Source organism: Solirubrobacter ginsenosidimutans, assembly GCF_027587205.1.
Map to the genome: position 1 here is coordinate 1 of NZ_JAPDOD010000043.1, position 57,671 is coordinate 57,671.

A 57,671-nucleotide genomic window follows, 5' to 3' on the forward strand; every position below is an offset into this window, starting at 1 on the left:
GGCGTGCGGGGCGCCGGGGGCGTGCGGGGCGCCGGGGGCGTGCGCGGGGCGCCGGGGGTGCGCGGGGCGCCGGGGTGCGCGAGGCGCGCGGGGGGCGTCGTGCGGTGTCGCTCTAGGCGACGGCGCGGCTGGCTTCGTCCGCCCACGCCAGGGCGGAGCGGTAGGCGCCCGCCAGAGACGGGGAGGAGTCGGTCGTCGGCAGCGTCGGGAACTCGCCCCGCTCATACGCGGCGACCGCGGCGAGCAGTTCGCCCTTCGGCCCTTCGCGGCGCAGCAGGGCGGTCTGGATCTCCTCGGTGAACGGCAAAGAGTCCAAGACGTCGGCCATCGGGGCGTTCAGCAGCGCGTCGGCGACCGAGAAGAGCCCGATCGTGAACAGCGTCTCGCGCTCCTCGGGAAGGGCCGAGCCCGCGAGGATCTCGCACATGTGGGCGCGGCGCAGACCGAGCGCCACGAGTTCGTCCGGCACGTCGGGGATCGAGGAGATGACCATGACCGTCGCCCAGCGGCGGACGGTGCGCACGCCGAGCATCGCGAGCGCCTCGCGCACCGAGCCGACGGTGCGCGGCAGCGCGAAGAACGCCGAGTTCACGTACCGAAGCAGCTTCAGCGAGAGGCCGATGTCGGACGAGATGATCCGCTCGAGGTCTTCGAAGGAGATGTCGCCCGCGGTCAGCTCGGACAGGCGGCGCAGGGAGCCGAGGCCGGCGGTCGCGACGCCGCGATGGCGGAAGATGCGCGGCTGGGCGAAGTACTCGCCCTGGAAGTAGGTGAAGCCGAGGGCCTTGCAGCGTTCGAAGGCGGCGTGGTCGCCGACTTCGGTCGCGACGAGCATCGCGCCCTGCATCTTGGGCACGCGCAGGACGCGGGGGAGGTCTTCGGCGGAGACCGCGGAGACGTCGACGCGGACGATCGAGCAGAGCCCCATGAGCTCTTCGACGTTGTCGATCAGCGAGCCGTCGTACTCGTCCAGCGCGATCGTGTAGCCCGAACGGGCCAGTTTCTGCAGGATCTGCAGCAGGTCTTCGCGGGCCGAGTAAGCCTTGATCTGGAGTACCGCGCGGTCGGGGCGCACCGGCGGCGGCCCGATCTCGACCAGGAAGTTGCGCGCGATGGTCACCCACGCGGGGTGGCGGCCGGCCAGGGTCTCCAGCCCGATGTCGCCGAACGCCTCCACCAGCAGGGCAGAGGTGGCCTTGGCGTCCATCGCCGGATCGCCGAGATCGACGGACCCGCCGAAGCGCAGCTCGTAACCCACGACAACATTCCGTGCATCCGCGATCGGATGGCGAACGACCGCGACTTCCTGGCGGCCGGGATTCGCGGGAGCGGGCACGGAGATACTCACAGTACGTACTTCGGCCAATGCGTGCGCTCGCTTGAGGCTACGATTCACAAAAGCTGACCCCGACAGAGGAGTCCCCATGCAGATCGAGGTGAAGGGCAAGAACCTTCAGGTCACCGAAGAGCTGCGGGAGTACGTCGAGCGGCGGTTCGACAAGATTTCCAAGCAGGTATCGGAGCAGGCGACGCTCGACGTGGAAGTGGCGGACGAGAACGTCCCGGGCGATCCGGTCGCCGCCGAGGCGGTGCTGCACCTCAAGGGAACGCAACTGCGGGCCAAGGAGGTCTCCAAGGACGCCAAGCACGCCGTCCACCTCGTGGCGGACAACATGGAGCGCCAGGTCAAGCGCCATCGGGACAAGCGACGGGGGCGGCGCGAAACGCGCTCCGCGGCCGAGGCGCTGAACACGACCGAGGCGACGCTCGAGGAAGCACCCACCACGCTCCAGTAACAGGCCTGATCAGGGCGCGCTCGGCCGCTAGTCTAGGTAGCTATGTCCATCCTCGAGCGCGCCCTCCGAATGGGCGAAGCGAAGCAGTTCAAGGCCTACTCCAAGCGCGTCGAGCGGATCAATAACTGGGAGCCCGAGCTCCAGGAGTCCAGCGACGACGAGCTCAAGGAGCAGTTCGCGGAGCTGCGTGAGCGCGCCCGCGAGGGCGAGGACATCGACGAGCTGCTGCCCGAGGCGTTCGCGCTCACGCGTGAAGTGGGGCGCCGCAAGATGGCGATGCGCCACTTCGACGTGCAGCTGATCGGCGGCATGGTCCTCCACGACGGCCAGATCGCCGAGATGCGCACGGGCGAGGGCAAGACCCTCACCGGCACGCTCGCGGTCGTCGTCAACGCGCTGCCCGGCAAGGGCGTGCACGTCGTCACGGTCAACGACTACCTCGCCCGCCGCGACGCGGACTGGATGCGGCCGATCTACGAAGGCCTCGGCCTGACCGTCGGCGTGCTCCAGAACAACCAGCCCTACGAGGAGAAGCGCGCCGCCTACGCCGCGGACATCACGTACGGCACCAACTCCGAGTTCGGCTTCGACTACCTGCGCGACAACATGGCGACCCGGCTGGAGGAGAAGGTCCAGCACGGCGGGCGCATCGGCGAGGACGGCCGCCCGATCGCGATGCACAACTTCGCGATCGTCGACGAGGTCGACAACATCCTCATCGACGAGGCGCGTACCCCGCTGATCATCTCCGGCGCACCCGAGCAGGCCGGGGACCTCTACGACCGCTTCGCCAAGCTGGCCCCGAACATGATCCCGGGCAAGAAGCCCGAGGGGATGGATCCGCGGGCGAAGAAGGAATTCACGGCGGACTACGACTACGAGTACGACGAGAAGCACAAGACGGTCTCGGTGACCGAGCAGGGCGTCGAGAAGGCCGAGCGCTTCCTTGGCATCGAGCACCTCTACCGCGCCGAGAACGGCAACCTGGTCAACCACCTGCACCAGGCGCTGAAGGCCGAGTCGCTCTACAAGAAGGACGTCGACTACGCCGTCATCGACGACGAAGTCAAGATCATCGACGAGTTCACGGGGCGCATCCTCGATGGCCGCCGCTGGTCGGAGGGTCTGCACCAGGCCGTCGAGGCCAAGGAGGGCGTGCGGGTCCGCGAGGAGAACCAGACGCTGGCGACCGTCACGCTGCAGAACTACTTCCGCATGTACGACAAGCTCGCCGGCATGTCGGGCACGGCCCTCACCGAGGCCACGGAGTTCATGAAGATCTACAAGGTCGGCGTCGTGGAGATCCCCACGAACCGGCCGATGGTCCGCAAGGATCAGAACGACCAGATCTACAAGACCCGCGAGGGCAAGTGGCGCGCCGTGGCCAAGGCCATCCAGGAGCGCCACGACAAGGGCCAGCCGGTGCTGGTGGGCACGATCTCGGTCGAGACGTCCGAGCTCCTCAGCGAGCGCCTGCGCAAGATGGGCGTGCCGCACACGGTGCTCAACGCCAAGCCCGAGCACGCCGAGCGCGAGGGCTCGATCATCGCCGAGGCGGGCTCGCCGGGCGCGGTCACGATCGCGACCAACATGGCCGGCCGCGGCGTCGACATCAAGCTCGGGGGCAACGCCGAGCACCTGACGGAGATCGAGCTGGTCAAGCTCGGCCTGCGCCCCGGCGATCCGGACTACGAGGAGCGCTTCGAGCAGATCCTCCCGAAGATCGAGGAGCGCGTCGAGGCCAACAAGGAGATCGTCGCCGAGGCCGGCGGCCTGTTCATCGTCGGCACCGAGCGCCACGAGTCGCGCCGGATCGACAACCAGCTGCGCGGCCGCGCCGGCCGCCAGGGTGACCCGGGCGAGTCGCGCTTCTTCCTCTCCGCCGAGGATGACCTCGTGCGCCTCTTCGCCGGCGACCGGATCTACAAGATCCTCGACCGCCTCGGCCCGAAGGGCGAGGACGGCGAGGAAGAGCCGATCGAAGCGAAGATGCTCACGAAGCAGATCGAGGGCGCCCAGCGTAAGGTCGAGGAGCAGAACTACCTCATCCGCAAGCGCGTCCTCGAGTACGACGACGTGATGAACCAGCAGCGCGAGGTCGTCTACAAGTACCGCGACGAGGTGCTCGAAGGCCGCGACATGGCCGACGTCGCGCGCGAACAGATCGCCGAGGTCATCGGGCGCACGGTCGACGAGTACACGCCGGGCGACTTCGCCGACGACTGGGACCTCGAGGGCCTGTGGGTCCAGCTCGACCAGATCTACCACGTGGACTTCGGCGTCGAGGAGCTCGACCGCTCGGCGATCGACCGCGACGAGCTCAAGCGCATGCTCTCCGAGGACGCGCTGGGCCTCTACGACGAGCGCGAGGAAGAGCTCGGCGAAGAGCTCATGCGCATGCTCGAGCGCTACCTGATCCTGCAGATCATCGATCAGCGCTGGCGTGAGCACCTCTACGACATGGACTACCTGCGCGAGGGCATCCACCTCCGCGGGTTCGCGCAGATCGAACCGCTGGTGGCCTACAAGAACGAGGCCTTCACGCTGTTCGCGGACCTGATGAACTCGATCTGGGCCGACTTCGCGCGCATGATCTACAACGTCGAGGTCGAGGTGCAGGGCCCCGAGCAGCCTGAAGGCGGCGCCGTGCAGGCGCCGCCGCAGGAATGGACTCCGCAGCAGCAGAGCAACTTCGGTGCGCTGGAGTACTACGGCGGGACCGAGGCCGACCAGCCGACCGCGTACACCAACGGTGACGACGGCCCGCAGGTCGAGGAGCCGCCGGTCGTGGCCCAGCGCCGCGTGACCGAGCACGAGACGATCGGCCGCAACGACCCGTGCTGGTGCGGCTCAGGCAAGAAGTTCAAGAAGTGCCACGGAGCGTGAAGCGGCGCTTCCGGACCCGGGGCTTGCGCACCGGGTCCGTCGCCTGGGCGCCCTGAAGCGTTCCGCGCATAACGTGCTCTGCGATCTGTGAGATGGGAAGCATGGATCCCAGTGTGTGCGCCAAACGGCATCAGTTCAAATCATCGTTTCAGCCAACCTATAAGCTGAACCTATGGACCCGCGGCGCGTGCTCACCTTCCGCGCCGTCGCCCACGAGCGCTCGTTCAGCGCCGCCGCGCGCACGCTCGCACTGACCCAGCCGGCCGTGTCGCAGCAGGTCGCGGCACTGGAGACCGAGGTGGGCGCGCGGCTGCTCGACCGCGAGCCCGGCGGGCTGAAGCTGACAACCGCGGGCCGGATCCTGCTCGAGCACGCCGACGCGCTCGCCGACACCCTCACGCTTGCGACAACGCAGCTCGAAGAGCACAACAACGCCGAGCGCGGGCGACTGCGCATCGGCGCGTTCTCCAGCTCCCTCGCGGCACTGGTCCCCGAGACCGTGCGCCGGCTGCGTGACGCCTACCCCGACGCCGAGGTGCTCGTCCAGGAGGGCGACAGCCTCGCGCTGGCCGAGCGGGTCAAGACCGGCGAGCTGCACCTGAGCGTCGCGTTCCAGGACGCGGCGCTGGCGCGGCGCGAGCACGAGGGCCTGACGCGCCACGACATCCTGCGCGAGCCGTTCCTGGTCGCACTCCCGCCGGACCACGCCCTGAGCGGCAAACCGACGGTCGCCCTCGAAGAGCTCGCCGACGCGCCGTGGTCTGCGGCGTCGACCGACGGCCTGATCGCCCGCGCCTGCCGCGCGGCCGGCTTCGAGCCCCGCATCGTCTCGATCACCCGCGACCCGATCGCGATCCGCGAGTTCGTCGCCCGCGGCACCGCGGTGACGCTCGTCCCGCGGCTGCTGAAGCCCGGCATGCCCGGCTTGGCGTTCGCCAAGATCGTGAACGGCCCGCAGCGCGACCTGTACGTCCTCACCCCGCCCGGCGGCCGCCACCCACTCGTCGAGCCGACGCTGCAAGCGCTGATCGAAGTAGCCTCCGCGACCGGATGAACGGGCGCCTACTGATCACCTGCCCCGACCGGCACGGGATCGTCGCCGCGGTCGCCGGCTTCCTCGCCGGTTCCGGCGCGAACATCATCACCTCCGACCAGCACTCCACCGACCCCGAGGGTGGGGAGTTCTTCATGCGGATGGAGTTCACCCTCGAGCAGGGCGACCTGAGCGCGCTCGGACGCGCCTTCGGCCAGGAGGTCGGCGACCGGCTCGACATGCGCTGGCGCCTCACCGACGGCGGTAGGCCCAAGCGCATGGCGATCCTCGTGAGCAAGGAGGATCACTGCCTGGTCGATCTGCTGTGGCGCCACCGCCGCGGTGAGCTGGACGCGGACATCGCGCTGGTCGCCTCCAACCACCCCGACCATCGCGCCGACGTCGAGGGCTTCGGCATCCCGTACCACCACGTGCCGTACCCGAACGAGCCGGAGCTGCTGGAGCTGCTCAACGACGTCGACCTCGTCGTCCTCGCCCGCTACATGCGCATCCTGTCCGGCGGGTTCCTCACGACGCTGGACACGCCCGTGATCAACATCCACCACTCGTTCCTCCCCGCCTTCGCCGGCGCCAACCCGTACCAGCGGGCGTTCGAGCGGGGCGTGAAGATCATCGGCGCGACCGCGCACTACGTGACCGAGGAACTCGACGCCGGCCCGATCATCGAGCAGGACGTCGCCCGCGTCTCCCACCGCGAACACGCCGAGACGATGGTCCGCCTCGGCCGCGACATCGAGCGCACCGTGCTCGCCCGCGCCGTCAAGTGGCATCTCGAGGACCGTGTGCTCGTGCACGGAAATCGGACAGTGGTCTTCTAGGAAGATGCGCCTCCCGGAGCCGTTGCGCTCACGGCTCGAAGGCTGGCCCCATGCGTCGCGGGTCCTTCGCTTGGTCGAGGCGGCCGGCCCGATCCTGGTGGACAACAAGACGCCGTTCTTCCCGGCTTACACCGATCACGGCATCGAGCACGTCGTCCGGGTGATGGAGACCGCGTGGAGACTCGTGCCTGAAGAAGCAGAGCCGCTTCTGAACGCCTCCGACGCCGCGGTGCTCGCCGGCGCGGCGGTGGTCCACGACCTCGGAATGCATCTTCGCCCTCCGGGGTTCGCCGAGCTGGTGGCACCTGGCTCCCGGTTCAAGTCGCTGCGATGGTTCCGCGAAGCACAGGGCTCGCGCGCGCCGGACCGCCCATGGGACGAGACCTGGCAGGCGTTCCGCAAAGCCGCGCGGCATCTGACCGAGACGCAGATCGACACGATCCTGGGACCCGGGAACCGCGGGATCCCGGCGGTCGCCTTCGGTGACAACGATCTCGATCACTCGCGCTGGACGCACGACGACCATCTCCTGATCGGCGAGTTCATCCGGCGCCATCACGCGCGGCTGAGCCATGAGATCGCGATCTACGGATTCCCGGGGGTCCCACCCGGTGACTTCCCGGTGCTCGCTCGCGACCTGCCGGGGCTCGCCGACGCGATCGGCGTGACCGCCCGCTCGCACAACGAGGACCTGCGGGTGATGCTGCACTACCTCAAGGATCAGTATCGGACGGTGATCGAGCCGGCGGGCGCGCACCTCCCGTACCTGATGGGACTGCTCGGCGTTGCCGACTACCTCCAGATCGACCAGGACCGGGCACCGACGGTGCTGCTCCGGTTGAAGGAGCCGCAGAGTCGTGTGAGTGTCGAGCAGTGGGCACTGCACCGGGCCGTCCATCAGATCAGCTGGGCCTACGAGGACCCCGGCGCGATCGTAATCGACGTGCTGCCCTCACACGACTACCGGACCCATTTCCAGCTGCGTGACCTGTTCCGAGGTCTGCGGGCGCAGCTGGACGTGACGACGGCCGTGCTGAGCGAGACCTACGGAACCGTGCAGCCGGCGTTGCGCCTGACCAAGCAGCGCGTCGAGACCAACCTCGACTCGGAAGGCCTGCACGAGGCGCTCGAGTTCATCCCACGGCGGGCGGCGCTGCGCAGCGGCGAGGAGCTCTTCCGGCTGATGATCGGTGATCTCTACGGCGATCACCCGGCGGTCGCGGGTCGCGAGCTGCTCCAGAACGCGGTCGATGCGGTCCGTGAGCGACGGCGCTGGGAGCACGGGTCCGACCGCGCGTTCACGCCCGACGAGTTCCGGCCACTGCCCGCGGACGTCCTCGTCGAGCACGTGCGCACGAGCGAGGGTGAATGGATACTGCGGATCGTCGATCGAGGGATCGGAATGACTCCGGACACGATCGTGGACTACTTCCTCAAGTCCGGCGCGTCGCTCGGTCCGTCTCCCGTCGAGTTGGACGGGATCGATCGAGCGACCGCGATCCGATGGATGAAGACGGGGCGCTTCGGGATCGGCGCGTTCGCTTCCTTCCTGCTCGGACCGGAGATCCGCGTGACCACGCGCCATCTCACCGCCGAGCGCGGGGCCCGGTTCGTCGCGCGTCTCGATGACGACATAGTCGAGCTGATCTGGGCGGACGATGTGCCGTTCGGCACCGAGGTGGTCATCCCGACGGCCGACCCGCCCTCTCGCAAGGCAGCATTCCCGCCCCCGAGTCTGATCGACGAGATCCGCGGCTTCTACCGGCTCGGCGATCCGGACGTCTTCTTCCGAGACGAGGAGCAGAGCTCGCTCGCGAGCGACTCGCGGGCCGCGGTGCCGGACCTCGAGTCGCCGCTGCCGAAAGACTGGCGGCTCCTCGCCGTGCCGGAGCTCGACGGGGTGCTCTGGCACGTGAGCGACACACGCCAGGCAGGGTCGGTCGCGCACAACGGCATCGGAATCCATGTCCCGGGCCAGAGGGCGGACAGTGCGTACGAGTGGCGAGGCCTTCACCGCTCACGCTGGCTTCGCTTCCCACCGCTGGCCGTGTTCGACTCGCGCCACCGCCTCGGGATCTCGCTCAATCGCTACCGCCTGACGGAGTCGTTCGCACCGTTCCAGGACGAACTGCTGCGCTCGATCGGCCTGGACGTCGTGGCCCACGCCCTCGTGGCCGGCGCTCGTCAGTACCCGCTGGCTAGTGGGCCGTATCTCGCTTCGGTGATGGGCCGCGACGCCTGGGCGCCGCTGACCCTCTGTGCACCGCTTGGCGACGGCGCGTGGTGCGTGTGGTGGCAACACGATGACCTCGGATCCGTTTTTGCGAGTCACCGCTTCCTCAATGACGTGACGAGCCCAAGCTGGCAACGGCTGCCGATGCGCTCGGTGCTCGGTCTCGAGCACGATCGCCTCTCGATATCGGCCGGCGTGGTCCGCGAGCTGGTGCGCCGTGGAATCGGCGAGGTCGAACGCATCAGTCCGTTCAAGGCGACGATCACCATGATCGCGTTCGCCTTCGCTCAGCCGCGGCATGAGCTATTGAGTGAGCGTCCCGATCTGTCCTTTCCGCTTCTGGGTGAGCACCTGACGAGTGCTCCGGGCGGCGAGTGGGGCTACAGCGTCGATCCGGGACAGCACGAGGAGACGCCGGAACCCACGCGGTCCGACGACACGGCGCTATTGCGCGAATTGCTCGAGGTCGAGTTCAATGGGGGCGCGACCAGCGCGGCGGTGACGCTGTTCCGGCCCGGCACCGGCTCGCCCGTGGTCGACGCGCTGGCGGCGACCTGGCAGCGGATCGTCGGCGGGACGATCGAGCGAGATCCCGAGCGGCGGCGCGAGCAGCGGGACGCGATCGCGGAGCGACACCCGGAGATCCGGCCGCACCTCGCCGCCTGGTCGGCCACACGGACCTAACCGTCCACCACCAGCGCGTCGAGCGGGCCCATCAGCCGCCGGGAACGGCGGCTGACCCCGGGCAGCTCGACGAGATGATGGGTCAGTGGCGCTCCGGCGCGGCGGCGCTCCAGTTGCTCGCTCGCCGTCGGGCGCCACTGCTCGTCGATCACCGTCGCGGGATCGCCGTCCGCCGGTCCTTCCAGGTGCTCCGCCCACAGCTTCAGGCGGGTGGCTCTGGCGAGTGCCGGGTCGCAGGTGACGACGTCGGCCTCCGAGTCATTGAAGAGCGAGTGCTCGTTGAGGTTCGCGGACCCGATCGCCAGCCACGCGTCGTCGACGATGCCGATCTTGGCGTGGACGTAGAGCGGGCCTGACCGCTCGCCGGTGCGCGACATGATCGTCGCCGCGAGGAAGTTCCTGCGGTCCTCGTCGGCCGCGACGAGGCGGCCGAGCATGCCGCGCGTGTCGTCCTGGCCGTTGTTGGCCTTGTGGGGGAGGAGGACGACGACGCGGAAGTCGTCGGTCGGCGGGTTGCGCAGCTTGCCCTCGAGGATGTGCACGATCTCAGGCGACCACAGGAACTGGTTCTCGAGGTAGATCAGCGTTCGCGCGCTCCGCAGCGCGCGGACGTAGCTCTCGAGGATCGAGAACTCGCCGCGCGGGAGCACGTCGTAGGCGCCCTCGGGGACGGTGCGGACGAACTGGGCCGTCGTGTCGCCGGCGGGCGCGAGCCGCTCGGGCAGCTCCAGCGCCTCGCCGTGGACGGCCTCCCAGCGCAGCGCGAAGTGGGCGGCGACGTCGCGGACGATCGGCCCGCGCAAGCGCGAGGACGCGTCGTGCCAGCCGATCTCGTCCTCCTTGTGCGGGTGCTGGTTGGAGTCGTAGCGGTCACCCGCCAGCGCGGTGAGGTCGATGCCGCCGACGAACGCGACCTCGTCGTCGACGATCACGATCTTCTCGTGGTGGCAGTGCATCAGCCGGCCGTGGGCGTCGAGCTCGCACTGGATCTTCGTGCCGCGCACGAGTGCGTCGCGCGCGGCCTTGACGTCGCCGCGGCGGGGCTTGAAGACCGGCACCGGCGCGCCCGCCCAGACGAGCAGCCGCACCGGTATCCGCTCTGCGACCTCGGCCAGGAGGTCCCGGATCGGCGTCGACTTGCGCGGGCCCGGGTCGAAGTCGGGCTGGAAGTTCCACGAGCAGATGTGCACGTGGCGCTGGGCTCCGCGGATCGCCTCCGCCATCGCCGGCAGCGCGTTCTCCCCGTCGATCAGCACCTCGAGCGCGTTGCCGTCGCGCGGCGGGACGGCGGTCTGGGCCCACAGCCCCTCGCCGGCCGGCGCGAGCGCCGCGAGCTGGTCGTGGCGCCGCAGCCGGCGCAGGTGGTGGTGGGTCATCGCGCGCTCGAGGCCGTCGCCGACGGCGGCGTCGACGCGGTCGCGGATCGGGAGGGCCATGTCGCTTCGCTTACCCGCTAGCCTCCAGGATCAATATGGCCTCTGATCAGCCCACCCCGCAGCGCCTCGCAGCCATCCGTGAGCAGATGTCCCTGCTCTCGGACTATCTTTGACCCGGCTGGGATGCAGGAGCGCCTGAGCGCGCTGGAAGCGGAGATGGGATCGGCGGGGTTCTGGGATGACCCGGACACCGCCGCGAAGGTCGGAGCCGAGCACACGCGCACCCAGCGCCGGCTCGACACCTTCACGAAGCTGCAGTCCGACGCCGAGGACCTCGACGGGCTCGCCGAGCTCGCCGACGAGGACCCGGAGATCGCAGCGGAGTTCGACGAGGCGATCGACTCCGTCGAGGTGCGCCTGCAGGCGGCGGAGGAGCAGCGCCTCTTCACCGGCGACTACGACGCGGGCGACGCGCTCGTGACCGTCAACGCGGGCGCCGGGGGCACCGACGCGCAGGATTGGGCCGAGATGGTGCTGCGCATGGAGATGCGCTGGGCCGAGCGGCGCGGGTTCAAGGTCGAGTTGCTCGAGGCCAGCGCGGGCGAGGAAGCGGGCATCAAGTCCGCGACCTTCCGGGCGTCCGGCGACAACGCCTACGGCCTCTATTCGGCCGAGAAGGGCGTGCACCGTCTCGTGCGTCTGTCGCCGTTCGACTCCGCCAACCGCCGCCAGACGTCCTTCGCGGGCGTCGAGGTCGCGCCGGTGGTCGAGGAGGCGGGTGAGGTCACGATCGACGACGACGACCTCCAGGTCGACACCTACCGGGCTTCAGGCGCGGGCGGCCAGCACGTCAACAAGACCGACTCCGCCGTGCGCATCACCCACCGCCCCAGCGGGATCGTCGTGCAGTGCCAGAACGAGCGCTCGCAGTCCGCGAACCGCGCGACCGCGATGGCGATGCTCCGCGCCAAGCTGATCCAGCGCCAGGAGGAAGAGCGCCAGGCGGAGATCGCCAAGGCGCGTGGCGAGACGCTCGACGTCAACTTCGGCTCGCAGATCCGCTCCTACGTCCTGCACCCGTACACGATGGTCAAGGACCACCGCACCGACTTCGAAGTGGGCAACGCCAACGGCGTGTTGGACGGCGACCTCGACGGCTTCGTCCGCTCCTGGCTCGAGGCCAACGCCAAGGGCCGCGGCTAAGCCTTTTAGTCGCGTCGACTAGAATGGTCCGTCATGGAGACGGATCTCATCGACCGCGCGCTCGCCGAGGACGTCGGCGAAGGCGACGCGACGACTGAAGCCACCGTCGCCGCCGCGGCTCGTGGCGTCGCGACGATCACGCAGAAGGCGCCCGGGGTGATCTCCGGGCTGGAGGTTGCCGAGGCCGTGTTCCTGCGGCTCGATCCCGACGCGCAGATCACGCGGCTCGGCCCCGAGGGCGAGTGGCGCGAGGGCGGGCCGGTGCTGCGGGTCGAGGGTTCGGCACGCGGGATCCTCACCGCCGAGCGCACCGCGCTGAACTTCCTCGGCCGGCTCTCCGGGGTCGCGACCAAGACGGCGCGCATCGTCCGCTCCGTGGGCGAGGGCGGGGCGAAGATCCTCGACACGCGCAAGACCACGCCCGGGATGCGGCTGCTCGAGAAGGCCGCGGTCGCGCACGGCGGCGGCGTCAATCACCGGATCGGGCTGTTCGACTTCATCCTGATCAAGGAGAACCACTCGACGCTCGCGGGCGGCGTGGGCGAGGCCGTGCACAAGGCGCGGGCGGCGCGGCCGGAACTCGGGCTGGCCGTCGAGGTGCGTGACGGCGCCGAGATCGACGAGGCGCTGGCGGCGAACGCGCAGCGGCTGCTGCTGGACAACATGACGCCCGACGAGGTACGCGCCGCGGTGGCGCAGGTGGGCGGCCGGGCGGTGCTCGAGGTGAGCGGCGGCGTGGATGAGGAGACAGTTTTGGTCTACGCGACCATTAGTGGTGTAGACTACGTCTCGATCGGTGCATTGACCCACTCCGCGCCGGTCCTCGATCTGTCGCTGATCTTGGAGACCGTCCAGTGAACCTCCTCACGCTCGAATCCGTCCCGGCCCTGCAGTCCGAAGTACGCGCACTGGCCGCCGAGCGCGGCGCCGTGATCCTCGCGCACAACTACCAGCTGCCCGAGGTGCAGGATGTGGCCGACTTCGTCGGTGACTCGCTCGCCCTGTCGCAGCAGGCGGCCAAGACCGACGCGGAGGTGATCGCGTTCTGCGGCGTGCACTTCATGGCCGAGACCGCGTCGGTGCTCTCGCCCGGCAAGACGGTGCTGCTGCCGGACATGGACGCGGGCTGCTCGCTCGCGGACTCGATCACCGCGGCCCAGCTGCGAGCGTGGAAGGCCAAGCACCCGAACGCCCTCGTGGTGATGTACGTCAACACCACGGCTGAGGTGAAGGCGGAGACCGACTACTGCGTCACGTCCTCCAACGCCGTGCAGGTGGTCGAGCACATCTACGCCACCCACGGTGAGGACACCGAGATCCTCTTCGGGCCGGACATGTTCCTCGGCGCCTACGTCGAGAAGGAGACGGGGCGCAAGATGCACGTCTGGGACGGCGAGTGCCACGTGCACGCCGGCATCCGGCCGTCGGACATCACGAACATGCGCGACGCGCACCCCGGCGCGGACTTCTTGATCCACCCGGAGTGCGGCTGCTCGACCTCGGTGATGGAGTACGTGGCCGCGGGGGACGTCTCGTCCGAGGGCGTGCACATGCTCTCGACCGGCGGGATGATGACCTGGGCCGCGAGCGCGCCGGCGGGCACCACAGCGATCATGGCCACCGAGACCGGGATGCTGCATCCGCTGCAGATGGCGCGGCCGGACATCGACTTCGTCGCCGCCAACGAGGCTGCCTCGTGCCGCTACATGAAGATGATCACGCTGCCGAAGCTGCGCGACACGCTGCGCGACAACTCGGGCGTCGTGAAGGTGCCCGAGGCGATCGCCGAGCGTGCCCGGCTGCCGATCGAGCGCATGGTCGCCATCGGCTGACGCCGCCGCCGCGGGCATCCGGATGAGAGGATGCCCGTATGTTCTGCAGGGGACTGTTGTGCACGGTGGCGGCGTTTGCCGCCACCGCTCCCGCCGCGCACGCCGGGACGCTCTCGATCACGGCACCGAACACGATCACCTTCCAGGCGAACCCTGGCGAGGCCAATTTCTTCACGGTGAACTGGGGCAACGTCGCCGCCGGCCCGGATTACGTGCCGAAGTTCGACGACCACGTGGACATCGTGCCCGGGCCGGGCTGCGTCGTGGACGGGCTGGGCGGGCACTGCGACGCGGCCGGGGCGAACCCGACGGTGATCGTCCATCTCGGCGACGGCAACGACATCGCCGAGTCCAGCAACGATCACGCCGCCGGTCACAGCGTCCAGTTCTACGGCGAGGACGGGAACGACGACCTCCAGAGCCAGGGCAGCGCGGACCTGCTCGACGGCGGGCCGGGCAACGACAGGCTGCAACCGGACGAAGACGACGCCGGATCGGGCGACGTCGTCACCGGCGGCCCCGGCAGCGACTCGCTCTGGCTCGACGCGGCGTCGGGCGGCAACGGGCCGATCACGGCGACCTTCGACGGCGTCGCCGACGACGGCTTCGCCGGTGAAGCCGACAACTACGGGGCGGACCTCGAGAACCTGGAGGGCGTCAGCACCGCACCGTCGATCCACTTCACCGGCACCGACGGTCCGAACAGCGTCCAGATGCGCAGCGAGTCGGCCGACGTCCTCTCCGGCCTCGGCGGCGACGACGTCATCGACGGCGCCAACGGCAACGACACCATCGACGGCGGCGACGGCAACGACACGATCTCCGGCGGCGGCAACGACGACACGATCACCGGCGGTCCGGGGCTGGATTCCCTGTCGGGCGAAGGGTCGGGGTCCGGCTTTTACATCTCGGTGGCGGGCAACGACACGGTCGACGCGCGCGACGGCGTCCGCGAGCAGCTCAACTGCGGGCCGGGAGCCGACACGGCGATCGTCGACGAGCTCGACGTCGTCCCGCAGGATCCGGGCTCGCTGTGCGAGGCCGTCGAGCGCTCCGGGGTCGCCGCGCCGCCGCCCGGCTCCGCGCCCGTCCCGGTGCCGAGCATCAGCTCCTCGAAACTGAGCGTGAGCAAGTCGCGGATCACGGTGAAGCTGCACTGCAAGGCCGGCGGCGAGCGGTGTCGCGGCAAGCTGACCCTGCGGACCGCGTCCAAGGTCAAGGTGGGCAAGTCACGCAAGACCGTGACGATCGGCTCAGCGTCCTACTCGGTCGCCGCCGGGCACTCGGGCAGCGTGCGGGTGAAGGTGGGCTCCGCGGGGCGCAGTCTGCTGCGCAAGGTCACCCACGTGCGGGTGCGGATCAGCGCCGCGCCCTCGTCCGGCAAGGCCACGACCAGGGTCGTGACCTTGCGCGGCTGAAGCGGGTCAGGCGACCTCGAGGCCGGTGACGACGGTTTCGCCGTCGCTGGTCTCGAACGTGGCCTGGGTGAGGACGCTGCCCTCTTCGACCTCGTCGAAGTCGCAGCCGACGGCGGTGTCGTCGCCGAGATCCACCTCGGAGCTGTCGTCGGTCGAGGTGTCGGCCGTCGGGTCGTCGCCGGAGTCGTCGTCGCTCCAGTCGGACTCGCTGGAGTCGACGGTGCCGTCGTCGAGCGAGGAGTCGTCGGCGGTGACGCCGCAACTGTCGTCAATCGTCGCGGTGATCGCCGGGCCCTTGAACTGCTTGATCGTGATCGTGTCGCCGTCGAAGGCGGTGACGACGCCGGCGTGCTCGGAGCCGTCCTTGATGCCGTCGCCGTCGGTATCCGCGTCGAGCGGGTCGTTGGCGGACTCGACCTCGTCGCCGTCCTTGAGGCCGTCCTTGTCGGTGTCGGCCTTGCGCGGGTCGGTGCCGAGCTTGAACTCGGCGAAGTTCTTGACGCCGTCCTTGTCGGCGTCCTTCGAGCGCCAGGCGCCCTTCAGGTCATGCTGCTTCGCCCAGGCGGCGGCCTTGGGCTTCTTGGCGGAGGCGGCAGCCGCGGGGACCAGAGCCACCAGCGCGGCGAGGGCGATGGCGCTGATCGTTCGGACGAGGGTTCGCATGCCCCGGTGATCGGCCGAAGCGCGCCGGGGTTGCAATCCGGCGGCGTGAGGATCGACGGATGGTCAATTGTCGCCGCCGTGGCCCCCGTGGCCTGAGCCGCCGGAGGAGCCCGAACCCGACGAGCCGGAGCCGCCCGAGCTCCCGGAGGGGCCGGGGCCGCCGGAGGACCCGGAGGTCGTCGGGGCGGGTGTGGGGGTCGCGGTGGGGGTGGGGCCCGGGCCGGGACCGGAGGACAGCGACCCCGGGCCGGATTCGGACGAGTCGCTCGAACCGGAGCCCGACGATCCGGAGGAGCCCGACGAGCCGGAGCCCGACGAGCCGGAGCCGGATGAGCCCGAGCCGGACGAGTCGTCGGAGCCCGAGCCGGACGATCCCGAGCCCGAGTGGTCATCGCTGCCCGAGCCGGACGATCCGGAGCCCGAGTGATCGTCGGAGCCCGAGCCGGAATGGTCGTCGGCGCTCGCGGTCGGCGCCGGCGTGGCGGTCGCACGCGCGGTCGGCGTGGCCGTCGCGCGCGGCCGGGTCGCCGCCGTGCCCGGCGTCTTGGCCTCTGCGCGCGGGCGCCGGCGCGGGGTCGTCCGTTTCCCGCTGCGCGCGCTCTCGTGGTGGGCGGTCGCGGTCGGCGTGGCGGTCGACGTCGCGACCGGGAGGATGTGCGTGCCGCCGGGATCCTGCGGGGCGGCGACGGGCGCCGAGACCGGCGCCGCGCGGTGCGTGTTGGGCTCGGCGCCGGACGTGACGATCGACGGGCCCGCGACCGCCGCGGTGCTCGTCGCCAGGACGGCGACCACACCCGCCTTGACGGCGGACGCACCCGCTCCGGTGCCGGCGATCAGTTCGGCGAGCCGCTCGGCGGTCGGCGGCCCCGCTCCGCCGCCGCCCGCAGCGGCCGCCAGCTGGGCCAGCGGAAGCGGGACGACCGCGGTCGCCGCGGCCCGCAGCGTCATCCGCGCACGATGCACGAGCTGGCGCACCGCGCCCTCGGTCACGCCCAGCTCGCGCGCGACCTCCTCCTGCGAGCGACCCTCGATCGCGATCCGCAGGAGCGCCTCGCGCTGGCGGTCGGGCAGGGCGGCGAGGCCCGTGAGCGTCTGGCGCACCACCGCGCGGCGCTCCATCTCCTCCTGCGGGGCGTCCGTGCCGGTCAGCGAGTCCTCGAGCTCGGCGTAGTCGTACCCGGAGACGCGCAGCTGATTGAGCGCGGTGTTGTGGACGATCCGGTAGAGCCACGCGCGCAGGTCGCGCACGTCGTCGCCGCGCTGCAGCGCGCTCCAGGCCGCGATGTACGCCTGCTGCAGCGCATCCTCGGCCCGCGCCTCGGGCAGATAGCGCCGTGCGGCGCGCAGGAGCGGCCCGCGGTAGCGCTCGACGATCGCCTCGAACGCCCGCTCGCTCCCCCCACGGGCGAGCGACACCAGCCGCTCGTCGGACTGGGTGCGCAGCAGTACGGACGAAGGCGAAGGTATCGGCATGCCCCTGCGACACGCGAGTGTCGCCTGGCGTTACGCACGGAAGTTGCAGGTGGTTCGGGCTGGAGTCTTGGTTCGGACGGCGGTTCATGCAAAGTCCCTGCTGCTACGGTGAATCGCTGTTCCTGGCCCGATGGTCAGCGCGTCTTCGCGCTCGGGCCCGCCACCGAAAGGACACGTTTTCGATGCCCCGCCATTGGCGGCGGCTCGTCCCGTTGACCGCGCTGATCGCGTGCGCGTTGCCGCGCGCCGGGGCGAGCGCCGCGCCACTACCAGTGCCCGAGTTGCCGGTCGTGCCCGTCGAGAGAGAAGTCGACCGCGCGGCGCAGGCGGCGACCGCCCGCGCACTCGCCATGCGCTCCCAAGCGCGGGCGGCGCAAGCGCAGGAGGAAGGCGACGTCGTCAGGGTCGCTGAAGCGCAGATCGGCGACGGCTACGCCTGGGGCGGGAGCGGCCCGGACGCGTTCGACTGCTCGGGGCTGACCGCGTACGCCTACGCGCGCGCCGCCGGCGTCAAGCTCCCGCACACCTCGCAGGGCCAGGCCGCGCTGGGACACCCCGTCGAGCGCGACGACATCCGCCGCGGCGACCTCGTCTTCTTCAGCACCGCCGGCGCCGGCGCTTCGCACGTCGGCATCGCGACCGGGAAGCGCACCGTGGTGTCAGCGACGAACGCGGGAGTGATCGAGCACGCGACGGACGACGCCTACTGGGGCGCGCACTACGTCGGCGCGCGCAGGCTGCGCTAAGCGTGCTCGGGGAGGAGCTCTAGGCCCCACTCCGCCGCGTCGCGCACGGCGGGGAGGTTCTCGCGGCGACGTTCGAACTCCGCCGCGGTGTAGGCGTGCATGTCGGCGGGAGCGCCCATCTCGTAGGCGTCCCACAGCGTGCCGGTGACGTAGACGCGCTCGAGCCAGGGCACGCCGTCGAAGTGCTCGGAGACGAGCACGACCACGTACTCCGGGCCGCGTTCGCGCTGGGCGCCGGCCCCGCGCAGGTCAGCGACGCGCGCCCCGCCCAGCAGGGCGCGGTCGAGTGGCCACCGGTCCGAGACGCGGCGGACGTACCGCTCGAGCTCGCGGTGGTTGAGCTCCTCGAAGTTCACCCGACAACCATTGTGGCCCACGAAGGGCCAACCAGCAAGCGTTCGTTATGAGAACTCGTCTTGTGTATGGGGTCCGACGCAGGCGATCGAGCGCTCTTCGGAGATCCCGCGGGCGACCTCGACCACCTGGTCGTAGGTGACCGCGTCCAGGGCGGCGATCGCCTTGTCGGGATCGATGTTCTGGCTGAAGACGACGGTCTGGGACGCGGCGTGGCGGGCGACGGCGTTGGTGTTCTCGAACGCGAGCACCCGGCGGCCGGCGGCGTACGCGCGGGCGCGCTCGACCTCTTCCTCGCTCGGCCCGTCGCTGCGCAGCTCGTCGACGATCTCGCCCATGCGCTTGAACGCCTCGATGCACTTCGTCGAGTCCAGGCCGGCGGAGAGCTGCAGGATCGGCACGTCGGCGAAGGAGTGATCGAGCGCGTAGACCGAATACGCGAGGCCGCGCTGCTCGCGGATCTCGTCGAAGAGCCGCGAGCCCATCGACCCGCCCAGCAGCGTCGAGTAGACGCTCAGCGCGGCGCGGTCGGCGGGCGCGCGCGGATCGATCTGCGGGCGGTAGGACATCCGCAGGTGCGACTGGGCGGACTCGCGCGACTCCACCAGCGTGGTCGGCGCGAAGGCCGGCGCCGGCTCGGACCCGCCGTTGGAGGAGATCGACGGGAAGCGGCCGAAGAGCTCGGCCATCTCGGAGTTCTCCGGCAGGTGATCGAGGTTGCCCACCAGGAACGCGCCCCCGCGCGACCCCACCCACTGGCGGCGGCGGAAGCTGAGGATCGCATCGCGCGAGAACGTGCGCAGGTGCTCCTCGGGACCCAGGACGGGGCGCCCGAGCGGGTGATCGCCGAATGCGGCGCGGTCGATCAGGTGCTCGGCGAGCACCGACGGCTGGTCCTGCGCGCGCGCGATCTCCTGGATCACGACGCCGCGCTCGCGGTCGAGCTCCTCGGCGTCGATCTTCGGGCGGCCGACGAAGTCGGTCAGCAGGTCGATCGCCTCGGTCGCCACCTCGGCGCGGCAGGTGATGTGGAACGCGACGAGATCGTGCGACGTGTACGCGTTCAGGACCGCGCCCATCGTCTCCGCGGTCTGGTTGACCTTGCGGTAGTCGTCGTACTTCTGGCCGCCCTTGAACACCAGATGCTCAAGAAAATGGGCCATCCCGTTCTCTTCGGAGCGCTCCGTGCGCGCGCCCGCGTCGAACGCCACGAGCACCGTCGTAGAGCGCGTGGGCAGCTCAACGCTGTGCAGCGGAAGCCCGTTCGGCAGGGAGGAGGACTCGATGCGCGCCATAGAAGATGAGCCTACTCGACACCGATTGCAGGGAACCTTGCGTGTCCAGCGAACCCTGCCTCGTACCCTCGACCGAGACGCATGGCAGCCACTGAACGACATCTGCGTCGTCGCCGGCACCGCGACGACCCGCATCGCCCGACCTCCGCGAATCACCCGCCCGCCACCGGCGCGGTGGTGTCCTTCAGCGGGGTGGAGATGCGCTACAGCGCGACCGACGTCGCGCTCGACCGCGTGTCCTTCGACATCTTCCCGGGCGAGTTCGTCTTCATCGTGGGCCACTCCGGCTCCGGCAAGTCGACCGCGATGAAGCTCCTGATCAAGGAGCTCGATCCGACCGAGGGCGAGATCCGCGTCGCCGGCCGCGACCTGCAGAAGATCCCGCGCCAGCGCGTGCCGTACTACCGGCGCAACCTCGGCGTGATCTTCCAGGACTACAAGCTGCTCCCGAACCGCACCGTCTACGAGAACGTCGCGTATGCGCTGCAGGTCACGGGCGGTGGCCGGCGCGAGATCCGCGACAAGGTGCCCGACATCCTGCGCCTGACGGGTCTGAGCACCAAGCTGCACAACTATCCCGACCAGCTCTCCGGCGGCGAGCAGCAGCGCGTGGCGATCGCGCGCGCGTTTGTGAACCACCCGCCGCTGCTGATCGCGGACGAGCCGACCGGCAACCTCGATCCCGAGACGTCGATCGGGATCATGCAGCTGCTCTACCGGATCAACCAGACCGGCACCTCGGTCCTGGTCGCCACCCACGACGTGGCGATGGTCGACAAGATGCGCCGGCGCGTGATCGAGCTCGCCGACGGCAAGATCGTCCGTGACGAGCAGGCCGGTGCGTACGCGGCGCGCGAGAACACGCGCGAGTTCGCGATCCGCATGCGGGGCGCACTCGGATGAGGCCGATCTTCTTCCTGCGCGAGGCGCTGCGGGCGCTCAAGCGCAACGCGATCCCGAGCTTCGCCGCGATGGCCACGGTGCTCGTCACCGTGCTCGTGCTCGGCGTCTTCCTCCCGGTCGTGCAGGCGACCACCGGCGCGGCCAACGAGGTCCGCGGCAAGGTGATCGCCGACGTCTACCTCAAGGATGGCGTCAAGCAGACGGACATCGATCGCGTCGGCCGGCTGCTGCGGGGCGACACGATGATCAAGGACGTCGTGTTCATCTCCAAGGCGCAGGCGTTGCGGACCGAGAAGAAGCGCAACCCGAAGGCCTACGAGCTGCTCGGCTCCAACCCGCTGCCCGACAGCTACCGGATCACCCCGGTCAAGCCGGACGACATCGGCAAGATCAAGGACGCGCTCGCGCCGCAGGCCCCGGGCGGCGGGACGACGGTCGTCGACCCGGCGATCGACGAGGTCAAGAACCGCGAGGAGGACACCAACAAGATCCTCTCGGTGACCCGCGTGGTGAAGCTCACGATGGCGCTCCTGCTCGGCCTGCTCGGCATCGCCTCGGTGCTGCTGATCGCCAACACGATCCGCCTCTCGCTCTACGCCCGCCGCCGCGAGGTCGAGGTGATGAAGCTGGTCGGCGCGACCGACTGGTTCATCCGCTGGCCGTTCGTGCTCGAAGGGGTGATCGTCGGCGCGGCCGGCGGCCTGCTCGCGGTGCTGCTGCTCGTGGTCGCCAAGATCGCGATCGTCGACCCGCTGGCGAAGGACTTCGCGTTGATCGCGACGCCGAACACGATCGACTTCCGGCTCCTGATCGGCCTGCTCCTGGCTTCCGGGATCGCCGTCTCCGCGCTGGGCTCCGGCCTCAGCCTGCGGAAGTTCCTCCGCGTCTAGCAACGAGGACGGCAACGTCGTCGCGGCGCTCACCGGCGAGCGCCGCGGCCTGGTCCACGCGCGCGGCGACGCCCGCCGCGTCGTCGCCCGCCGCCTCGCGCAGCAGGGACTCCAGCCCGCCGAGGCCGTACGCGTCGCCGGTCGTGCGCGCCTCGGTCACGCCGTCGGTGAAGAGCACGAGGGACTCGTGCGGCGCGAGCTCGAAGTCGATGTCGAGCAGCTTCGGATCGTCCACCCAGCCGAGCACCGAGCCCGGCCGGCCGACGTGGTCGACCGCGCCTGAGCCGCGCATCACCATCGGCATCGGGTGCCCGGCGCAGCAGATCGTCGCCCGCGCCGAGCCGTTGAGCTCCAGGCGGCAGAACGCGACGGTGCAGTAGCGGCCGCCGTGCTCGGAGCGCTCGGAGAGCAATGTCCGGTTGACCACGTCGAGCACCTGGCTGGGACGGTCCTCGTAGCGCGCGGCGGTGCGGACCGTGTGGCGGACGAGCGACGTCAGCGCGGCCGCGCGGGCGCCCTTGCCGGTGACGTCGCCGATCACGAGATCCACGCCGCCGTCGAACGGCAGCACGTCGTAGAAGTCGCCGCCGATCAGGCTGCCGTCGCCGGCGGGGCGGAAGCGGGCGGCGAGCTCCACACCCACGAGGTCGGGCAGCCGCTGCGGCAGCAGCGCGGCCTGCAACGCCCGCGCCACGCCGCCCAGGTCCTCGTAGAGCCGCGCGTTGTCGAGCGCGAGCGCGGCGCGGCGGGCGAGGTCCTCGGCGAGCAGCAGGTCGTCCATGTCGTAGCGCCGCGCCGCATCGAGCGAGACGAACACGACGATGCCGATGATGTGCCCGCGGGCCTTCAGCGGCACGAGCATCGCGGCGCGGCCGAACGCGGCCTGCAGGTGCCCGGAATCCACGGCGGGACCGAACACGCCCGCTCCCGCCCCGGTCAGGATCTCGGCGCGGCCCGACTCGACCACGCGGGCGATCGGATCGTCCGGATCGACGGGGTAGCGCGCGGGAAGGTCGCGCACGATCCGCTCGACCACCGGGTCCGCGGCGGCCGCGGCGAGCCGGCGGACGTCGTTGAGGTGGATCTCGTCGACGATGCAGACGTCGCCCAGGAACGGGACCGAGAGGCGCGTCAGCGAGTCCAGGGTGGAGCGGAGATCGAGCGACGCGTCCAGCAGCGGGCTCGCCTCGGCGAGGAACGCGCTGCGGCGCTCCGCGGTCTGCGCGGCGACCCGTGCGGTCTGCTCGCGCACGAGGTGCCGGTGCTCCGCGCGGTACGCGCCGACGCCGAGCTGCACGCCGACGAAGTGCACGATCTCCCCGCAATCGAGGTCGCCCACGAGGATGACGATGGCCTGCGACGGGGCCAGCGCCCGGCACGCCGCGAGCGCGTCCTCGCCGCCGAGGCAGATCAGGTCGAACCCGTCGGCGGACGCGGGAGCGGCGTCGCGCAGCTCGATCTCGTAGCCGTGGCGCAGCAACTCGGCTTCGAGCGCGGCGCGACGCGTGGCGTCCGGCTCGGCGATCAACGCCCGCACCGCTACTCCTCCAGACGGAGCCGGTCGGCCACCTCGGCGAGCTCGAGGATGCGGCGGGGCTCGCCGTCGCCGGGGAGCACGATCAGCGCGCGGCCCTCTTCACGTGCCCGGACGTCGGCGTCGAGCACCAGCTGCAGGCCGGTGGAATCGAAGAACGTGACCTCGCGCAGATCGAGGATCAGCGAGTCCGGCTTGGCCGCCTCGGCGTGCCGGATCTCCTCCGCGACGCGCGGGCCGGTGGACAGGTCGAGCTCTCCGCGAACCACGATGCGGGCGGTGCCGGAGGCAAGTTGGCGCTCTAGTGCGAATGGAACCACGGCTGTACTCCGGGTACGGGGGGTACCCGCTCTGTGATCACGTGTTCTACTCGACTGCGCTTCCGAAGTCACCCAGTTCAGCGTCGCGAGCGCGCCTGCTTCTCGAGCGCGTCCGCGCGGACGTCGACCCCGGCGTGTTCGAGAACGCCCGCCTGTTGCTGTCCGAGCTGGTCGCCAACGCCGTCGAGCACGTGGAGGAGGCGGGAGACCTGGAGGTGCGCATCGCTCTGGGCGACGGTGTATTGCGTGTGGAGGTGCTCGACCCGGGCCCGGGGTTCGATCCCCCGCCGCGACCGCCGGATTCCGATCGCGGCTGGGGGTTGCGCTTCACGGACCGGCTCGCCTCGCGCTGGGCGGCCGACCGCGACGAGCGAGCGCGGGTGTGGTTCGAGCTGCCGCTTAGTTCGAGCTGACATTCGCGCGGTACCGTGAGGCGCCGCATATGCGCCGCCGCAGCATTCCAGGGATTGGGTTTCTCGCCGTCCTGATCCCCATCGCCCTCGTCCTGGGCATCTACCTCGGCGGGCACCCCAACACGTTGCCGTCGTTCGCGCGCAACGCGCTGGTCAGCGACAGCGACGGGCGCCTCTACGAGGAGGCGATCGACACGATCCAGGCGGACTACTACCGCAAGATCGATCGCAAGCAGCTCCTGAACACCTCGCTCACGGCCGCGGTCGAGTCGCTGCAGGACCAGTTCTCGCACTACTTCTCGCCCAAGGACTACGCGTCATTCCAACTTGACACCGAGGGCCAGTTCGAAGGCGTCGGCATGTCCGTGCAGGAGGTCAAGGAGGGCCTGCGGGTCGAGGAGGTCTACGACGACTCGCCGGCCAAGGAGAGCGGCCTGAAGGTCGGCAACGTGATCGTCTCGGTCAACGGCAAGTCGCTGGCGGGCAAGACGTCGGACCAGTCGACGGCGCTGATCAAGGGCCCGGCGGGCTCGTCGGTCACGATCACCCTGCAGGACGGGCGCAAGCTGACGATGAAGCGCGCCAAGGTCGACATCCCGATCGTGCAGAGCGAGCTGCAGCGCGCCGACGGCAAGGAGATCGCGTGGGTGCGGCTGGCCGGCTTCACGTCGGGCTCGGGCACGGACGTCAAGGACGCGGTCAACAAGCAGCTCAAGGCGGGGGCGAAGGGCGTCGTGCTCGACCTGCGCCACAACGGCGGCGGGCTCCTGAACGAGGCGGTGACGGTCGCGTCGGTCTTCCTGCCCGATGGGCGCGTCGTCTCGACCAAGGGCCGAGCGCGGCCCGAGCGGGTCTACAACGCCGAGGGCGGGGCGATCAAGTCGTCGATCCCGGTCGTGGTGCTCGTCGACGGGGCTTCGGCGTCGGCGTCGGAGATCGTCACCGGCGCCCTGCAGGACCGCAAGCGGGCGAAGGTCGTCGGGACGCGCACGTTCGGCAAGGGGGTCTTCCAGGAGATCGAGTCGCTGTCCAACGGCGGCGCGCTGGACATCACGGTGGGCGAGTACTTCACGCCGACCGGACGCAACCTCGGCGGCGGGGGCGTGCGCCGGGGCGCGGGCATCACGCCCGACATCCAGGCCACCGACAACCCCAAGACGCCGAAGGACGAGGCGCTGCAGACGGCGCTCAAGACGGTGGCCGACGAGTGAGGCAGAGCGCCTCGTTCGTCGGGGTGCTGGAGCGCAGCGGGCGGGTGACGCCGCTCTTCGAGCACGGCAACTGGGTCAATGCCGACAAGCCCAAGGGCGGTGTGCGGGTGGGCGACCTCGTCCAGGTCGTGCCCGGAAAAGGGGGACGCTGGCGGATCGAGCGGCGGATCGGCCGCCCCGACGTCGCCCGCGACGTGCTCGACGCGCTGCTCGTCCATCGCGGCCTGCGCCGGCGCTTCGATCCGCTCGTCGAGCGCGAGGCGCGCGTGATGGCGTCGGAGGCCGACAGCGAGGGCCGCACGGACTTCCGCGACCTCACGACGTTCACCATCGACCCGCCGACGGCGCGCGACTTCGACGACGCGATCTCCGCCGAGGAGCTGGAGGACGGCGCGGTGCGGGTGTGGGTGCACATCGCCGACGTCTCGGCGTTCGTGAAGCCCGGATCGGCGCTCGACCGCGAGGCGTTCCGGCGCGCGAACTCGGTCTACGTGCCGGGCCTGGTGGAGCCGATGCTGCCCGAGGCGCTGTCCAACCGCGCCTGCTCGCTGGTGCCGGGCGAGGACCGGCTGACCGTGACGGTCGAGCTGGAGTTCGTGGGCGCGAAGGTGCGGCGCACCGCGTTTCACCGCTCGGTCATCCGCTCCGACGAGCGCCTCGACTACCCGCGCGTGGACCGCATCCTCGCCGGTGAGGAACAGGCGCTTGACCCGTGGGCGAAGCCGCTCGCCGCCGCCCGCAAGGTCGCTGCCGCCTTGGCCGACGCGCGTGAGCAGCGGGGCGCGCTGGCGGTCGAGTCGAGCGAGCCCGAGTTCGGCTTCTCACGCGACGGGCACGTCGAGACCCTCCTGCCCTCCGAGCAGACCGAGTCGCACAAGCTGATCGAGTTCCTGATGATCGCGGCCAACGAGGCGGTCGCGGGCCTGCTGGAGGCGCGCAAGCTGCCCGCGCTGTTTCGCATCCACGAGCCGCCGGACCCGCCCCGCGTGCAGCGCCTGATCGAGCAGCTGGCGTCCCTGGACGTTCCCACGCCACCCACGCCGGAGCACCTCACCCCCGACCAGGCGGGAGAGCTGGTGAGCGAGGCCGCGCACTTGGTCGACGCCGAGGTGCGCCGCCGCGGGCACGGCCGCGCCGCGTTCACGTCGCTCGTCCTGCGGTCCTTGAAGCAGGCCCGCTACTCGCCGCGCAACCTCGGCCACTACGGCCTGCGTTCGGAGCGCTATTGCCACTTCACCTCGCCGATCCGCCGCTACCCCGACCTGATCGTGCACCGGGCGCTGCTGAACGCGATCGGCGCGGGCGAGGCCACCGTGCGCGCGTCCGACCTCGAAGCGGCGGGCGAGTGGTGCTCGGCGCGCGAGCGCGACGCGATGAGCATCGAGCGCACCGCCGACAACATCGCCCGCGCGTTCCTGCTCGAGCGCAAGCTCTTCGAGGAGCGCGCCTTCCACCAGGAGCTCGAGGGCGAGGTGATCGGCGTGATCAACGCGGGCGCGTTCGTCGCCTTCGACGGCTTCGAGGGCATGCTCGCCGTGCGCAACCTGCGCGGCGACTACTGGAACCTCAACGAGCTCGAGACCGCGCTGATCGCCGCGTCCTCCGGCAAGCGCCTGCGGCTCGGGGACCCCGTGCGCGTGCAGGTCGAAAAGGTCGACGCGATCCGCGGCCGCGTCGACCTCCTGCCCGTCGAGCTCTAACCGAGGCGGGAACGCAGGTCGGCGAGCACCGCGTCCCAGTCAGCATTGGGACCGTCCTCGGTCCAGAGGTCGGTGAGCTCCGAATGATCGGCGTCGGCGACGATCGCCACCGCGCGCACCGCGAGGTTCGCGTGCTCGCGCAGGCCGGCCAGCTCGTCGGCGAGCGTGGCGAGGCGCTCCTCCGGCTCGCTCGGCGGGCGGCCAAGCGCGTAGGCCACCAGCTCGGCGGCCACCAGTGCCTCGCAGCCGGCGCTGGCCGCGAGGTAGTCGTCCGTCCCTGCGGCGTCCGACAGTGCGAACGTCACCGTCTGGATCTGTGGCTGTTCCTCGAGCTCGCCGAGCCAATCGAGCGCCGCGTCGTTCTCCAGAACGCCTTCTCCCCATGCTCCCATGGCGCGGCACAGTAGAACTCCGCGCATGCTCGACGTGGAACTGGACCGGTTCAGGGAGCTGCACCCGCGCTGCGCGGCGCTGCACGAGCGGGCGCGGGGGTCGCTGTTCGGCGGGGTGCCGATGCCGTGGATGATGCTCTGGGCGGGTGGGTATCCGGTCGCCGTCGAGTCAGCCAGCGGGTCGCGCGTGACCTGCGCGGACGGCGTCGAGTTCGTCGACCTGTGCCTCGGCGACACCGGCGCGATGGCGGGCCATTCGCCGGCGCCGGTGCTCGAGGTCCTGCGCGCGCCGCGCGGGATCACCACGATGCTGCCGACCGAGGACGCGGCGTGGGTGGGGGAGGAGCTGACGCGGCGCTTCACGCTCCCTCGCTGGCTCTTCACTTTGACCGCGACGGACGCCAACCGGACGGCGCTGCGGATCGCCCGCATGCTCACCGGCCGGCCGCGCGTGCTCGTCTATTCCTACTGCTACCACGGGTCCGTCGACGAGGCGTTCGCGGTGGGCGAGGGCGGCGTGACGGTCTCGCGCGCGGGCAATGTGGGGCCGCCGGTCGACGTCGCGCAGACCACGACGGCGATCGAGTTCAACGACGTCGACGCGCTGGAATTGGCCTTGGCGAGCGGCGACATCGCGTGCGTGCTGGCCGAGCCGGCGATGACCAACATGGGCATCGTCCTGCCGGACGACGGCTATCACGACGCGCTGCGGGCGCTGTGCTCGACCTACGGCACGCTGCTGATCATCGACGAGACGCACACCTTCTCCGCCGGCCCGGGCGGGTGCACGCGGGCGTGGGACCTGGAGCCGGACCTGCTGACGATCGGCAAGGCGATCGGCGGCGGCGTGCCGTGCGGCGCGCTCGGCCTGTCGGCGCACGTCGAGGAACGGATGCTCGCCGCGGTCGAGGCCGACTACGAGGACACGGGCGGGGTGGGTGGGACGCTGGCGGGCAACGCGCTCTCGCTCGCCGCGATGCGGGCGACGCTCGGCTCCGTGCTGACCGACGACGTGTGGGAGCACACGATCCCGCTCGCCGCGCGGTTCGCGGACGGCGTCCGCGCCGGGTTCGGCGAGCGGGAGTGGAACGTGACCCAGCTCGGCTGCCGCGCCGAATATCGCTTCGAAGCCGCGCCTGCCCGCAACGGCACGCAGGCGCACCTCGCCTCCGATCCCGATCTGGAGCGCTACCTGCACCTGTTCGCGCTCAACCGCGGCGTGCTGCTGACGCCGTTTCACAACATGGCGTTGATGGCGCCCACGACGACCGCCGCGGACGTCGACCGTCACACCGCCGTATTCGCGGAGGCCGTCAGCACTTCGGGACGTTGACGATGTCGAGCTGCTTGCCGCTGTCGAGCAGCATCAGCTCGAGCGCCTGGGCGACGGCGCCGGAGCTCGCCCCGCCGCGGTAGAGCGCCATCAGCGCCTCCTCGGGGGTGCTCGCGGCGCCGAGCAGTGACTCGACGCCGCCGAAGTCGTAGGAGACGCCGTCGATCTTGACGATGCCGTGGTTGTCGCGCAGCGACTGGGCGATCTCGTCGTTGGAGGGGCGGCGGCCGCGGTTCATCGCGACCTTGTCGGCGAGGCGGGTGAGGGCGACCTGGCGCAGCGTCTCGAGCTGGTCCTCGGTGAAGTCCAGGCGGATGTCGTGGCCGGGGTCGTCCGGCGCCTTCCCGCCCGTGGCCTGGATGATGCCGCCCGTCAGCGAGGGGTCGACGTTCTGCAGCAGCAGCGACCGGGTGGGGGTGCCGACGACGTTGCCGTCGGCGTCCTTCTTCGTCGTCACGGCGATGCCGACGTCGTTGTAGCGGGCGAACGCGACCGTGTCGGTCGTGCCGTCGGCGTTGTGGGTCTCGGTCACGCGACCCTCGGAGCTGCCGACGCGCCCGCCGAGCTTGAGGCCGCCGAGCTTGGCCTCGAGGCTCGTGACGTCGGTGTAGACGAGGGTCTCGGCCTTCGTCGGGTTGACCGTGCCCGGCGTGCCTTCCTTCGGGAGCTTGCCGGAGCTCAGGAACGCCTGGTAGGCGTCCCAACCGGCTTGGTTTGAGATGTCGATGTCGACCGCGTGCAGCTTGCCGTCGGCGAGGTCCTTGCTGTTGCCGAGCGAGAGCGCGACGTCCTTGTAGCCGACGCCGAGCTTGAGCGCCTGCTTGACGAAGTCCGAGTCGCCGACGAGGACCCGCACCGTCGTCGGGCTGATGCGCTTGACGCCGCTGGACACGCGGTGCCCCTCGTCGTAGCCCAGCTCGACCTGGATCGCGCGGTAGGACGCCTTGGCGTTCATGCCCGCGTAGGTGTCCTCGGTGAGCTGGACGCTCTCGCCGTTGTGGATCGTGGTCGGGTCGACCGGGTTGGGCGGCGGGCGCTTGCCGTCGGCGATGTCGTCCGCCTGGCCGGGATCGACGGTCACCTGGTAGGTCGAGCTCTGGCCGAGATACCCGCTCAATGACCCGCCGGCCTTGGCGCCCTTGGCCTCGGCGTTGGCGCTGAGCTGGAGCTTCGTCTGCACCGAGAGGTTCTGCCACGGGCAGCCGTTGGCGTCCATCGCGGTCGGCGTGCGCTCGACCTTGATCTCGCCGCTGGCCTGCACGGACACGCCGGGCCCGCCCTTGGGCATGCACTTCTCCGGGTCGCGCTCGTCGTAGGTGCAGGTGACGGTGGCCGAGCCGGGGAAGGGGAGGACTCCGAGTGGGTGATCGGTGAGCGACGGGCCGTCGAGGTCGCTGTCGCCCACGCCGGGCTGGCCGGGCTGCGTCGGCGCGGCGGCGTCGCAGTCCTGCTGCAGGATCGAGCAGATCGCGTGCTTGATGCCGCCGGCGATCGCGGGCGCGGGCTGGATCAGGACCAGGGCGGCGATGACCGCCGCGACGAGCAGCAGGATCCCCAGGTACTCGGCGGCGGTTTGTCCGCGCTCGTCGCGCATCGTGGGCTCGACAGTAGGTCCGCGCGGCGCGTATGACCATGGGTCGCGGGTCTCAACTCTGGCGTGGGACCTGCCGATCTGCCTTGTGTGGGAATTCCGTCCTATCGTGGCGCCTTCGGTCCCGAACAGGCCGCGCGGCTGTTGTGGCGCGCCGGTTTCGGGCCCAAGCCCGGGCAGGCGGAGACGCTCGCGAAGCTGGGCCTGCATGGCGCGGTGCGGTCGCTCACACGTCCGGGTTCGAAGCGGCTGAGCGGGCCGAACCCGACCGACGGCAAGGGCGCGCTCGCGCCCAAGGACGCCTGGGGCCACGACCACCTGTGGTGGCTGGATCGCATGGTCCGCACCGAGGCGCCGCTCGTCGAGCGCATGACGCTCGTCTGGCACGACTGGTTCGCGACGTCGAAGTCCGGCGTGCCGCAGCGGCTGATGCTGCAGCAGAACACGCTGCTGCGCCGCCACGCGCTGGGCAACTTCGAGGAGCTGGCGCTCGACATCACCCGCGACCCGGCGATGCTGCTGTGGCTCAACGGCACGTCCAACAACCGCTGGGACGTCAACGAGAACTACGCGCGCGAGCTGCAGGAGCTGTTCTGTCTCGGCGCCGGGCACGGCTACAGCGAGGGCGACGTCCGCCAGCTCGCCCGCGCGTTCACCGGCTTTCGCAACGACTGGAAGGACTCCGGCCCGACGCGCTTCCGCTTCGACCAGAAGTTCCACGACGCGGGCGCCAAGCGCATCTACCGCAAGCGCGGGAAGTTCGGCTGGCAGGAGGGCGTGCGGCTGGTCACCCGCCATCGCCGGCATCCCGAGTTCATGGTCACCAAGCTGTGGTCGTATTTCATCCCGTCGAAGCCGTCGCCGTCGACGGTCAAGGCGCTCTCGCGGATGTACGTCGCGGGCGGACGCGAGGTGCGGCCGCTGCTGGAGGTGATCCTCGCCCACCCGGACCTGTACGCGGGCGGGAAGCGGATGGTCAAGCCGCCGGTCGTGCAGGCCGCGGGGATGCTGCGCGCGGTCGGCCGCGGGATCGACACCGACGCGTGGGCGTGGCTGTGCGACGGCGCGGGGCAGTACCTGTTCCTGCCGCCCAACGTGAGCGGGTGGGACGACACGCGCTGGCTGGACACGGCGACCTTCCGCGCCCGCTGGCAGATGGCGCAGTACATCTGCGAGCCCGCACGGCTGGACCCCGAGAAGGACGCGCCGAACGTGCCGAACGCGCCCGCCGAGCTGGTCTCGGAGGCGGTCGCGTTCTGGGGCTCGCCGGCGATCTCTTCGACGGTTCGCGCCGGCCTTGAGAAGTACGCGGCCGACACGTTGGCCACCGCGACCGAGAAGTGGGAGAAGACCGTGACGCCCGTGCTCGCGCTGAACGCGCTACGGATGCTGGTCGCCACCTCGCCCGACTACCTGACGAGCTGAGCATGGACTGTTGCGACGAACACGCCCGCGCGTCGGCCGGGCTCCCCGCGATCGAGGCGGGCATGCCCGAGCCGGCCGGCACCGGGCTCTCCCGCCGCTCCTTCCTGCTGCGCTCGGCGGGGCTGGGTCTGGCCGTCTACGGGGCAGGCGCGCTGGCCAAGGCGCCGTGGTTCGAGACGGGGGTCGCGCAGGCGCAGGCCGCGGGACCGGGCACCGTGTTGTTGAGCGTCTTCATGGACGGCGGCGTGGACTCGCTGTCGCTGCTGGCGCCGGTGGGGGACCCGCGGTATCGGGCGTTGCGGCCGACCTTGGCGGTGGACGGTGGGCGGGAGTTCACCGAGGATTCGCGGTTGGCGTGGCATCCGTCGGCTTCTGCTCTGGCCGATCTGCACGCCGAGGGCAAGGTCTCCGTGCTGCCCGCGGTCGGCTACACGAACGCGGACCAGTCGCACTTCACCTCGCGGCATTTCTGGGAGGTGGGCGCGCTCGATCCCCATCTCCGGACCGGCTGGCTCGGGCGGGTGCTGGATCGCGTCGGCTCGCCGGACAACCCGCTGCAGGGCGTGTCCCTCGACGGGCAGCTCTCACCCACCTTGGCGACGGCGCGCAACCCCGTCGCGGCGATCAACAAGCCGGAGGACTCGGGCTTCTGGACGCCGGGCGCGTGGGGGTCCGCGGAGGACCTGGCGGTGCCGGCGTTCACGAACATCGGTCACGCGCTGCGCGGCTCTGCCGATCCCGCCGTCGCGCAGGCCGCGCAGGCGGCGGCGTTCGCGGGTGGGGTGCGTGACGCGCTGGCGCCGCTGGGCGCCGACGGCAAGCCGGCCTACACGCCCGCCGCGGCCTATCCCGAGACCTCGGATGCCTTCCCGAAGCGGCTCGCTGGCTTTGCGGCGATGCTCGGCGCCGGGTTGCCGGTCCGCGTCGCCTCGATCAACGCTCCGGGCGCGTACGACACGCACGCCAACCAGGCTGCGTCGCTGCCCAAGAACCTCCAGCTCACGTTCGACTCGCTGCTCGCCTTCCAGCGCGACGTCGAAGCGCGCGGGCTCGCCGACCGCGTCCTGGTGCTGGTGTGGTCGGAGTTCGGGCGGCGCGCCCAGGAGAACGGCTCGGGCACCGACCACGGCGCGGCCGGCTGCGGATTCTTGATCGGCTCGCGGATTGCGGGCCGGATGGTCGGCGAGTTCCCGGGCCTGTCGCAGCTCGACAAGGACGGCAACCTGCGCGCGACTTCGGACTTCCGCGGCGTCTACGGCGCCTTGTGTGGCGACTGGTTCGGCGTCGACCCGGCGGCCGTGTTGCCGGACGCGCGGGGCATCGGCCGCCCGGTGATCCTCAAGTGAGTGGTCACGAATCCACCTGTGAGGTGGATACGTGACCACTTCGCGCCGGATCGTTGCCGCGGCGGTCGCCGTCGGCGCGCTCGCGGCGCCCGCTTCGGCCGCCGCGCCTGCGCGCGTCCTGGTCGAGGCGACCGAGTTTCGCTTCACGCTGTCGCGGACGACGGTCAACGCCGGGCCGGCGATCGTCCAGCTCGCGATCCGCGGCGAGGACCCGCACGACCTGCGGCTCGCTCCGCCGCGCGGGCATGCTTCCGCGTGGCCCGCCACGGTTCCGGAGACGCTTCCGGGCGCGGTCGCCGAGTGGCGCGGGAAGTTGACCAAAGGTCGCTGGACGCTGTACTGCTCGTTGCCCGGCCACAAGGCCGCCGGCATGCGCGCGACGCTGACCGTGAAGTAGCGCCTGCCAAAATAGAGAGGTGGCCGACATCGCCTCCAACCGCTCCGCGTCCTACCGCTACCACTTGATGGACAAGTGGGAGGCCGGCATGGTCCTCACGGGTACCGAGGTGAAGTCGCTGCGCGACGGCAAGGCGCAGCTGAAGGACGGCTACGCCGCGATCCAGAACGGCGAGGTGTGGCTGCACAACGTCCACATCCCGCCCTACGGCCCCGCCACGCGCGAGAACCACGAGCCCGAGCGCCCGCGCAAGCTGCTCATGCACCGGCGCGAGATCGAGCGGCTGATCGGCAAGACCAAGGAGAAGGGCCTGACGCTCGTCCCGACGCGGATGTATTTCGCGGACTCCAATCGCGCCAAGGTCGAGATCGCGCTCGCCCGCGGCAAGGACGTCGGCGACAAGCGCCAGTCGATCAAGGAGCGCGAGATGAAGCGCGAGATGGAACGGTCGTTCAGGCGCTAGTGAACCCGAGGTCGAGCGGCCCGGCGGGGATGATCCGCTTCGGGTTCAGCTCGTCGTGGGTCGTGTAGTAGTGGCGCTTGATCTCCTCCAGCGCGAACGTCTCGGCGATGTGCGGCTGGTTGTAGAGGTCGGTCGTGTAGCGCAGGAGGTTCGGGTACTCGATCAGGCGCTTGCCGTTGCAGCGGAAGTGGGTGTGGTAGACGGCGTCGAAGCGCAGCAGCGTCGGCAGCAGGCGCCAGTCGGCCTCGGTGATCCGGTCGCCGGCGAGGTAGACGCGCTCCTGCAGGTGGGTCTCCAGCCGCTCGAGCGAGGTGAAGACGCCGCGGAACGCCTCGTCATAGGCCTCCTGCGAGCGGGCGAACCCGGCGCGGTAGACCCCGTTCTGGAGCTCGCTGTAGATCCACTCGTTCAAGCCGTCGATCTCCTCCTGGAGCTCCGGCGGGTAGAGGTCGCCGCCAGCCCAGTCATTGAAGATGCGGACGATGTCGGCGGACTCGTTGGAGACGATCAGCCGGTCCTCCTTGTCCCACAGCACGGGGACCGAGACGCGGCCGTCGTAGCCGGGATCGGTGGCCCGGTAGGCCTGCTCGAGGAAGTCGAACCCGTTGAGCTCGTCGGTGAAGCGCCCGCCGGTGAAGGCCCAGCCGCGCTCGTCGCGGTACGGGTCGGCATAGGAGATGTCGAGCACCTCGCTTAGACCGAGGACGGCGCGGACGATCACCGCTCGCTGCGACCAGGGGCAGGCGAGGGCGACGTAGAGGTGGTGGCGCTCAGGACCGCCGTGCGGGCGGCCCCGGAAACGCGACTGCTGGCGAACGAAGGCTCCGGAGGTCACGCCATCCAGTATGGAAGGGCGAATTTTCCGGAGATTGCGGAATCAACGCGTTCTGACCCCTTGTGCCGTACGGCACGTGGCGAAAAACTGTTCTTAGACGCGGAGGTCGGAGACGCAAAGAGCGAGGCCATGAGGCGAAAGGCCCGCCGCCCGAAGCGAGTCGCTCAGTGCTTGCACTGGAAGACTCACGGAGGGACCTCGAGCGGCTCCCTCCGCGTCTTCTTCTTTTAAAGCTTCAACCAGATTTCAGATCTGGTGGGGAAGCTCGGCACAGCGTGACGGAGCCGCTCGACCGGCACCTCACCCACGATGGCGATCGTCGCCGCGTGCAGGAAGTCCGCGATCTCGGCGCCCGTGATCGTGCAGCCGACGACGATCCGCCGCTCGCGGTCGACGATCCAGCGCGTCGTCCCCGGCGCGTTGCGGCCGTAGAAGGACCCGCCGGCGTTGCCCGACGTCGACGTCTCGACGATGTCGAAGATCAGCCCCGCCTCCTCGGCGGTCTCGCTCGTGTGGCCGACCGCCGCGACCTGCGGCTCGGTGAAGATCACGCGCGGCGAGAGCGGGCCGTCGGCGCCGTGGGAGATCACGTGGTCGTGGCCGAGCACATGGTCAGCGGAGATCCGCGCCTGGTACTTGCCCATGTGGGTGAACAGCGCCTTGCCGTTGACGTCGCCGATCGCGTACAGCCAGTCGTGGCCGGGGACGCGGTTGTGGGCGTCGACGTGGATCAGTTCGCCGGGCTTGAGCCCGACGACCTCGAGCCCGAGGTCCTTGGTCAGCGGCGTGCGGCCGAGCGCGACCAGGACCTTGTCGGCGAGCACCGTGCCGCCGTCGGTGGTCGTGACGGTGATCGTGCCGTCGTCGTGCTGCTCGATCGCCTCGGCCTTCTGCGCCGTGCGGATCTCGACCCCGTAGTCGCGCAGCGCGGCGGTCAGCTGGACGCAGGCGAACTCCTCCTCGTTGGGGATGAGCCGGCGCGCGCCCTCGATCAGCGTCACCTGGCTGCCGAGCGTCTGGAACGCCTGCGAGAGCTCCACGCCGACCACGCCGCCGCCGAGCACCACGAGCCGTTCGGGGATCTCATGGGTGGTCGTCGCATCGCGGTTCGTCCACTCGCCGTCGATGCCGTCCAGGCCGGGGATCGGCGGCAGCTTGGGCCCGGAGCCCGGCGCCAGGAAGACGGCGCGCTTGGCCGCGATCTCCTCGCCTGAGACGGTGACCCGCCGCTCGCCGGAGAGCCGCCCGTGGCCGCGGATCAGCTCGATCCCGCGGTCCTCGAGCCACGGCAGCTGGGCGTCGTCGGAGAGGTCGTGGACGATCTGGTCGCGTCGCGCGAGCACCGCCGCGACGTCGAGCTTGCCGGTCACCGCTTCGGCCGCGCCGGGGATCCGCTCGACCTCCGCGAGCGCCTCGTAGGGCCGCAGCAGCGCCTTCGACGGCATGCACGCCCAGAACGAGCACTCGCCGCCGACCAGCCGGTCCTCGACGATCGCGACCTTCAGGCCCTTCTCAGCCAGCCGCCCCGCCGCCACTTCGCCGGCCGGGCCCGCGCCGACCACCACCACATCGAAGCTCCGCATGGACTCGCACCCTAACGGCCGTTAGTGTCCTTGCGTGACACGCCGGGCTGCCGGATTGGCGGGTGCGCTCTTGAGCCTCGTCATCGCCGCGCCCGCGCCCGCGTTCGCCCCGCCGGAGCTGTTCGTCCGCCCGCAGACCTGGAACACGCACGAGCCCGCGGGCGACTGGATCCCGCTCGCGACGGCACCCGCGCTCAACTATCTGGGTGGCTACCTGATCGGCTATCGCCTACAGGCGTCAGGGCAAGCGAACGAGTTCCAGCGGGTCGCGCTCTCCGTGACCGGTGTGCCCGACGGCAGCCCGACACAGCCCTCCGCGTCGTCGCCGTTCTGCGTCGGCCGCGCGGGGGTGCCGGGGACGATCGTCGAGGCCGGCCCCGAGCTGCAGTTCGAGGGCAACGGCGCGTACAGCGTCAGCGTGTCGGTCGGTGCCGACCGGGACTGCCAGACCGCGGGCGCGTCCACCGCTGGGGCGTTCTCCGTCGACGTGCACGTCGCGCCCGTGCAGGTCGGCGAGCCGCAGAGCTTCCGCGTGGCCCCGCTCGCGGGCAATCCGTTCGTCGGCGTCCAGGCGCCCGTGCCGCCGGGCGGCTCCCCCGACGTCCGCTGCGCGCTCAACGGCACCGTGGCCGCCGACGGGTCCATCACCGGCGCGGTGGTCGTGCCGGATGGGAGCTTCGATCACCCTGCCGTGGTCGAGCGGGTGTTCCCGCGCCCTGGGCCGTGGGCGTGCGTTGCCCGCGGCGTGGTCGAGGGGCAGGATGACAACCGCGACACGGTCATCTTCGGCACCCCGTGGTCGGCGCCGCTGCCCGTCGACGTCCGCAGCGACTTCCGCCGCCGCACCGGCACCGTCTCGCGTCCCAAGGCATCGCGCGTGGGGTTCACGTTCGTGGCCGAATGGCCGGAGCTCGCCGGCGGTGGGCGCGGCACCGTCACGCTCTCGCGCGCGACCGGGTGCAAGGGCGCGCGGTTCAAGCTGCGCAAGGTGCAGACCGCGAGCGGGACGTTCGACGCCAAGCGCATGCGGCTCGAGCTCAAGCGCCCGAAGGCCGGGTTCTACCTCGGGCGCTTCGCGTTCTCCGGCACGCGGTTCCTGCGCAGCGGTGACGACCCGAACCCGATGCTCGTCCTCGCCACGCGCGCAAAAGTCGGCTTCTCCGACCCGAAGGCCTTCCCGCATTGCCCGGGCTACCGCCCACGTCTACAATGAACGGGCATCACCAACCCCGGGGACGACAGGCTTCGACGTGGTCGGTTCGTGGGGGCGGTTGCGAGTCGAGGTACCGGAGGCCTCGTAAAACCCCGGTAACAACAAATGCGAATTCTCGCACGGCCGTGGCGACCAGCCACGACTTCCCGCTCGCCGTCTAGCCGAAACTAGGCAGTGAGTCTCGGCCCCCGGAGCCTGCGACGGGATCAGGCCGAGTCAGATAGCAGGACTACTGGAGGATCAGCCCGCCTGAGCTGACCAAAGGGAAATTCGATCAGGCTGGCGCCCCACAACCTCGCCGGTGAAGCGAGTGGGGAGCGAGATTTAGAGCACCGGATACGCTCGTAGATACCGTTCTTTACGCGATCGCGGACGCGGGTTCAATTCCCGCCGTCTCCACTGGTAAAGGCCGTTGCGCAGGACCACGAATTCGGTCCCTGTGCAGCGGCTTTTGTCGTTCTTGGGCGCGAAGCGCCGCGCACTCGAAACCCGCTGCTGGACGGTGGAGGTCGGCACGTTCACACGAGGTCAGTGTGCGACGAAGCCGCCGTCGACAGGTAGGGCGACGCCGAGGACGAAGCTGGCGCCGGGGCTGGCGAGCCAGAGCACGGCGGCGGCGATCTCGTCGGCGCGGCCGACGCGGCCGATCGGCTGGTCGCGCATGACCTGTTCCATCGCTTCGGGCTGGTTTTCGATCAGGTCGGCGGCCATCGGGGTGTCGATCACGCCGGGGCAGACGGCGTTGATGCGGATGCCGAGCGGCGCGTAGTCCATGGCGGCGCTCTTGGTCAGGCCGATCACGCCGTGCTTGGCCGCGTGATAGGACGCGCGGCCGGCTTGGCCGACGAGGCCGCCGAGCGAGGAGCAGTTGACGATCGCGCCGCTCTTCTGCGTGCGCATCTGGAGCAGTTCGTGCTTCATGCAGGTCCAGATGCCGCGCAGGTTGATGGCGGTCACGCGGTCGAAGTCCGCCGCGGGTTCGTCGGCGATGTCGCCGGTGTAGCCGACGATGCCGGCGTTGTTGAAGGCCATGTCGAGGCGGCCGTAGGTCGCGACGGTGCGCTCGATCATCGCGGCGACCTGTGCCTCGTCGGCGACGTCGCAGGTGACGCCGATCGCCTGATGGCCGGCCGCCGTCAGTGCGTCGGTGGCGGCGCGCAGGGCGTCCGGGTTGATGTCGGCGAGCACGACAGCGGCGCCGGCATCGGCGAAGGCCTGCGCGGTCGCGAGGCCCATGCCGGAGCTTGCGCCGGTGACCAGGGCGACCTGACCGTTGAAGTCATAGGTGGGGGTCACGCGATCTCGGCCGTGGCGAGCGCCAGTGAGCACGACAGGTCGCGGTGGGCGTCGATCTGTGCCTGGCGTTCGGCGAGCTTGTCTTCTGCTTGGGCGATCGCGTCGGCGCCGGCGATGAAGCGAAGCGGCGGCTGCGGCTCGCCGGCAAGGGTCACCAGCGCCTGCGCGAGCTTGGCCGGGTCGCCGCCCTGCTTGCCGTTCATCCCGTCCCAGAACGCACGCTGGCCGGCGTTGCGCTCGGCGTAGTCCTCGATCGACGCCGGCGCGTAGTTCGTCGACTCCTGCGTGAGTAGCTCGGTGCGGAAGAAGCCGGGGTTTACGACCGTGGCGTGGATGCCGAAGGGCTCGATCTCGGGCGCGAGCGACTCCATCCAGCCATCGACGCCGAACTTCGACGCGGCATACGCGGACCCGTACTCAAAGCCCGCGAACCCGGCCGAGGAGGAGATCGTGATCACGTGCCCGGAGCGCTGGCTGCGCATGACCGGCAGGACCGCGCGCGTCACGTTCATCGGGCCAAGCAGGCTCACGGCGAGCTGGCGCTGCATCTGCTCGGGCGTGAGCTCCTCGAAGAAGCCGGCGTAGAAGCTGGCCGCGTTGTTGACCAGGACGTCGACGGAGCCGAAGCGCTCGATCGTGGCCTCGACCGCCGCGTCGATCTGCTCGGCGTCGGTGACGTCGAGCGTGAGCACGAGGAGGTTCTCGGCGTCGCCGAGCGCGCTGGTGACGGTGCCGGGGTTGCGCCCGGTGGCGACGACGTTGTGTCCGGCGGCGAGGGCGGCGGTGGCGATGTCGACGCCCAGGCCGCGGCCGGCGCCGGTGATGATCCATGTCTTGGTGTCAGTCATTGCCCTTCCAAGAAAGCGCGCGCCGACGAACAGTGGGAGTCTCTGTCGACCCAGGTACTGGCAGTGCCTCCCACTCCTGGCCATCCGGATCTAGGCTCGATGTCGTGGACACCAAGGACGAGATCCGCGAGTTCCTCACCTCGCGCCGGGCGAAGCTCACGCCGCAGCAGGCCGGGCTGCCGGTCTTCGGCGGCACCCGCCGCGTGCCGGGCCTGCGTCGCGAGGAGGCGGCGATGCTCGCCGGCGTCAGCGTCGACTACTACACCAAGATGGAACGCGGCGACCTGCGCGGCGTCTCCGAAGGCGTCCTCGACGCCCTCGCCCGTGGGCTCAGGCTCGACGACGCCGAACGGACGCACCTCTTCGATCTCGCTCGCGCCACCGGCCCGACCGCGCCCACGCGCCGCCGCCGCGGCGCCCCGCAGCGCGTCCGGCCGAGCGTGCAGCGCATCATCGACGCGATGACCCACGCGCCCGCGCTGGTGCAGAACGGCCGCGGGGACGTCCTGGCCGCCAACCGCCTCGGCTACGCGCTCTACTCCGAGATGGACCTCGCGCCCGGCCAGCCCGCCAACCACGCCCGGTTCGTCTTTCTCGACCCGCGCTCGGAGCGCTTCTTCGCCGAGTGGGACCGCGTCGCCGACGACACCGTGGCCATGCTGCGCACCGAGGCCGGCCGCGACCCGCACGACCGCAACCTCACCGACCTCGTCGGCGAGCTCTCCACCCGCAGCGAGGGCTTCCGCACCCGCTGGGCCGCGCACAACGTCCGCGCCCACCAGACTGGCAGCAAGCGCTACCACCACCCGGTCGTCGGCGATCTCGAACTGACCTACGAGATCCTCGAACTCGCCGCCGACCCCGGCCTCGTTCTTCTCGCCCTCAGCGCCGAGCCCGGCACCCCGTCACACGACGCGCTCAACCTGCTCGGAAGCTGGGCCGCCACCACCTCGCACGCCGCCGAACCGGCCTGACGCGGCCAGCAACGGAAAGATTCGGAAGCCATGCAGATCGGCGCCGTGTACCCGCAGCCCGAGCTGAGGAGCAGCCCTCTGCAAACTTCCCTGGAAAGCCCGGGATTTCGTAGCCCGATGCACCCGCCTTCTCCACTCCTCACCGGACCTCGGCCCCGAACTCGGGGCCGAGGCTGTTTCGGGCCCGCGTTTCGGCGAACCGGCTCCGACACCCGGCTATCCACGAGGCCGGAGCAGCGGGTGGCGCATGAAGAACGCGTACATGGCCGCCGTGGCGTCCGGGCCCGCCGGGTCGGCGTAGGGCTGTGACCCGTCGCCGCCCGACCAGGCGTGATCCATGCCGTGGACGAGCCAGTACGACGCCAGCTCGGCGCCGGTCTTGTCCGCGTAGGTGCGGACCGAGTGGGAGCGGATGCCGGAGGAGACGTGCGACTGCGTCGTCGCGGGACGGCTCACCACGGAGCCGTTCGTGGCTCCGTCGTCGGCGAGGTCGCCGGTGAGCAGCCACTGCTGCAGCAGCTGGTCGCCGTTGACGGGCGGCACCGTGGTGTCGTCGTCGCCCTGGAAGGCGATCAGCGGGACGGGGCGCGCACGCGGGCCCATCTCGCGGTAGGCGGCTCGGCCCGCCTGGTCGGGATCGGCGCTCTTATAGCCCGCGCACGTCGCCGTGGCCGCGTACTCGCAGCCCGAGCCGACGCCGATCGCGGCGTAGTAGTCGGGGTAGGTCGCAGCCATCACCGAGGCCATCGCGCCCCCGGCCGAGAGCCCATCCACGAAGACCCGCCGCGGATCGACCGCGTAGGTGTTCTCGATCAGGCTGGTCACCGCCGCGATCCGCGCGGGTTCGCCCGCCCCGCGGTGCATGCTCGAATCCAGGAAGAAGTTCCAGCACTTCATCCGGTTCGAGCCGTCATCCTGCTGCGGGAATAGGACGATGAACCCCTTGGCCTCCGCCAGGGCATCCCATCGCGTCAACCGCCGGAACCCATCCGCGGTCTGCGTGCAGCCGTGCAGCGCGACCACCAGCGGCATGGGCGTTGCCGGCGTGTACGTCGACGGGACATACAGCTGGTAGTGGATGCCACCCTCCGGGCCGCCGTAGCCCCCGCTCGAGAGCGTCCCGGTGGCAGCGGTTGCTGTCCTTGGCCACAGCGCGGCGGCCGCCAGCAGCGCCACGGCAAGCAGGAGTCCAAGGATCTTCCATTCGGTTCCATGTGACGGGATAGGTGTCATGCGGCCAACGGTCGGCCGCCACGAGGGGAGCCGGGATCCCCTTGATCGGGGGAACTGCGCCGAGCCGCGGCCCGTCAGTGCCCGGCACGGAAACCGTCCGGTGAACACCGTCCCAAGGCCGATACGTTCGGGCGAGAGCCCCGGAAGCCGCGTTGCCCGTGCCCGAACCGTCCATCATCCCCCGCGGCGCGCTCTTCGCGCCAGGCCGCGTGACCGTGGTGTCGGCGCCTGCGGGGAGCGGGAAGACGTGTCTGCTGCGTTGGTGGATCAGCGAGGCGGGGCGGTCGTCGAGCACCTGCTCGAGGACCTGGGCTCGATCGAAACCCCCCTGTGGCTCGTGATCGACGACCTGCACGAGTTGCATTCGCTCGAGGCGCTGCGCGATCTCGCCCTGCTGGCGATGCGAGCCGCCCCAGAGCTGCGGTTCGTGCTCTCGACCCGCGGGGAGCTCCCACTCGGCCTGCACCGCCTGTGGCTCGAGGGCGCGTTGACGGAGGTGCGGGCCGACGATCTGCGCTTCTCGCTCGACGAGGCGCGCACGCTGTTCGACCGAGCCGGGGTGCAGCTGTCGGAGCGGGCGCTGGTGCGGCTCTACGAGCGCACCGAAGGCTGGTGCGCGGGACTGCGGCTGGCCGCGTTGTCGCTGGTCGGCCATCCCGAGCCCGAGCGCTTTGCGGCCGAGTTCTGCGGCAGCGAGCGCACAGTCGCTGCGTACCTGCTGGCCGAGGTCCTCGAGCGGCAGCCCGAGGACGTCAAGCAGCTGCTGCTCAGGACCTCGATCTTGGAGCGCGTCAACGGTCCGCTCGCCGATCGGCTGACCGGAGACTCGGGCGGCGAGCGCGTCCTGCAGGAGCTCGAGCAGGAGGGCGCCTTCGTCGTCTCGCTGAACGCGCAGCGCAGCTGGTTCCGCTACCACGCGCTGTTTGCCGACCTGTTGCAGCTCGAGCTGCGCCGCACCGCGCCCGCGCTCGTTGCCGAGCACCACGGCACGGCCGCGAGCTGGTTCGCGCGGCACAAGTTCCCGATCGAGGCGATCCGCCATGCCCAGGCCGCGGAGCACTGGACCATGGCGAGCCGAATGCTGTGCGACCACTGTCTCACGCTGCGCACGGGAGGGCAGTGGGCGACGGCGCAAGCGCTGCTGGCGCGATTTCCGGACGACGTCATCGCCGCCGATGCCGAGCTGCCGCTGTTCCTCGCGGTCGACGAGATGCTCGGCGGATCGCTCGTGCAAGCCGAGCGGATGCTCGCGCGCGCCTCCGACCGGTCGGCGTCGCTGCCGGTCGAACGGCGCAGGCGCCTTCAGGCGCGCGTCGCCGTCCTGCACCTCTGGGTCGCGCTCCGGCGCTGCGATCCCCCGGCGGTCGTCGCGGAGGCCGGGCGGCTCCTCGGCCCGATCGAGGCGCCCGACAGCACCGGGCCGCGGCTCAATGACGAACTTCGCGCGATGGCGCTGTCCTGCCACGGCATCGGCGACCTCTGGAGAGGCCAGTACGCGGACGCCGAGCCGTACCTCGAGCAGGCGCGCGAGCTGGCCCACCGCACCGGGCAGTGCTACGTCAAGGTGAGCGCCCTCGCGTACTCGGCGGTGCCGCTGATGTATCGCTCGTTCATGCTCGCACGCGAGACATGCGCGCAGGCGATCGACGAGGCCCATCAGCACGGATGGGACGAAGCGCCGATCGCCGGCATCGCCCACACCGTGCGCGGCGTGCTCTTCGTGTGGCAGGGGCATCTGGACGAGGCGCAACGGTGGCTCGACATCGCACAGCGCACGGTCCGGGCGGAAGCCGTGCCCGCGGTCGGCCTCTGGCTGCGGCTCGCCCGGGGCCAGCTCGAGCTGGCCCGAGGGCGCGACCATGAGGCGCTGACCGCGCTCACCGCGGCCGTCCACTTCGACGACCTCCTTGCCACGCGGCATCCCATGGCCGGGCAGACCCGCGGGCTCATGCTGCAGGCGATGCTGCGGCTCGGCGACGCCGACGGCGTCGAACGGGCGCTCGCGAAGCTCGACGGAGAGCTTCGCGAGGGGCCGGAGCTGCGCAAGGCGACCGCCGCGCTGCGGCTCGCGCAGGACGACGCGGAGGCGGCCACAGAAGCGCTCGCGCCGGTCATCGACGGGTCTGCTCCCGTGGTCTATCGGGCCTGGCTGGTCGAGGCGTTCATTCTGGAGGCGCTCGCGCGCGAGACGCTCGGAGACGCTGGCGCGACCGGGCGCGCGCTGGAACGTGCGCTCGATCTCGCCGAGCCCGACGGCGCGCTCTGGCCGTTCCTGCTGCACCCCGCGCCCGAGCTGCTCGCGCGCCATGCGCGCCACCACACCACCCACAGCGCTCTGGTCCGCGAGATCCGCAGCCTGCTGTCCGGCCGGCTGCGGGCGTCGCCGCTCGACGTGCCAGAGCCGCTGCTCGAGCCGCTCAGCGAGAGCGAGACGCGCCTCCTGCGCTATCTGCCGACCAACCTCTCCGTGCCCGAGATCGCCGAGGAGCTCTACGTGGCCGCGAGCACCGCCAAGACCCACGTCAAGCACATCTACGGCAAGCTCGGAGTCCACAGCCGCGCCGAGGCGGTCGAGCGCGCACGCGCCCTCGGGCTGCTCGCGCCCTCTTCGCTCGAACGACGATGAGACGGCGGCGGCGCGCATTGAACGCGCCGTGTCCGCCGTGCGTAACAGCCTCAGGCACGCCTCATTGAGAGCTTGAGAGGGAGGTCGCGGGGAATGCTGCGCAACGTCCTGTCGGTCGCGTTCGGCTTCGCGCTGGCGACCTTCGCGGTCGCCTGCGGGGCGAGTCCGCCTCCGCAACTCGAGCAGAGCGCGGTGGCCAAGCCCACACGCAGCCTCCCGCTCACGTTCTTGGAGAATCGCGGCCAGACGGACCCGCGCGTGCGCTTCCACGTCCAGGGCTCGAGCCATGCGTTCTTCCTGACGCCGGACGAGATCGCGCTCACGCTCCGCAAGCAGTCGGGCGCGGGCGTCAATCTCGCGCTGCGGTTTGTCGGCGCGAACCCGAACCCGGCGCTGACCGGCGACGAGCGCGTCAAAGCCGCGGCGAACTTCATCCGCGGCGGCCGCCAGCAACACGTGCCCGGCTACCAGCAGGTGGTCTATCGCGACCTCTGGCCCGGCATCGACATGGCGCTGCGCGGAAGCGACGGTGAGCTCAAGTACGAGTTCCGCGTCCACCCGGGGGCGGACCCGCGGGCGATCCGGCTCGCCTACCGCGGCGCGAGCGGGCTGACGCAGACCACCGACGGGGCGCTGCGGATCGACACCCCGCTCGGCGCACTGACGGACTCTCCGCCCGTCGCCTACCAGGACAGCGGCCGCGTGGACAGCCGCTACGCGCTCACCGGCCGCGACGGCTACGGCTTCGCGATCGGCAGCTACGACTCGACGCGCGAGCTGATCATCGACCCGAACCTCGCCTACTCGACCTTTCTCGGCGGCGCGAGCGACGACACCCCGCTCGGCATCACCACCGACGCCGCCGGCAACGCGTACGTCACCGGCTTCACGCAGTCGCCGGACTTCCCGACGACCGCCGGCGCCTTCGACCGCACCGGCTCGGCGAGCAACAACCTCGACGTCTTCGTGACCAAGCTGAACCCGGCCGGCACCGCCGCCGTGTACTCGACGTTCATCGGGGGAGGGAACTTCGACTGGGGTCGCGCGATCACCGTCGACAGCTCCGGCAACGCCTACGTGACCGGCCAGACGAAGGGCTCGAACTTCCCGACCACGGGCGGCGCCTTCGACCGCACCTTCAACGTCGACACCTGCCCCCGCTGCGGGATCGACCAGTACGACGCGTTCCTGCTCAAGCTCAACCCGACCGGCTCAGGGCTCGTGTACTCCACGTTCCTCGGCGGCACGCAGCTCGACGACGCGCTCGGGATCGCCATCGACGGCGCGCGCAACGCCTACGTGGCCGGCCAAACCGTCTCGAGCAACTTCCCGACGACCGCCGGCGCCTTCGACCGGACGCCCGCCGGCGGGTATGACGCCTTCGTCACCAAGCTCAACGCGACCGGCTCCGCCCTCGTCTATTCGACCCTGCTCGGGGGCGAGGACAACGAGCTCCCCGCCGGCATCAAGGTCGACTCGGGCGGCAACGCGATCGTCGGCGGCGGGACGCGCTCGACGGGCTTCCCGACAACGCCCGGGGTCTTCGACACGACCCAGAACGGCGGCGCTTTCGACGAGCGCTTCGACGGCTTCGTGACCAAGCTCAACGCGGCCGGCAACGGGCTCGTGTACTCGACGTTCGTCGGTGGCTCCAAGAGCGACTTCACCAGCGACTTCTCGGTCGACGCGGCGGGCAACACCTACGTCGCCGGCAGCACGCTCTCGCCCGACTTCCCGGTCACGCCGGGCGCCTTCGACAGCACGTTCAACGGCAGCGAGAGCTTCGCGCTGAAGCTGGATCCCGCCGGCTCGAGGCTCGTCTACTCGACCTTCGTGCCGACTGCGGCCGCCGTCGCGCCCGATGCGAACGGCAACGCCTGGCTCGCGGGCGGTCAAGGCCCGGGCGCGCTGATCACCCCGGACGCGTTCGCTCCGTTCTTCAAGGGCGGCGGCAGCGACGCCTACGTCGCGCGGCTGAACGCCACCGGCTCGGCGATCGACTTCGCCAGCTTCCTCGGCGGCTCCAACAACGAGGGCGCCATCGACCTCGCGCTGGACCCGGCCGGCGACATCTACCTCGCCGGCCACACGTTCTCCTCGGACTTCCCGACCACGACCGGCGCGTTCGACCGCACGTTCGCTGGGAACCTCGACATCTTCTGGGGCGAGGGGTTCGTGGCGAAGGTGGATGTGGACGCCACGGCACCGCCGGTCACCCCGCCGGCGCCGGCGCCCGCCGCGCCGGCGCTCGCGACCCCGGCCGACGCGGCCACCACGGCGAACCCCGTCACCTTCGACTGGGGCGAAGTGAGCGGCGCCGCGAGCTACACGATCCAGGTCGACGAGATCTCGGCGTTCGGCAACCCGCTCGTCGCGAGCGCAAGCGTCACCGCCTCGCAGTGGACGACCGGCGCGCTGCCCGAGGGCACGTGGTTCTGGCGGGTGCGCGCGGTCAACTCCGAGGGCACGCCGGGCGCCTGGTCAGAGACCCGCCGGATCACGATCCAGAACGCCCCGCCGCCGCCTCCGCCCCCGGTGCCGGGCGCGCCGTCGCTGACGAGCCCGGCCGGCGGCGCCTCCGTGACACAGCCGTTCACGTTCGACTGGAGCGACGTGGCGAACGCCGCCTGGTACACGATCGAGGTCGACGACTCGGCGAGTTTCAGTCAGCCGCTGGTGTGGGCGGCGACGACCACGCCCTCCCAACTCGCGACCAACTCGCTCCCCAACGGCACGCTGTTCTGGCGCGTGCGGGCGTTCAACTCCGACGGCATCGGGGGCGACTACTCCGCCGTTCGCACGGTCGTCGTCGGCCCCGCTCCCCCCGGACCGCTGGCGGCGCCGTCGCTGCTCTCGCCCGCGGCCGACGCCCGCTTCTCGCCGGGTAGCTCGATCACCTTCGATTGGAGCGACGTCAGCGGCGCGAACGGCTACACGATCCAGATCGACGACTCGGACAGCTTCTCCGCGCCGCTCACTCTCCAGCAGATCGTCAGCACGTCCCAATTCGCGACGAGCTCGCTGCCGACGCGGAGGCTGTGGTGGCGGGTGCGAGCCAACGACGGCGGAGCATGGTCGGCGGTGAGAAGGTTCGAACTGAAGAACTGAGGACGATCACGGCCCACATCTTCACTAGGCGAGTGAGGGGCGCCGGCTCGAACGGCCGGCGCGCTTGACCGCGTACATTGCGCGGTCAGCGCGTTCGAGGAAGTCGTCGGGGCTCTCGTGGGTGTCGTTGGTGACGGCGCTGCCGAGGCTCGCTCCGACACGTACGACCGGACCGTCATCGAGCGTGATCGGTGTCTCGATCGCGCTGATCATGCGGTCCATCAGGTGTTGCAGCGCCCCGTGGGCGGCGAGGTCGTCGACCAGCACGACGAACTCGTCGCCTCCGAGTCTCGCGACGGTGTCGTTGCCGCGAACGACGGCGTTCAAGCGCTGAGCGGTGGTGACCAGCACCTGATCGCCGGCGGCGTGGCCGTGGACGTCGTTGACCTGCTTGAAGCCGTCGAGGTCGGCGTAGATCAGGCCGATGCCGTTGTGGAAGCGGGTCATCCGCTGACGCGCCTGCGCGAGGCGCTCGATCAACAGGCGCCGGTTGGGGAGACCGGTGAGGCTGTCGCGCAGCGCCAGATCCTCGCGGCTCACGAGCCCGGTCATCAGCGCCGCCGCGGTCAAGGATGAGACCGCGCACGTCGCGAGGTAGGTCTGGGCGACGAGCAGCCCGTTGAACGCGCCGTCGGTCGCGAACGGGCCGCTGCCGGCCGCCGTCAGCGTCTCGACGAGCGCGCCGACCACGCACACGGAGGCGGCGGCCGCCCGCGTGCCCAGATGCATGCCGATCAGCCCGAGCACCGGGATCAGCGCGAACGGGAGCCCGAGCTCGGCCGACCACCCCCACGGCATCGCGACGGCGAGAGCGATGGCGAGGACGGCGAAGGTCCAGCTGCCCGACAGCTTGAACAGGGGCTTGGCCGGCGGCCGGGCGAGGCTGATGATCAGCGGGGCGACGACCAGCACGCCGACCGCATCGCCGATGTACCAGCGCCCGAGCCGCGGCCACAGCGGCGTCTCGCCGATCAGCCAAGGGAAGCCCGCGCCGATTGCCGCCCCGAGCGCGGGGCCGATGCACGCGGCGGCAACGATGAACACCCGCAGATCGCGCCGGCGCGAGAGGTCCGGGACCCGGCCGAGCCAGCGCTGGACGAGCACGGCCGACAGCACCGGCTCGCAGCCGTTGGCGACGCCTGACCCGAGCGACGACCACACGCTGGCGCCGTTGAGCAGGCTCGTCACGCCGTCGCCCGCGCAGATCGCCACGCAGTACGCCGGCCATTCCCGTCGCGGCCGCAGGATCAGCACCGAGACCGTGACGCCCGCCGCGGGCCAGAAGACGACGCCGGTCGTGCCGTCGCCGAACGACGTCTCGATGTCGACGAGCTTGTACAGCGCGGCGTAGACGAGCGCCAAACCCACTGCCGCCAAGACGAGTCGACCAGACGACAGGGGATCGGGCTCTCTCGAGCCCCGGGGAGGCACCACACCGCTGCGCACTGCCATCCGCCCTCCGACCTTCGATTGCGGGCCGAATGATCGTAGTGCGGCGTCGGCAGGGAGACGCGCGTGCCCACACCACTTCGGCACACTGGTCGGCCCCATTGCAGCGATGCCTGACCGTGGCAGGCTCACTGACCATGGGTACGTCTCCCACCCGCGGCGAGATCGGCCGGCGCGCGGTCCCGTTGATCCTCGCGGCGGCGCTGTTGCCGGCTGGGTCGGCGCGGGCGCAGACGCCGCAGGTCAGGCTCGCCGCGCCGTCGTCCTGCCCGGTCAATGTCAACTGCATCCCCGGCTTCAAGCGGGTGTACAAGATCGACCCGTCGGGCGCCTCCTTCGTGCGGTTGCGTGTCGCCGACGCCGGGGTTCAGGCGCTGGACGACGGCGTCGCGGAAGTCGCTGCGGTGTTCACGTCCAACCCGCAACTGTCGCGTCCGGACATCCTCCCGCTGCGCGACGACAAGCGCATGATTAGCCGCGACCACGTCGTGCCGGTGGTCCGTTCCACCGTGCTGCGCACGTACGGTCCGGCATTGCGCAGGGCCTTCGACGGCGCGTCGCGGCTGCTGACGACATTGCAGCTTCGAGGTCTCAACCAGCAGGTGATCGACGGGCGCCTCCCGGAGGCGGTCGGCGGTGAGTTCGTGGACGCCAACGGGCTCGGAGGCCCCGCCCGCCGGACGCGTAGCGGCCGTCAGATCGTGATCGGCTTCCAGGCCTTCGACGAGAACGAGACGCTCGCGTACCTGTACGCGGCGGCGCTGCGCGGCGCCGGCTTCCGCGTCAAGGTGCGCGCCATTGGCGGGCTGCGGCCCGAGACCGTCGCCGCGTTCCGGCGCAAGCGGATCGACGTGTGGCCGGGCTACTCCGGGTCGCTGCTCGGCTATCTGGGCGGCACCTCGCTGCGGGGCGCTCTCGCGAAGCTCGGCGCGACGCCGATGCGGCTCTCACCGGCCGAGGATCGCAACGCCTTCGCGATGAAACGCGACGTTGCCGCGCGGCTCGGGATCAGCCGGCTGTCCGACCTCGCGCGCTACTGGCCCAAGGCATCCAAGCCGGCGGCAACGGCACACGCGGCCCAGGCGGAGGAGCTCCAGGACGAGCAGTGGGCAGTCGCGCCGGATAGCGTGATCAACCTGCCGGGCGCGTGGCAGCTGTCCCAGGGCGCCGGCGTGACCGTCGCCGTCATCGACTCCGGCGCCCGGCTGGACCATCCCGACCTCGCACCGAACATCTGGACCAACTTCGACGAGGTTCCGGGCAACGGGATCGACGACGACCACAACGGCTACATCGACGATGTCCACGGCGTCGATCTGTCCACCACACAACCCGGTCAGGACGTGTCGGACGGGTACGGGCACGGCACGCACGTCGCGGGGATCATCGCCGCCGCGCTCAACGGTCGAGGCGTCGTCGGCGCCGCCCCGCAAGCGAAGCTGATGATCATCAAGATCTTCGACAACAGCGGCGCCGGCACCACCGGCTCGGTCGCCGAGGGCATCCGCTACGCAGCGGCCAACGGCGCGCGCGTGATCAACCTGTCGCTGACCAGCGACTCCAACGACGAGCGCGTGGCCGAGGCCGTGCAGGCCGCCGCGGCCGCGAACGTGCTCGTCGTCGCCGCCGCCGGCAACGCTGGGCGCGACATCGACACCGCGCCCGCGTACCCTGCGGCGCTCCCCGCGAGCAACCTGCTCGCCGTCGCGTCCACCGACCCCAGTGACGGGCGCAGCATGAGCGACTACTCGAACTTCGGGCGGCTCACCGTGCAGGTCGCCGCGCCCGGCGCGCAGATCCTTTCCACCGCCAACGACGGCAGCTACGTGGACATGAGCGGCACGTCGATGGCCTCGCCGATGGTCGCCGGCGTCGCTGCCCTGGTCGCCGGCGCCAACCCGCAGATCAGCGCCGTCGACCTGCGCGCGGCGCTGATGCAGAACGCCGACCCGTCGCAGCTGCCGGTCGCCGCCGGCTACGTCGACGCGCTGCGCACCGTGCTGGCCGCCACCGGCGGGGTCAGCAACGAGCTCACCCGGCCGCCGAAACTCAAGATCCTGACCGCCACCCGCAAGGGCCGCACGACGAAGATCCGCACGGCGGTCTCGGGCTCCACCGCCGCGGTCAACCGCTACCGCGTCTCAGTGAACTCACGTGCGGTCGCGCAACTCGAGCCGGGCCGTTCCCCGTTCACGGTCAAGCTCCGCCGCGGCGGGACGCGCGCGACGGTTGACGCGCTCGACGCGGCCGGCAAAGTGATCGCCAGCGCCAGCCGGCGGATCGTGAAACTGCGCAAGGGCAAGCGCGACGTCGGCACCGGAGGCGGCGTCCACACATGATCCGCGCGGTCGCGCTGCTGGTCGCCATCGCCACCCTGGCCGGCGCGCCGCCGGCACGCGGGCAGACGACGCTGACCATGAGCGGCGACCCGGTCGTGCAGGCCCTGGTCGCCGACCTCGCCTACTTCTACCGTCATTCCGTCCCCAACCCGCCGCAATTTGCGCTCTCGGGCGGCAACACGACCACCGGGATCGCCGACACCGAACGCGGCATCTCCGACGCCGGCCTGGTCTCACGCAACACGCTCGCGGACGACCCGGCGGACATCGTGCTGACCCCGCTGGCGCTCAGCGGCGTCTGCCTGATCTCCAGCCGCGGCAACCCGGTCCCAAGCCTCACCCGCGCGCAACTGCAGGATCTCGTCGCCGCACGCATCACGAACTGGAGCCAAGTCCCGGGCTCGCCGCGCAGCGACGCGATCGTGCCGGTCGGCCGCACCCTCGCCACCGGCGCCGGCCAGGTGTTCCGATCGGTCTTCGTCGACGTCGGGACACCCTTCGCCTGGAACCAGGTGACCCTGCTGACCTCAGCACAGGTCCGCGACTACGTCGAGCAGACACCGGGCGCCATCGGCTACGTCGACCTCGCGCTCACCAAGCCGGTCCACGTCATCAACTACGAAAACGTCGGCTGCACGCGCGCGACGATCAAGGACGGCAGCTATCCGGCGCGGCGCCCCCTCGGGTTGGCCACCCGCGGACAACCGCACGGCGCGCTCGCCCGCTTCCTGCGCTGGGCAACGACCAGCAAGAAGGCCCGCCAGGTGATCGCGAGCCGTTACATCCCCACGCGATAGTGCAGTACCCGGTGCGTCGTATCGCGTACTACAGCTTGTAGTTTTGAAGCCATGAGAAGGCTTCCCTTCGCTGCGGCCGCGTTGGTGGCACTGATGGCGCCGGCGTCCGCGTACGCCGCCGAGCAGCCGTCGCCCGGCGCGGCCGGGATCGGCGACCGGCTGTTCCCGAAGCTCGGGAACGGCGGCTACGACGTGCAGCACTACGACATCGCCCTGAACTACGCCACCGCCGCGCCCTCGCAGGGGATCGACGGCACCGTGACGATCACCGCGAAGGCGACGCAGTCACTGTCGCGCTTCGACCTCGACTTCGCCGGCGACAGCGTCGGCTCGATCGCCGTCAATGACCAGCCGGCGACGTTCTCGCGCGCCGATCAGGACCTCGTCATCACCCCGGCGCAACCGCTGCCGAAGGGCAAGCCGTTCGTCGTCACGGTCTCCGACTACAAGGCGCACCCGAAGCGGCCCAGCGGCGACAACATCCTCAACAACGCGTTCATCGTCACGCCGGACGGGTCGGCGACGCTTCCACAGCCGTCCGGCGCGCACGTGTTCCTGCCGTCGAACGACCATCCGCGCGACAAGGCCACGTTCACGTTCCGCCTCGACGTCCCCGACGGTGAGACCGCGGTCGCCAACGGCGACCTCGAATCGCAGACGAGCGCCGGCGGCCGCACGACGTTCGTCTACCAGCAGCAGCAACCGATGGCGACCGAGCTGATCCAGCTCGCCGTCGGCAGTTACAAGCTCATCGACCGCGGCGTGCAGGACGGCGTGCACGTCCGCGACGTCGTCGCGCCCTCGCTGGAGCCGCTGCTCGCCGACAAGCTCCCGGTCGAGATCGATCAGCTCGCGTGGCTGAAGGCGCGCGTCGGCGCGTACCCGTTCTCCAGCTACGGCTCCTTCGTGGTCGACGCGGCGATCGGCGCCTCGCTGGAGACCCAATCGCTCTCGATCTTCGATCGCGAGGTGTTCCAGGGCAGCTTGGGAACCTGGCCGACGACGATGCTGCACGAGACCGCGCACCAATGGTTCGGCGACAGCGTCTCGCCGCATGAATGGAGCGACGTGTGGCTCAACGAAGGCCACGCGACCTATTACCAGTGGAGCTATGCCGCCGAGCACGGCGAGATCAAGGCGGACGCGGGCGTCTCGGACACGTTCGCCGGCACGCTGAAGTCCTACTACGAGCTCGGCGACTTCTACCGCCAGAAGATCGAGCCGGTGGCGAGGCCCAAGAGCAGCGCCTTCAAGCAGCTGTTCAGCGCGCAGCAGTACTTCGGCGGCGCGGTCGCCCTGTACGCGCTGCGCCAGAAGGTCGGCGAGACGACGTTCCGGAAGATCGAGCGCGCGTGGGTGACCCGCTACGCGGGCAAGTCCGCCTCGACCGCGGACTACATCGCCCTCGCGTCGAAGGTCTCAGGCAAGCACCTCGGCCCGTTCCTGCACGACTGGCTCTACGGCACCAAGACCCCGGCGATGCCGGGCCATCCTGACTGGAAGGTCAAGTCGGTGAAGGAGGTCGAGGGCGGGCCTCCGACGCACTAGGGGCGAGAAACGGCGTCGTCGTGGCGAGCTCGACGAAGCCGAGTCGCTTGAGGATCGGCCGGCTGGCGGGGAGCGCGTCGACCTGCAGGTACCGGAAGCCGCGGGCGGCCGCGAGCGCCGCCCGGTGGGCGACCAGCGACCGGAAGACCCCGCGGCCGCGCCACGCGGCCACGGTGCCACCGCCCCACAGGCTCGCGAACTCGGTGCCGGCGTTGAACTCGACCCGCCCGGCGGCGATCGGCGTATCGCCCGCGTCCGCGATCACGCCCGCGAACGAACCCGGCTGGTGGCGGAGTGCGTTCAGCAGGACCTTGCCCAGCCCGGAGTGGTCCTCGCCGAACACCTCGTCGTGCACGGACACCATCGCGTCGACGCCTTCCTCGTCGACCACCGCGCGCAGGTCCACGCCCGCCGGGGGAGAAGCGTCGAGCGTGAGTGCGGCGAGCTCGGCGACGAGCAGCGCCTCGGCCGGCCCGCGGGTGAACCCGGCCGCGACGAGCCGGTCGGGCAGGTCTCGCGGCCGGTCGTAGGAGTAGTGCTTCCACTCCCACGCGTGCCCGAGCTCGGCGAAGCGGGTGACCTGCGCGGCGATCACCGCGTCGGCGTCGGTGTTCTCCAACGCGCTCCACGTGACGCCGTTCCATCCGAGCGCCCCGCTGATGCACCGGACCACGTCGCGCTCACGCTCGACCGTGCCGGTCGGCACGTCGGGCGCCGGACTCCGGCGAATCTGCTCGTCGTAGGCCGCCAGAACTGCTCGCGGGTCCATGCGCTCAACCCAAGCACACTATGGGCCGCTGCGAAGCGCCGTCCAGTTCTCCTCGTCGCTCGTGCAGCTGTACGCGGTGCCGTTGTCGAACGTGATGTCCTCGCGATAGATGCCGGCGAGGCGTGCCGCGCCCGCCGTGTTGGCGCCGTGGAAGTGGCCCTTGAACGTGTAGGTGAAGGTGGCGTTGGCGCCGTAGAGCACGCCGGTCTTGGTCGTGATGCTGCTGAAGGACCCGTCGGCCAGGATCGCGACGTCGGCGATGGCGACGTTGTCGTAGAAGTCGGGCCGGGTCGGTGAGCACTCGAGCAGGGCCGGGAACGCGATGTTCTGCAGGTGCTTGCTGTCGGCGGAGACGTGCATCGACATCGCGTAGCCGTTCGGGGTCGTGCCGCCGTAGGTGCCGGCGGGCGGGGTCGTCCCCACCTGCGAGCCCTGGCTCTGGCGGGTCGCGCTCCAGCTCTGCTCGTTGCTCGAACAGGTGTGGGCGACGCCGTCGTTGTAGGTGATGACCTGCTTGTAGGTGCCCGCGATCCTCGCGACGCCGGAGGCGTTGGCGCCGTGGAAGTGCCCGCTGAACGTGTACGTGAACGTCGCCGGGACGTTGAAGTAGATCCCCTGCTGGGTGGTCGTGGCGCTGAAGGAGCCGTCGGCGGCGATCGCGATGTCGGCGATGCCGAGGTGGTCGTAGAAGCTGGGGCGCGTCGGCGTGCAGCCGAGCAGCGTCCAGAACGCGATGTCCTGCAGATGCTGGTTGTCGGGCGAGACGTACATCGTCATCCCGTAGCCGTTGGGGGTCGTCCCGCCGTAGCTGCCCGCGGGCGGCGGCGAGGCGGTCTGGTCGCCCTGCGTCTGCCGTGTCGCCGTCCACGACTGGTCGTCGGTCGAGCACGTCCGCGCGACGCTGTCGTTGTAGGTGATGACCTGCTTATAGGTCCCCGCGACGCGCGCGACGCCGTTCGCGTTGGCGCCGTGGAAATGGCCGCTGAACGTGTAGGTGAAGGTCGCGGGAACGCCCGCGTAGATCCCCTGCTGGGTGGTGGTGGCGCTGAACGAGCCGTCGGCGGCGATCGGGATGTCGGCGATGCCGAGATCGTCGTAGAAGCTCGGGATCGTCGGCGTGCAGTCGAGCAGGGTCCGGAAGGCGATGTCCTGGAGGTGCTTGCTGTCGGCGGAGACGTACATCGTCATCCCGTAGCCGTTGGGCGTGGTCCCGCTGTAGCTGCCCGCGGGCGGCGGCGAGGCGGTCTGATCGCCCTGGCTCTCGCGGGTCGCCGACCACGAGGTGTCGTTGGTCGTGCACGTGCGGGCGACGCCGTCGTTGTAGGTGATGTCCTCGCGGTAGCTCCCGGTCATCTTCGTGCCGTTCAACTGGCCGCGGAACGTGTACGTGAAGGTGCCGGCGACCCCACCCACCACGCCCTGCTGGGTCGTCGTGGCGGTGAACGAGCCGTCGCCGGCGATCGCGATGTCGGAGATCGCGAGATGGTCGTAGAAGCTGGGGCGGACCGGCGTGCACGCCATCAGCGTGGGCACGTAGACGTCCTGGATGTGCGTGCCGTCGGCGGACAGGTAGAGCCGCAGCCCGTAGCCCTGCGGCGTCGTGCCCGAGTAGCTGCCCGGGGTCGAGGACGTCGGCGGTGCCGGTGTGGGCGTGGCCGTCGCGGTCGGCGCCGGGGTTGCCGTCGGGGTCGGCGTCGGGCGCGGCGCCGGGAGAGGCGTGGGGGAAGGCTTGGGCGCCGGAACGGGGGTCGCGGCGCACGACCGGTACGTGCGCTTGGCCGACGCGCTGCGTCCGCCCTTCGCCTTGGCCGTGATCGACACGACGAACGACCCGGTCGGCAGCTTGTTCAGCTGCACGGGACGCGTGACCTGCGCGCGCTCAAGCTTCTTGAAGCGCTTGCCGTCGATGCTGATGCTGGCGCTCGTCCACTTCACGCGGGGCAGCGCGCGCACCTGGACCGTGAGGCTGCGCACGCAGTGCTTCGCGGAAGGCAGGACGAACGCGCCGCTGATCGGCTTCGGCGCCGCGTGCGCCGCAGCGCCCGGCGTCACGGCCAAGCCTGAGATCACAAGGGCAACGGCGACTGCTCGGTGCGGCTTCATCGAATCCCTCCACGGGAAGCACCAGCCTCGGCAAGTGACCTGCGTCGCGACTGTACGCCCGCGTCAGGATGATGAGCAAACGCTCATCAATATCCTGGTCGAACGGCTAGGCGGTGACGACGCGCAGCGCCTGCAGCGCCTCGCGGATGAACTCGGGCAGCTCCCGCTGCTCGTCGTCCGGGGCGGCGACCCAGCGCTCGAACGCGATCCGGAAGACCGCGATGCCGGCCTCGGCGGTCAGGCTCGCTGCCGGCTCCTCGACGCCGCGCTCGCGCAGGGTCTCGGTGAGCGCCGTCGCGATCGAGGCGAGCTTGATCAGCTCGCGTTCCTGGAGCTCCGCGTTGGCGGCGATCACCTGCTGACGGCGGCGGGCGAACGGGCGGCGCTCCTGCAGCATCGCCCCGGCGGCCTCGAGGCTGACGGCGACCGCGTCGATCGGCGCGACGCCGGGCGGGACAGCCGTGAGGCTGTCGACGAAGACCGCCTTGAACTCGTCGCCGGTGCCGAAGAGCACCTCGCGCTTGTCGGAGAAGTGCCGGAAGAACGTGCGCTTGGTGAGGCCGGCGCGCGTGGCGATGTCCTCCACCGTCGTGCGCTCGAATCCGCGCTCGTCGAAGAGCTCCAGCGCGGCGAGCTGGAGCCTTCCGTACGCGTTCGGCTCCCAGCGGCCCACGGTCGGTGATGATATCCATGACACCAAGTGACATCGTCCGTGCTACGGTGATGACACCAAATGTCATCGACCTCTCGGAGGCATCACATGCGCGTATTCGTCACCGGCGCCAGCGGCTGGATCGGCTCCGCCGTCGTTCCCGAGCTCCTCGGCGCGGGCCATGAGGTCGTCGGGCTCGCGCGCTCCGACGCCTCAGCCGACACCCTCGAAGCGGCCGGCGCCCAGGTGCGGCGCGGCAGCCTCGACGACCTCGAGCTCCTGCGTTCCACCGCCGCCGAATCCGACGGCGTCATCCACCTCGCGTTCAAGCACGACATCGCCTTCTCGGGCGACTTCGTGGGCGCCGCCGACGCGGATCGCCGCGCCATCGAGATCTTCGGCGAAGCATTGGCAGCAACCGGCAAGCCGCTCGTGATCGCCTCGGGCGTGGCCGGCCATCGGCCCGGCTCGCTCGTGACCGAGAACGACGCGCCGGACCCCGACTCGCCCGCGGGCCATCGCGTGCTTTCCGAGCGCACGGCGCTCGCG

The 57,671-nt window shown here is 70.5% G+C and carries 47 protein-coding genes and 1 other RNA gene (1 of these 48 running past the window's edge); 29 read left to right on the forward strand and 19 right to left on the reverse strand.

Annotation, left to right across the window (positions count from 1 at the left end; all coding sequences use genetic code 11):
* Positions 1–112: 112 nt before the first annotated feature.
* Entirely contained in the window at positions 113–1,336 is a 1,224-nt protein-coding gene (locus OM076_RS33070) for an EAL and HDOD domain-containing protein (protein WP_270044426.1), read from the reverse strand.
* Positions 1,337–1,424: 88 nt separating this feature from the next.
* Between OM076_RS33070 and hpf the strand changes: the two genes are divergently transcribed.
* The 5 genes from hpf (at position 1,425) to OM076_RS33095 (ending at position 9,471) form a co-directional block, all read left to right on the forward strand.
* Positions 1,425–1,796, forward strand: a complete 372-nt coding sequence (hpf, locus tag OM076_RS33075; protein WP_270044427.1) for a ribosome hibernation-promoting factor, HPF/YfiA family — start codon at positions 1,425–1,427, stop codon at positions 1,794–1,796.
* Positions 1,797–1,838: 42 nt separating this feature from the next.
* Complete coding sequence (secA, locus tag OM076_RS33080; RefSeq protein ID WP_270044428.1) at positions 1,839–4,682, forward strand: preprotein translocase subunit SecA; 2,844 nt, start codon at positions 1,839–1,841, stop codon at positions 4,680–4,682.
* Between the two features lie 172 nt (positions 4,683–4,854).
* Positions 4,855–5,736 carry a LysR family transcriptional regulator gene (locus tag OM076_RS33085; RefSeq protein WP_270044429.1) on the forward strand — a complete coding sequence of 294 codons (882 nt, stop codon included), beginning with the start codon at positions 4,855–4,857 and terminating at the stop codon, positions 5,734–5,736.
* Complete coding sequence (gene purU / locus OM076_RS33090) at positions 5,733–6,554, forward strand: formyltetrahydrofolate deformylase (RefSeq protein WP_270044430.1); 822 nt, start codon at positions 5,733–5,735, stop codon at positions 6,552–6,554. The genes OM076_RS33085 and purU overlap by 4 nt, the downstream gene beginning before the upstream one ends.
* A gap of 4 nt (positions 6,555–6,558) precedes the next feature.
* Positions 6,559–9,471, forward strand: coding sequence for an HD domain-containing protein (locus OM076_RS33095; protein ID WP_270044431.1), 2,913 nt, complete (start codon positions 6,559–6,561; stop codon positions 9,469–9,471).
* Here the strand turns inward: OM076_RS33095 and OM076_RS33100 are convergent.
* On the reverse strand, positions 9,468–10,907 hold the full coding sequence (locus OM076_RS33100; protein WP_270044432.1) for a phospholipase D-like domain-containing protein: 1,440 nt from the start codon (positions 10,905–10,907) through the stop codon (positions 9,468–9,470). The genes OM076_RS33095 and OM076_RS33100 overlap by 4 nt on opposite strands.
* Before the next feature lie 35 nt (positions 10,908–10,942).
* On the opposite strand from OM076_RS33100, the gene prfB reads away from it, so the two are divergent.
* The 4 genes from prfB to OM076_RS33120 all read left to right on the forward strand — a co-directional run bounded on the left by prfB (position 10,943) and on the right by OM076_RS33120 (position 15,300).
* A protein-coding gene (prfB, locus tag OM076_RS33105; protein ID WP_270044433.1) for a peptide chain release factor 2 occupies positions 10,943–12,050 on the forward strand; the annotation gives its coding sequence in 2 pieces (ribosomal slippage) (positions 10,943–11,017 and positions 11,019–12,050; 1,107 coding nt in all).
* Positions 12,051–12,083: 33 nt separating this feature from the next.
* Positions 12,084–12,908, forward strand: coding sequence for a carboxylating nicotinate-nucleotide diphosphorylase (nadC, locus tag OM076_RS33110; protein WP_270044434.1), 825 nt, complete (start codon positions 12,084–12,086; stop codon positions 12,906–12,908).
* A complete protein-coding gene (nadA, locus tag OM076_RS33115) occupies positions 12,905–13,882 on the forward strand; it encodes a quinolinate synthase NadA (protein ID WP_270044435.1) in 978 nt (325 codons plus the stop codon). Before nadC ends, nadA begins: the two co-directional genes overlap by 4 nt.
* A 38-nt stretch (positions 13,883–13,920) precedes the next feature.
* Positions 13,921–15,300 (forward strand): calcium-binding protein, encoded by a 1,380-nt coding sequence (locus OM076_RS33120; RefSeq protein ID WP_270044436.1) that lies wholly within the window; start codon positions 13,921–13,923, stop codon positions 15,298–15,300.
* 6 nt (positions 15,301–15,306) lie between these two features.
* On the opposite strand, the gene OM076_RS33125 is transcribed toward OM076_RS33120, so the two are convergent.
* Together OM076_RS33125 and OM076_RS33130 are read right to left on the reverse strand one after the other, a co-directional pair.
* A complete protein-coding gene (locus tag OM076_RS33125) occupies positions 15,307–15,963 on the reverse strand; it encodes a hypothetical protein (protein WP_270044437.1) in 657 nt (218 codons plus the stop codon).
* Between the two features lie 63 nt (positions 15,964–16,026).
* Entirely contained in the window at positions 16,027–17,436 is a 1,410-nt protein-coding gene (locus OM076_RS33130; RefSeq protein ID WP_270044438.1) for an RNA polymerase sigma factor, read from the reverse strand.
* A gap of 182 nt (positions 17,437–17,618) precedes the next feature.
* On the opposite strand from OM076_RS33130, the gene OM076_RS33135 reads away from it, so the two are divergent.
* The gene (locus OM076_RS33135; RefSeq protein WP_270044439.1) at positions 17,619–18,182 is read left to right on the forward strand and encodes a C40 family peptidase; all 564 of its coding nucleotides are present in this window, start codon (positions 17,619–17,621) and stop codon (positions 18,180–18,182) included.
* Here the strand turns inward: OM076_RS33135 and OM076_RS33140 are convergent.
* Positions 18,179–18,538 (reverse strand): hypothetical protein, encoded by a 360-nt coding sequence (locus OM076_RS33140; RefSeq protein ID WP_270044440.1) that lies wholly within the window; start codon positions 18,536–18,538, stop codon positions 18,179–18,181. The genes OM076_RS33135 and OM076_RS33140 overlap by 4 nt on opposite strands.
* A 45-nt stretch (positions 18,539–18,583) precedes the next feature.
* Entirely contained in the window at positions 18,584–19,831 is a 1,248-nt protein-coding gene (locus OM076_RS33145) for a M16 family metallopeptidase (protein ID WP_270044441.1), read from the reverse strand.
* A gap of 81 nt (positions 19,832–19,912) precedes the next feature.
* Here OM076_RS33145 and ftsE point away from each other — a divergent pair, with 81 nt between their 5' ends.
* Both ftsE and OM076_RS33155 read left to right on the forward strand, forming a co-directional pair.
* Positions 19,913–20,734, forward strand: a complete 822-nt coding sequence (ftsE, locus tag OM076_RS33150) for a cell division ATP-binding protein FtsE (RefSeq protein ID WP_270044442.1) — start codon at positions 19,913–19,915, stop codon at positions 20,732–20,734.
* The gene (locus tag OM076_RS33155) at positions 20,731–21,624 is read left to right on the forward strand and encodes a cell division protein FtsX (protein ID WP_270044443.1); all 894 of its coding nucleotides are present in this window, start codon (positions 20,731–20,733) and stop codon (positions 21,622–21,624) included. Before ftsE ends, OM076_RS33155 begins: the two co-directional genes overlap by 4 nt.
* Here the strand turns inward: OM076_RS33155 and OM076_RS33160 are convergent.
* Both OM076_RS33160 and OM076_RS33165 read right to left on the reverse strand, forming a co-directional pair.
* On the reverse strand, positions 21,596–23,161 hold the full coding sequence (locus OM076_RS33160; protein ID WP_270044444.1) for a GAF domain-containing SpoIIE family protein phosphatase: 1,566 nt from the start codon (positions 23,159–23,161) through the stop codon (positions 21,596–21,598). The genes OM076_RS33155 and OM076_RS33160 overlap by 29 nt on opposite strands.
* Before the next feature lie 2 nt (positions 23,162–23,163).
* Positions 23,164–23,550, reverse strand: coding sequence for an STAS domain-containing protein (locus tag OM076_RS33165; protein WP_505017725.1), 387 nt, complete (start codon positions 23,548–23,550; stop codon positions 23,164–23,166).
* Between OM076_RS33165 and OM076_RS33170 the strand changes: the two genes are divergently transcribed.
* From OM076_RS33170 to OM076_RS33180, 3 genes are read left to right on the forward strand one after another with little or no spacing between them, the layout of a single operon-like run.
* On the forward strand, positions 23,520–23,891 hold the full coding sequence (locus OM076_RS33170) for an ATP-binding protein (protein WP_270044446.1): 372 nt from the start codon (positions 23,520–23,522) through the stop codon (positions 23,889–23,891). The two genes, OM076_RS33165 and OM076_RS33170, sit on opposite strands and share 31 nt — an antisense overlap.
* A 29-nt stretch (positions 23,892–23,920) precedes the next feature.
* Positions 23,921–25,102 (forward strand): S41 family peptidase, encoded by a 1,182-nt coding sequence (locus tag OM076_RS33175; protein ID WP_270044447.1) that lies wholly within the window; start codon positions 23,921–23,923, stop codon positions 25,100–25,102.
* A complete protein-coding gene (locus OM076_RS33180; RefSeq protein ID WP_270044448.1) occupies positions 25,099–26,802 on the forward strand; it encodes a ribonuclease R family protein in 1,704 nt (567 codons plus the stop codon). Before OM076_RS33175 ends, OM076_RS33180 begins: the two co-directional genes overlap by 4 nt.
* On the opposite strand, the gene OM076_RS33185 is transcribed toward OM076_RS33180, so the two are convergent.
* Positions 26,799–27,194, reverse strand: a complete 396-nt coding sequence (locus OM076_RS33185; RefSeq protein ID WP_270044449.1) for a DUF4259 domain-containing protein — start codon at positions 27,192–27,194, stop codon at positions 26,799–26,801. The genes OM076_RS33180 and OM076_RS33185 overlap by 4 nt on opposite strands.
* 25 nt (positions 27,195–27,219) lie before the next feature.
* Between OM076_RS33185 and OM076_RS33190 the strand changes: the two genes are divergently transcribed.
* Positions 27,220–28,527: a transaminase gene (locus OM076_RS33190; protein ID WP_270044450.1), complete on the forward strand. Its 1,308-nt coding sequence runs from the start codon at positions 27,220–27,222 to the stop codon at positions 28,525–28,527.
* On the opposite strand, the gene OM076_RS33195 is transcribed toward OM076_RS33190, so the two are convergent.
* Positions 28,508–30,121: a Flp family type IVb pilin gene (locus OM076_RS33195; protein WP_270044451.1), complete on the reverse strand. Its 1,614-nt coding sequence runs from the start codon at positions 30,119–30,121 to the stop codon at positions 28,508–28,510. The two genes, OM076_RS33190 and OM076_RS33195, sit on opposite strands and share 20 nt — an antisense overlap.
* Before the next feature lie 87 nt (positions 30,122–30,208).
* Here OM076_RS33195 and OM076_RS33200 point away from each other — a divergent pair, with 87 nt between their 5' ends.
* The 4 genes from OM076_RS33200 to smpB are packed head-to-tail and all read left to right on the forward strand — an operon-like array spanning position 30,209 to position 33,749.
* On the forward strand, positions 30,209–31,543 hold the full coding sequence (locus tag OM076_RS33200) for a DUF1800 domain-containing protein (protein ID WP_270044452.1): 1,335 nt from the start codon (positions 30,209–30,211) through the stop codon (positions 31,541–31,543).
* Between the two features lie 2 nt (positions 31,544–31,545).
* Positions 31,546–32,889, forward strand: a complete 1,344-nt coding sequence (locus tag OM076_RS33205; RefSeq protein WP_270044453.1) for a DUF1501 domain-containing protein — start codon at positions 31,546–31,548, stop codon at positions 32,887–32,889.
* Positions 32,890–32,920: 31 nt separating this feature from the next.
* Positions 32,921–33,286, forward strand: coding sequence for a hypothetical protein (locus OM076_RS33210; protein ID WP_270044454.1), 366 nt, complete (start codon positions 32,921–32,923; stop codon positions 33,284–33,286).
* Positions 33,287–33,305: 19 nt separating this feature from the next.
* Entirely contained in the window at positions 33,306–33,749 is a 444-nt protein-coding gene (gene smpB / locus OM076_RS33215) for an SsrA-binding protein SmpB (RefSeq protein ID WP_270044455.1), read from the forward strand.
* Here smpB and OM076_RS33220 read toward each other — a convergent pair.
* Both OM076_RS33220 and OM076_RS33225 read right to left on the reverse strand, forming a co-directional pair.
* Positions 33,739–34,584 carry a glutathione S-transferase family protein gene (locus tag OM076_RS33220; RefSeq protein ID WP_270044456.1) on the reverse strand — a complete coding sequence of 282 codons (846 nt, stop codon included), beginning with the start codon at positions 34,582–34,584 and terminating at the stop codon, positions 33,739–33,741. The genes smpB and OM076_RS33220 overlap by 11 nt on opposite strands.
* A 227-nt stretch (positions 34,585–34,811) precedes the next feature.
* On the reverse strand, positions 34,812–36,167 hold the full coding sequence (locus tag OM076_RS33225) for a dihydrolipoyl dehydrogenase family protein (protein WP_270044457.1): 1,356 nt from the start codon (positions 36,165–36,167) through the stop codon (positions 34,812–34,814).
* Between the two features lie 34 nt (positions 36,168–36,201).
* On the opposite strand from OM076_RS33225, the gene OM076_RS33230 reads away from it, so the two are divergent.
* Positions 36,202–37,380 carry a hypothetical protein gene (locus OM076_RS33230; RefSeq protein ID WP_270044458.1) on the forward strand — a complete coding sequence of 393 codons (1,179 nt, stop codon included), beginning with the start codon at positions 36,202–36,204 and terminating at the stop codon, positions 37,378–37,380.
* Between the two features lie 18 nt (positions 37,381–37,398).
* Positions 37,399–37,782: a transfer-messenger RNA gene (gene ssrA, locus OM076_RS33235) on the forward strand.
* Positions 37,783–37,908: 126 nt separating this feature from the next.
* Here ssrA and OM076_RS33240 read toward each other — a convergent pair.
* Together OM076_RS33240 and OM076_RS33245 are read right to left on the reverse strand one after the other, a co-directional pair.
* On the reverse strand, positions 37,909–38,676 hold the full coding sequence (locus tag OM076_RS33240; protein WP_270044459.1) for a glucose 1-dehydrogenase: 768 nt from the start codon (positions 38,674–38,676) through the stop codon (positions 37,909–37,911).
* Complete coding sequence (locus tag OM076_RS33245) at positions 38,673–39,524, reverse strand: SDR family NAD(P)-dependent oxidoreductase (protein ID WP_270044460.1); 852 nt, start codon at positions 39,522–39,524, stop codon at positions 38,673–38,675. Before OM076_RS33245 ends, OM076_RS33240 begins: the two co-directional genes overlap by 4 nt.
* Positions 39,525–39,628: 104 nt before the next feature.
* Between OM076_RS33245 and OM076_RS33250 the strand changes: the two genes are divergently transcribed.
* Positions 39,629–40,498, forward strand: a complete 870-nt coding sequence (locus OM076_RS33250; RefSeq protein ID WP_270044461.1) for a helix-turn-helix transcriptional regulator — start codon at positions 39,629–39,631, stop codon at positions 40,496–40,498.
* A gap of 216 nt (positions 40,499–40,714) precedes the next feature.
* Here the strand turns inward: OM076_RS33250 and OM076_RS33255 are convergent, their stop codons facing one another.
* Complete coding sequence (locus OM076_RS33255) at positions 40,715–41,731, reverse strand: extracellular catalytic domain type 1 short-chain-length polyhydroxyalkanoate depolymerase (RefSeq protein WP_270044462.1); 1,017 nt, start codon at positions 41,729–41,731, stop codon at positions 40,715–40,717.
* Positions 41,732–41,978: 247 nt separating this feature from the next.
* Between OM076_RS33255 and OM076_RS46460 the strand changes: the two genes are divergently transcribed.
* Both OM076_RS46460 and OM076_RS33265 read left to right on the forward strand, forming a co-directional pair.
* Positions 41,979–44,357, forward strand: a complete 2,379-nt coding sequence (locus tag OM076_RS46460) for a winged helix-turn-helix domain-containing protein (RefSeq protein WP_270044463.1) — start codon at positions 41,979–41,981, stop codon at positions 44,355–44,357.
* 93 nt (positions 44,358–44,450) lie between these two features.
* Complete coding sequence (locus OM076_RS33265) at positions 44,451–47,465, forward strand: DUF7948 domain-containing protein (RefSeq protein WP_270044464.1); 3,015 nt, start codon at positions 44,451–44,453, stop codon at positions 47,463–47,465.
* Positions 47,466–47,489: 24 nt separating this feature from the next.
* Here the strand turns inward: OM076_RS33265 and OM076_RS33270 are convergent, their stop codons facing one another.
* Complete coding sequence (locus OM076_RS33270; protein WP_270044465.1) at positions 47,490–48,833, reverse strand: GGDEF domain-containing protein; 1,344 nt, start codon at positions 48,831–48,833, stop codon at positions 47,490–47,492.
* 218 nt (positions 48,834–49,051) lie between these two features.
* On the opposite strand from OM076_RS33270, the gene OM076_RS33275 reads away from it, so the two are divergent.
* The 3 genes from OM076_RS33275 to OM076_RS33285 are packed head-to-tail and all read left to right on the forward strand — an operon-like array spanning position 49,052 to position 53,598.
* Positions 49,052–51,253 (forward strand): S8 family serine peptidase, encoded by a 2,202-nt coding sequence (locus OM076_RS33275; RefSeq protein WP_270044466.1) that lies wholly within the window; start codon positions 49,052–49,054, stop codon positions 51,251–51,253.
* Positions 51,250–52,050, forward strand: coding sequence for a substrate-binding domain-containing protein (locus OM076_RS33280; RefSeq protein ID WP_270044467.1), 801 nt, complete (start codon positions 51,250–51,252; stop codon positions 52,048–52,050). The genes OM076_RS33275 and OM076_RS33280 overlap by 4 nt, the downstream gene beginning before the upstream one ends.
* 51 nt (positions 52,051–52,101) lie before the next feature.
* Positions 52,102–53,598 carry a M1 family metallopeptidase gene (locus OM076_RS33285; RefSeq protein WP_270044468.1) on the forward strand — a complete coding sequence of 499 codons (1,497 nt, stop codon included), beginning with the start codon at positions 52,102–52,104 and terminating at the stop codon, positions 53,596–53,598.
* Here OM076_RS33285 and OM076_RS33290 read toward each other — a convergent pair.
* The 3 genes from OM076_RS33290 to OM076_RS33300 all read right to left on the reverse strand — a co-directional run bounded on the left by OM076_RS33290 (position 53,555) and on the right by OM076_RS33300 (position 57,143).
* Complete coding sequence (locus OM076_RS33290; RefSeq protein WP_270044469.1) at positions 53,555–54,367, reverse strand: GNAT family N-acetyltransferase; 813 nt, start codon at positions 54,365–54,367, stop codon at positions 53,555–53,557. The two genes, OM076_RS33285 and OM076_RS33290, sit on opposite strands and share 44 nt — an antisense overlap.
* An 18-nt stretch (positions 54,368–54,385) precedes the next feature.
* Positions 54,386–56,425, reverse strand: coding sequence for a hypothetical protein (locus OM076_RS33295; protein ID WP_270044470.1), 2,040 nt, complete (start codon positions 56,423–56,425; stop codon positions 54,386–54,388).
* A gap of 151 nt (positions 56,426–56,576) precedes the next feature.
* Positions 56,577–57,143: a TetR family transcriptional regulator gene (locus tag OM076_RS33300; RefSeq protein ID WP_270044471.1), complete on the reverse strand. Its 567-nt coding sequence runs from the start codon at positions 57,141–57,143 to the stop codon at positions 56,577–56,579.
* Positions 57,144–57,230: 87 nt separating this feature from the next.
* Between OM076_RS33300 and OM076_RS33305 the strand changes: the two genes are divergently transcribed.
* Positions 57,231–57,671 carry the 5' portion of an SDR family oxidoreductase gene (locus OM076_RS33305; RefSeq protein WP_270044472.1) on the forward strand. The gene runs 474 nt beyond the window's last position, so 441 of the gene's 915 nt are visible here — the first part of the coding sequence; its start codon is at positions 57,231–57,233; its stop codon lies beyond the right edge, outside the window.

Excerpts from the sequence above, each read along its gene's own strand:
- OM076_RS33265 (WP_270044464.1), top strand. The coding sequence starts at position 44,451 with ATGCTGCGCAACGTCCTGTCGGTCGCGTTCGGCTTCGCGCTGGCGACC.
- OM076_RS33100 (WP_270044432.1), bottom strand. The coding sequence starts at position 10,907 with ATGGCCCTCCCGATCCGCGACCGCGTCGACGCCGCCGTCGGCGACGGC.
- OM076_RS33125 (WP_270044437.1), bottom strand. The coding sequence starts at position 15,963 with ATGCGAACCCTCGTCCGAACGATCAGCGCCATCGCCCTCGCCGCGCTG.
- OM076_RS33175 (WP_270044447.1), top strand. The coding sequence starts at position 23,921 with ATGCGCCGCCGCAGCATTCCAGGGATTGGGTTTCTCGCCGTCCTGATC.
- ftsE (WP_270044442.1), top strand. The coding sequence starts at position 19,913 with ATGGCAGCCACTGAACGACATCTGCGTCGTCGCCGGCACCGCGACGAC.
- OM076_RS33290 (WP_270044469.1), bottom strand. The coding sequence starts at position 54,367 with ATGGACCCGCGAGCAGTTCTGGCGGCCTACGACGAGCAGATTCGCCGG.
- OM076_RS33145 (WP_270044441.1), bottom strand. The coding sequence starts at position 19,831 with ATGGCGCGCATCGAGTCCTCCTCCCTGCCGAACGGGCTTCCGCTGCAC.
- OM076_RS33195 (WP_270044451.1), bottom strand. The coding sequence starts at position 30,121 with ATGCGCGACGAGCGCGGACAAACCGCCGCCGAGTACCTGGGGATCCTG.
- OM076_RS33135 (WP_270044439.1), top strand. The coding sequence starts at position 17,619 with ATGCCCCGCCATTGGCGGCGGCTCGTCCCGTTGACCGCGCTGATCGCG.
- OM076_RS33120 (WP_270044436.1), top strand. The coding sequence starts at position 13,921 with ATGTTCTGCAGGGGACTGTTGTGCACGGTGGCGGCGTTTGCCGCCACC.
- OM076_RS33255 (WP_270044462.1), bottom strand. The coding sequence starts at position 41,731 with ATGACACCTATCCCGTCACATGGAACCGAATGGAAGATCCTTGGACTC.
- OM076_RS33275 (WP_270044466.1), top strand. The coding sequence starts at position 49,052 with ATGGGTACGTCTCCCACCCGCGGCGAGATCGGCCGGCGCGCGGTCCCG.
- OM076_RS33130 (WP_270044438.1), bottom strand. The coding sequence starts at position 17,436 with ATGCCGATACCTTCGCCTTCGTCCGTACTGCTGCGCACCCAGTCCGAC.
- nadC (WP_270044434.1), top strand. The coding sequence starts at position 12,084 with ATGGAGACGGATCTCATCGACCGCGCGCTCGCCGAGGACGTCGGCGAA.
- OM076_RS33190 (WP_270044450.1), top strand. The coding sequence starts at position 27,220 with ATGCTCGACGTGGAACTGGACCGGTTCAGGGAGCTGCACCCGCGCTGC.
- OM076_RS33225 (WP_270044457.1), bottom strand. The coding sequence starts at position 36,167 with ATGCGGAGCTTCGATGTGGTGGTGGTCGGCGCGGGCCCGGCCGGCGAA.
- OM076_RS33285 (WP_270044468.1), top strand. The coding sequence starts at position 52,102 with ATGAGAAGGCTTCCCTTCGCTGCGGCCGCGTTGGTGGCACTGATGGCG.
- purU (WP_270044430.1), top strand. The coding sequence starts at position 5,733 with ATGAACGGGCGCCTACTGATCACCTGCCCCGACCGGCACGGGATCGTC.
- OM076_RS33095 (WP_270044431.1), top strand. The coding sequence starts at position 6,559 with ATGCGCCTCCCGGAGCCGTTGCGCTCACGGCTCGAAGGCTGGCCCCAT.
- secA (WP_270044428.1), top strand. The coding sequence starts at position 1,839 with ATGTCCATCCTCGAGCGCGCCCTCCGAATGGGCGAAGCGAAGCAGTTC.
- OM076_RS33155 (WP_270044443.1), top strand. The coding sequence starts at position 20,731 with ATGAGGCCGATCTTCTTCCTGCGCGAGGCGCTGCGGGCGCTCAAGCGC.
- OM076_RS33280 (WP_270044467.1), top strand. The coding sequence starts at position 51,250 with ATGATCCGCGCGGTCGCGCTGCTGGTCGCCATCGCCACCCTGGCCGGC.
- OM076_RS33085 (WP_270044429.1), top strand. The coding sequence starts at position 4,855 with ATGGACCCGCGGCGCGTGCTCACCTTCCGCGCCGTCGCCCACGAGCGC.
- OM076_RS33245 (WP_270044460.1), bottom strand. The coding sequence starts at position 39,524 with ATGACTGACACCAAGACATGGATCATCACCGGCGCCGGCCGCGGCCTG.
- hpf (WP_270044427.1), top strand. The coding sequence starts at position 1,425 with ATGCAGATCGAGGTGAAGGGCAAGAACCTTCAGGTCACCGAAGAGCTG.
- OM076_RS33205 (WP_270044453.1), top strand. The coding sequence starts at position 31,546 with ATGGACTGTTGCGACGAACACGCCCGCGCGTCGGCCGGGCTCCCCGCG.
- OM076_RS33185 (WP_270044449.1), bottom strand. The coding sequence starts at position 27,194 with ATGGGAGCATGGGGAGAAGGCGTTCTGGAGAACGACGCGGCGCTCGAT.